We start from the raw sequence: 57,671 nt of genomic DNA, 5'->3' as shown, positions 1-57,671 counted from the left end.
AGTTGGGAAGTCGCATCAGGCAGTTCACTCTCATCATGCGGCTGCTTAGAAGCCGATGAAACAGACGGTTCCCCTAACGGTGGCGCATACGCGGATGCATCCATCGGTGGTTCGGGAGAATACGTGGATGCCCGCACGTCAGCCTGAGGTTCACTATTCTGCGGCGCTGGCGTATGAACCCTCGCCGATGTAGGGGCTGCGGGTTGAATAGAGGGCGCTCGATCCGCCTGAACAGGCGCAGCGCTGACTGACGCGACAGGTTCGGCGATAATCTGACTGGGATGAAACGCCAGCGCCCTCAGTAGCGTCATTTCAACGCCCATCCGACGATCAGGCGCAAAAGGCAGCTCTTTGCGGCCAATTAACATCGTCTGGTAATACAACTGCACGTCCGCTGGCGGCAGCGCACGCGCTAAATCTCGCATACGGGCTTCAACGGCAGCGTAATCATCACCCAACGCCGCAGGCAGCAGTTGAACCATCGCAATGCGGTGTAACAACGTCTGGGTTTCTACCAGCAGCGATTCCCAGTCCACACCCCGTGCCGCGACCTGATCTAACAGCGACATGACCTGTGCACCATCGCCTTTCGCCAGCGCCTCAATAAGTGCCAGCGGTTGCTCATCATCCAGCGTGCCCAGCATTTGGCTGACTGAGGCGGTCGTGACCTGCCCCTGCCCCATGGCAATGGCCTGATCGGTCAGGCTCAGCGCATCACGCAAGCTCCCATCGGCAGCACGCGCCAGAAGCTGCAACGCACGGGGTTCACTGGCGAGATTTTCTGCCTGTAACACCTGTTCCAGATGCGCACGAATCTGTTCGACATCCAGTGCTTTGAGGTGAAATTGCAGGCAGCGTGACAGAATGGTCACTGGCAACTTTTGCGGATCGGTGGTTGCCAGCAGGAATTTCACGTGCGGAGGCGGTTCTTCCAACGTTTTCAGCAGCGCATTAAAACTGTGACGCGATAGCATGTGTACTTCGTCAATCAGGTACACCTTGAATCGGCCGCGCGCGGGAGCATACTGTACGTTATCCAGCAGATCGCGTGTATCTTCGACTTTAGTACGAGACGCGGCGTCGATTTCGATCAAATCGACAAAACGGCCCTCTTCGATTTCGCGGCAGTTATCACACTGACCACACGGCGTTGCCGTCACGCCCTGTTCGCAATTCAGCCCTTTTGCCAGCAAACGGGCAATCGATGTCTTCCCGACGCCACGGGTGCCAGAAAACAAATAAGCGTGATGGATTCTGCCTAGGGAAAGGCCGTTAGCCAACGCGGTCAGGACATGTTCCTGACCGACAACATGGGTAAAGGTTTGGGGACGCCACTTACGGGCAAGAACCTGATAGCTCATCAATACCGCAACAGTCGAGTTATTGAGGCGATCATGCTAACACAGCCACGCCGCTATCGGCGAGACGGTTATGATTAATGTCCGGGGAAGTCAACCAGACTATAGCAGGTGACGCCCATTTCGGTCAGGCGTTGCTCGCCGCCCAGATCGAACAAATTAATGATAAACGCGGCATCGTTCACCGTACCGCCCAGACGATGAATCAATTTCACCGTCGCTTCGAGCGTACCGCCCGTTGCCAGCAGATCGTCGATCACCAGCACATTATCACCAGCAGAAATGGCATCGGCATGAATTTCCAGCGTATCTGAACCGTATTCCAGTTCATAGCTTTCACTGATGGTCGGACGCGGCAGTTTGCCCGGTTTACGCACGGGAACAAAACCCACGCCCAGCGCCAGAGCAACCGGGGCGCCAAACAGAAAACCACGTGCTTCCGTACCAACAACCTTCGTCACACCGCTGTTGCGATAACGGTTCGCCAGCATCTCAATACTGGCGGCATAGGCCACAGGGTCTTCCAGCAGGCTGGTGACATCACGGAACAGTATGCCCGGCTTCGGATAATCGGGGATGCTTTTGATACTGTTTTTAATTAATTCAGCCTGCTGCTGAACTGTTACGGTCATCATAGTTGTGCCTGATAAAACGTTCTGAACATACAAATGCCGGTCACCACAAGGCTTTCATCATCGTATGGCGTGATGAAGAGGCATTATGACGAAGAGGAAAATGGCGACCCGCGCACGAAAACGCTCAAATCTAGTCAAAGTGACGGATAAATGCAACTATCCGCACTCTGGGTGCGTATTTTTTGTATTCCCGTCACAGAGGCCGCCGCTTACGCTATCTTTTCGGATTCGCGCCCTGCGTTTGTTGTTCTGGATCAATCACGGGTAAACGAAGCATGAAGGTCAACAAAATAGCCAAAATGACCAATAGCAAAATCCTGACCCAAACCAGTTTGACCAGCCAGAGCGAAAGTGCGAACGTTAACAGAATCATGGTAACCGCCTTCCATTTTGCTCCCGGCGGCAGTGCACGATGTTGCTGCCAATGGCGCAAATAGCTGCCAAACCAGGAACGGTACAGTAGCCAGTCGTGGAAACGTGGGGACGAACGTGCAAAACACCAGGCGGCCAGTAACAGGAAAGGCGTGGTCGGTAATAAAGGCAACACGACACCCAACGTTGCCAGCACAACAGAAACCCATCCCACTATAATCAGCAACACGCGATACATATTCACCTTTATGCTTTATCCGCTACCAAATATGTTTTATTTACGGCATGTCTATCACACTTTATCACCACCTTGCCTGATGGATTAGTTAAGATATCCTCATGCAATGTATTAAGGCGATATTGGCTAACGATTATCGATACACCACGCGTCGGCTCGCTGAATCATTAGCCTTACTGTAAGGGAAACCAGTGAACACGCATCAATTGTTGCAGGTGCTTGAACAACAAATTACCACGCTGGCGAAAGAGCTAGAACCGTTGGCGGATAACGCCGTGCCGCAATCGCGTTTTGATCGCCAGCTTTTTAGCAGTTACGGCACACGATTACGGGATTACCGCGCCGAAGTTGAGCGAAATTTGCACGCAATAAAACAACTGGTCGCAGAGAAGCGTACCGAACGCGTGGCATTTCTGGCAGAAAAACTGGTCAGCCAGATAGCCGCACTACAGCGCGAACTGGCGACGCAGCCATTACGCAAGCAGGAGCAACAGTCAGCCTCGCTCCCAGAAGATGTGTATCACAAACTGTCAGAACATCAGGATTATGAACGCCGTTTGCTTTCTATGATTCAAGATAGAGAAAGTCTGCTCATTGCGCAGACGCTTTTCAGCGAGCAACAACGGTTACAAAAAGAACTGGCTGCGCTGGAAGGACGGCTATCACGCTGCCGTCAGGCGCTATCGCGACTGGAACGCCAGATCGAACGCCGAGAGCAAGGGCTATAGCGCGGCGGCTTCACCGAGGAAAAAGAGGAACGGGTCATGTCACTTGAAAACGCCCCCCCCCGAAATCAAGTTAGCGGTCGATTTGATTATGTTGCTGGAAGAAAACCAGATCGAACCACATATCGCACTGGCCGCTCTGGAGATTGTACGTAACGATTTTGAGAAAAAGCTCTCGCAAGCAGAAAGTGACGCAGCCTCCTCTATCAAAGGAAAATTGCTTAATGAATAAGAGGCGTTAGCGCTGTCGAGCGACGGCTTACTCAGCGGGGCTTGCGTAGCGCCGGGCTAAAATGCAGCATATCGATAAAGGCATCCACCAGCGCCGGAGCTTCCCGATCGAGATCGAAACTTTCCGGCATAAATAACCAGTTTTCCATCACGCCGGAAAAATAGGCACGCAGCGCAATTGCTGCACGCCGGGGATGAATGTCCGTCGGCAACATGCCCATACGAATGCACTTAATCAGATTTTCTTCAATATCGACGTAGCAGGAAAGATAAAGCTCTTTGCGTGCATTATACGATTGCAGCATTTCACCGACAAACTCGCATTTATGAAAAGCAATCTCCATAATAGAACGCCAGTGCGTGTCATTCACCGTTAAACGAAGCATATAAATCAATAATTCACGCATCACACGGAGTGGATTATCAGGGAATTTTGTCTGATACTCTATTTCAAACTCACTGATTTTCGATTCTGCCAGCGCCCAGATCTCATCAAATATTTCAGCTTTATTTTTAAAATGCCAATAAATAGCACCGCGAGTCACTTCAGCAGCAGTCGCAATGTCAGACAATGAAGTCGCAGACACACCATGCTCAGAGAACACTTTTAACGCAGTATCCAGTATCTGTTGTCGGGTTTCCTGAGCCTGTTTTTTAGTTTTTCGTACCATGATAGTTTGGTTTTTCGTGCCATGCAGCGGTATTTGAAGGAAAGTGAGATTTACATACATTCAAGTATGTATGTAACATAACACGAACATAAGACTATAGCAGCAATGGGTTTTTGAGCTTGTGATCCATTGGTCAATTTCAAATCGGACATTTGAGGTTTATCTATGAACAAAAACAGAAGGCTAACGCCTCTGGCGGCAGTTCTGATGCTTTCTGGCGGCTTAATGCTCGCAGGATGTGATGGCGGCAATAATCAGCAAGGCGGCGCACAGCAGCAGATGCCTGAAGTGGGTATTGTTACGTTAAAAACGGAAGCACTGAATATCATGACCGAGCTGCCGGGCCGTACAAGTGCTTACCGCATTGCTGAGGTTCGCCCACAGGTTGGCGGTATTATCCTCAAGCGCAACTTTGTTGAAGGATCTGACGTTAAAGCGGGGGCGTCACTGTACCAGATCGATCCTGCGACCTATCAGGCAAGCTACAACAGCGCGAAAGGGTCACTCGCTCAGGCACAGGCTCAGGCAGAAATTGCCCGTCTGACCGTTAACCGCTATAAACCGCTGCTGGGCACCAATTACGTCAGCAAGCAAGATTACGATCAGGCCGTTGCTACTTCCCGTCAGGCTGACGCTGCCGTTCAGGCTGCCAAAGCGGCAGTGGACACCGCACAAATCAATCTGGCTTACACCAAAGTTAATTCCCCCATCGAAGGCCGCGTGGGTAAATCCACAGTCACAGAAGGCGCATTGGTGTCAACTGGGCAAGCCACAGCATTAACAACCGTGCAACAGCTTGATCCGATCTATGTTGATGTCACGCAGTCCAGCAATGATTTCCTGCAACTGAAAAGAGAGCTGGAAAACGGCACGCTGAAACAACGTGAAGGCAAAGCAAATGTCCGTCTGCTTCTGGAAAACGGTACGGAATATGCCGAGGCAGGTACATTAGAATTCTCTGATGTTACGGTAGATGAAACCACTGGTTCCATCACGCTGCGTGCCATTTTCCCTAACCCACAGCACAACCTTCTTCCCGGTATGTTTGTACGCGCACGTCTCGATTCCGGCGTTAACCCAACAGCCTTATTAGTCCCTCAGCAAGGCGTCACCCGCGATCCGCGTGGCCAGGCTACCGCTATGGTGGTTGGGGAAGGTGATAAAGTCGAACCCCGTACGCTTACAACCAGTAAGGCAATTGGTGATAAATGGCTGGTTACCGAAGGCTTGAAAGCGGGCGATCGCGTTATCGTTACGGGTTTGCAAAAAATCAGACCAGGTGCGCAAGTGAAAGCTAAAGAAGTCGCTCAAGAAAATCAGCAGGCGCAGCAAGCGCCAGCAGAACCCGCGAAATCTTAAGACGTTCTAACAGGAGCCGGTATAATTCATGGCTAAGTTTTTTATAGATCGACCCATTTTTGCATGGGTACTCGCCATCATGGTGATGCTGACGGGGTTGCTGGCAATTGTTAAATTACCGATTGCCCAGTATCCGACGATCGCCCCCCCCGCAATTGACGTAACAGCAAAGTATCCAGGGGCTGATGCATCGACGCTGCAAGACTCCGTAACGCAGGTTATCGAACAGAATATGAACGGTATCGATAACCTGATGTATATGTCGTCCAGCAGTGACTCCTCAGGCACAGTTCAGATTACGCTAACCTTTGAAGCGGGTACGGATCCGGACATCGCGCAGGTTCAGGTGCAGAACAAACTGCAACTGGCTATGCCATTACTACCGCAGGAAGTACAGCAGCAAGGGGTTAACGTTCAGAAATCCAGTAGCAGCTTCCTCATGGTCGCCGCCTTCATCAGTGAAGACGGTAAAATGTCACAGGAAGATATCGCTGACTATGTGGCCGCTAACGTTAAAGACCCTATCAGCCGTACATCCGGCGTAGGTGACGCGCAGCTGTTTGGTGCCCAGTATGCAATGCGTATCTGGCTGGATCCGAACAAGCTGAACAACTATCAGTTAACCGCAGGTGATGTCACTGCGGCGATAAAAGTTCAAAACAACCAGATTGCGGCGGGACAACTAGGTGGCGCGCCTCCCGTTCCCGGTCAGCAGTTGAACGCTTCGATCATTGCTCAAACCCGACTGAATTCAGCAGAAGAGTTTTCTAAAATATTGCTGAAGGTTAATACTGATGGTTCTCAGGTCCGCCTTAAAGACGTTGCCCGCGTTGAGTTGGGTGCAGAAAGCTATGACACCATTGCACGCTTCAATGGTCAGCCCGCTGCAGGTATTGGTATCAAATTGGCAACGGGCGCGAATGCGCTGGATACGGCAACCGCAGTAAAAAATGCATTGACCAAAGCGGAAGAATTCTTCCCTGCTGGCCTGAAAGTCGTTTACCCCTACGACACAACGCCTTTCGTTAAGATCTCGATCAACGAAGTAGTGAAAACGCTGGTGGAAGCCATCGTACTGGTATTCCTAGTTATGTATCTGTTCTTGCAGAACTTCCGTGCCACGCTGATCCCAACTATCGCGGTGCCGGTCGTCTTGCTGGGGACATTTGCTATCCTCTCTGCGTTTGGTTATTCCATTAATACCTTGACGATGTTCGCGATGGTTCTCGCCATCGGGCTTCTGGTGGATGACGCCATCGTCGTTGTGGAAAACGTGGAACGTGTTATGGCGGAAGAGGGTCTGCCGCCTAAAGAAGCAACCAAACGTTCTATGGAGCAAATCCAGGGCGCGCTGGTTGGTATTGCTCTGGTACTGTCCGCGGTATTCGTCCCAATGGCGTTTACCGGTGGTTCCACAGGAGCAATCTACCGCCAGTTCTCCATCACCATCGTTTCTGCGATGGTGCTGTCGGTACTGGTCGCGTTGATTTTGACGCCAGCCCTTTGTGCAACCTTGCTCAAACCGATTGCCAAAGGCGATCACGGCGAGAAAACAGGCTTCTTCGGCTGGTTCAACAGGCTGTTTGAGAAAAGCACGCATCATTACACCGATAGCGTGGCAAACATCCTGCGCAGCACCGGTCGTTATCTGGTCATCTATCTGCTGATTGTTGTCGGTCTGGCCCTGCTGTTCTTGCGTTTACCGACCTCCTTCCTGCCAGACGAAGATCAGGGGGTTCTCCTGAACATCGTTCAGTTACCTTCAGGGGCAACGCAGCAAAATACCCAGAAAATCATGGACAGAATGACGCAATACTATCTCGAAAACGAGAAAGGTAACGTCAAGTCTGTATTTACCGTAACGGGCTTCGGGTTCTCGGGTCGTGGGCAGAACACCGGTCTGGCTTTCGCCAGCCTGAATGATTGGAGTGAACGAAGCGGCGCGGAGAATAAAGTTCAGGCCATTGCAGGCAGAGCTAACGCGGTCTTCAGTCAGTATAAAGAAGCTATCGTTATTGCCGCCAACGTTCCTGCGATTATCGAACTGGGTACCGCGACAGGTTTCGACTTCCAACTGATTGACCAGGCTAACCTTGGCCATGCAAAACTCACGGAAGCACGTAACCAACTGCTGGGCATGGCTGCACAACACCCTGATACACTGGTGCAAGTGCGTCCTAACGGGATGGAAGATACCCCGCAGTTCCGTCTCGATATCGATCAGGAAAAAGCACAGGCGCTTGGTGTATCGCTGTCAGATATCAGTTCAACGTTGGCAACAACGCTGGGCGGTTCCTATGTGAATGACTTTATCGATCGCGGCCGCGTGAAAAAAGTTTACGTTCAAGCTGATGCACCTTTCCGTATGCTGCCAGATGACATCAAAAACTGGTACATCCGCGGTAGTAACGGACAAATGGTGCCATTCTCAGCATTTACGCAGAGCCATTGGGAATATGGTTCACCGCGTCTGGAACGTTATAACGGCCAGCCATCCATGCAGATTCAGGGCGAAGCCGCTCCAGGTAAGAGTACCGGTGAAGCCATGGCGTTGATGGAGAACTTTGTTACCCAATTACCGCAAGGTATCGGCTACGAATGGACGGGTATGTCCTATCAGGAGCGATTATCAGGCAATCAGGCACCTGCAATCTATGCCATTTCATTGATTGTCGTGTTCCTGTGCCTGGCAGCGCTTTATGAGAGCTGGTCAATACCGTTCTCCGTCATGCTGGTTGTTCCATTGGGAATCATCGGTGCATTGATTGCGGCAAATATGACAGGTCTCGAAAACGACGTTTACTTTAAAGTAGGCCTGCTGACAACCATAGGGCTATCTGCGAAGAACGCCATATTGATCGTCGAATTTGCTAAGGATCTGATGGAAAAAGAAGGGAAAGGACTGGTTGAAGCAACGTTGGATGCCGTTCGTATGCGTTTGCGCCCAATCCTGATGACATCACTTGCCTTTATCCTCGGCGTAATGCCACTGGTAATCAGTAGTGGTGCAGGTTCCGGTGCACAAAATGCCGTTGGTACTGGCGTAATGGGCGGGATGATTACCGCAACCGTGTTCGCTATCTTCTTCGTTCCAGTGTTCTTTGTGGTTGTCCGCCGTCGCTTCGGCAAAAAAGTGGACGACACAACAGCGCACTAAAACCGAAATACCCCCCATCTCTATTCTAAAAGGCCGCTTAGCGGCCTTTTTTACGTCCCTGCCCTCTTCTCCCTTCAGGATTGTGCCAAACAGCGTGTCGCCCTGTTTGCCTCTTTATTATTCGTCTCTACAGTGAGTTAGCGAATGCTGCCACGCCACAGCAACATAATGGTTGATCCCAATGCCAAAAAAGTGCAACATAATTCATATGTTATAACATAACAAAAGAGGGATATATGAAAGCAGGTATTCATCCTGACTATCGCACGGTGGTATTTCATGATACCAGCGCGGATGTCTATTACAGGATTGGATCAACGATTAAAACCGATCGAACCATTGAACTAGAAGGTACTAGCTACCCTTATGTCACCATTGACGTTTCTTCGGCATCGCATCCCTATTACACCGGGAAGCAAAAAGAATATTCCAAAGAAGGTAGCACGGCGCGCTTCCAGCAGCGCTTTGGGAACTTCTTCAAGTAATCAGAGAGGGTTATTAAATGCAGGTGCTTAGTTCGCTGCGTTCAGCAAAAAATCGTCACAAAGATTGTATTGTGGTCCGCCGTCGCGGGAGAGTTTACGTTATATGCAAATCCAATCCGCGCTTTAAGGCCGTACAAGGCGGAAAAAAGAAAAAAGGTTAATCTTTCTCAACCCCATCCCGATACAGTCTGTGCTATGACGGTAACAAGGCTGTACGGGATGCGCGCATGAAAAAACTTCTGAAACAATAAGATAACCCGTACCAACATACCTTATCCTCTGAACAATGCCTTCGCATTCCTTCTCTCATTTCTCATATTTTCAGGTAGAAATAATTAAATAATCCGCAGCCGAGTTTCAAAATAAATAGCGGTGAAAACCTTACCTATTATCCGCGAATTTTACGAACGCTTTTGCTATAGTCGTATATAAAATGACGTAGCCGTAACCAACATAGCATAGCTATACTTAAGGTTAAGTCATGATAGGTTGGTATTTACGCCAACCCTATTTCACGACATAGTAGAGAGTAGGAGGTACAAACACCTCTGTTGTCTCATTCATCGCTGAACAAATCACAATGGCTCAATGCTCTGTTTGTCACAACATGAATACGAAACAGCGTTAACGTTTTATCTTGCAAGTTTCATCAGTCTACCTGTTTACGAGGTGTTAACCGCAGTAACACTAAATAACGGCTTAACGGAGGGATTGATATGGATGAGTACACACCAAAACATTATGATATTGCCCAACTCAGATTCTTATGTGAGAATCTGTGTGATGAAAGCATAGCAACGTTAGGCGATAGCAGTCACGGCTGGGTCAATGATCCAACATCTGCGATCAATCTCCAATTAAATGAACTTATTGAGCATATCGCTACGTTTATTCTCACATTTAAAATAAAATACCCTAACGAAAGTGAGCTTTCAGAGCAGGTTGAAAAGTATTTGGATGATACTTACGTCTTGTTTAGCAACTACGGTATTAATGATTCTGAACTGCGGCGCTGGCAGAAGTCCAAAGCAAAATTATTCGGAATGTTCTCAGGGGAGAACGTCTGTACGCCTGCTAAAACTTAAGCAATAATTTATTTATATTTTTTAACCACCAGGTACTGTTCGCATAGGCCATTATGAAAAAAATCGACTATTTGATGCGTTTGCGTAAATGCACCACCATTGACACTCTCGAACGCGTTATTGAAAAAAACAAGTATGAACTCTCCAATGATGAACTGGAGATGTTCTTTTCCGCTGCCGATCATCGTCTGGCAGAACTGACGATGAACAAACTCTACGACAAAGTTCCTACCGCAGTATGGCGATACGTCCGTTAATTCCTAACGAAACGCATACAAAAACTGCCATTAAATACACTGCGCCGATAATATTATCGGCCTTTGTTTTTATTATCTTTTTAACGTATTAATTGAGTAAGACTTGTAACAAATTGTATTTTTAATAATAAGTAAAAATAAATTCCACTTCATACCACTACACTTATTTACCCACCATTTATCATTTATAACAACCGCATCGATAACATCACTAATAGTATACCCAGTGATGAAAACAGAGAATGTAATAATTGGCGCAATTATTACTCACCAGATAAGGGTGCTCGGCATCCTTCCGAAAAACAAAGATCGGTAAAACTGAAAGTGATGGATCAGAGCTTATGTGTATCAGAGGGCAGACTTATGGCCGAAAATTGGCATATGACAAAATCATTGGGTTACAAACAGAAGATGAAGACCTAACTGGTGATAACACCGTAGCACAAGGATAGAAATGGTGGAGGCCCTGCCAGCTACATCCCGGCACACACGTCTCCTGCTGCGGCTGCTTCCTTCCGGACCTGACCGAATCCACAGGTTAGTGTTGCGGGAGAACCGACAGGGCCTCCATTGACGACTTTATAACAGTTCGCATTAGGGTAACGACAACGTGTCACAAAGTGGTGGGCATTATCGGCGATAGGATAGGCAATTGCAAGCTAGCGCAAACTAACCGTTGTTTTCTTACCCACCCCACTGTGCCACTATGGTAATCAATCGGTTTAGAAGCAGCAGGAACATCCGCTGATGTCAGAAGAAAATGATAATTTCCGCCAGCGCGTTTTTCAAATCGTTGCGGCGATTCCTTATGGAAAAATAGCGACTTATGGCGACATTGCCCAGCTTGCCGATTCGCCCAGAGCATCAAGGCAAGTCGGAGGGGTATTAAAACGTCTGCCGAAAGACAGCAAACTCCCCTGGCATCGGGTAATCAATCGTAAAGGCGAAATATCGCTGGTCGGTGGAGACTATATGCGCCAGAAATCAGCGCTGCAAGCGGAAGGAATTATTTTCAATCGTCAGGGAAAGATCGATCTTGTGAAATACCGCTGGCAATACGCGCCATAACGGCGCGTATGCAAGTTCATATTACCAGGTTGTCTACGGTACCACAGATGGCGAAGCAGGCTGACCTTGAACCATATGAGGGGTCTGATTCTCCGGGTTGGATATCATTGATCCCTGATTTTTAGTCGGTAAAGGTACAGAGGCGACAGGAACCAGCACCAAATCAGCGTTATTTACGCCGTTGCTAATAACCGGTAAGACGTTCTCCGTCACCATCACAATACGGTTATCGATTGCAATTGCAGCACTGAGTAAGATACGGGCGTTGGGCTGAATATCAGCCGGATTGTACGGTAGTTCGAATTGGAAAGGTGCCTGCTTTCCTTCTGTTCGCGTCACGCGCTGAGTAATAACTTTTGAAGGCGCATCTGCCAGCGATGCATCAGACACCGTAACGGTTAACACCGCGTTGTGAGGGAGCGCAATGCGCTGACGAATATTCACCGTACCGGTTACCGCTGGCATCGCAACTGCCGGGCGCTGAGAAGAAGCACTGGTGACAGGTGCGCCAGTTTGAGGAGAAACGCCATAATCACTCCTCTGTGCACATGCAACCAGAGTCATCGATAACGTGATACCGCCTAAGATATGCCATAATTTCATTCGGTCAGTCTCCTTATTATTGTCAGACTACCGGTATCGAAAACCGGCACTCATAAAGAGTATGATTCACCCAACATAATAATGATGGTGCAAAATTCTGATATTTTCCTGAAAGTCACATATTTATTGTTGTAAAAAGCCATAAATAAACACTTACACATTATAAAACAAACAGATATTTATCCATTGGGGCCGATACCATGAGTCAAACACTACAACACCTTCTCGACCTCCTGCATTTAGAGAAGCTCGAAGAAGGGCTATTTCGCGGACAAAGTGATGATTTGGGGTTGCGCCAGGTCTTTGGCGGGCAAGTCGTAGGTCAGGCCATGTCGGCCGCCAAACAGACCGTTCCCGTAGAGCGCAACATTCACTCTTTCCACAGCTACTTTTTACTACCCGGCGACAGCCAGAAACCGATTATTTATGACGTTGAAAACCTGCGCGATGGCAACAGTTTCAGCGCCAGACGCGTCAGCGCTATCCAGAATGGTCGCCCTATTTTTTATATGACAGCCTCTTTTCAAAGTCATGAAGAAGGGTTTGAACACCAGAATGTGATGCCAGAGATTCCACCGCCAGAGACGCTGAAATCCGAACAGGAAATCGTGCAAAACATGCAGCATCTCCTACCCCCCCGCTTTCGCGATAAATTTATTCAGGCCAGCCCGATTGAGATGCGCCCGGTTAAATTCCATAATCCCTTAAAAGGCGAAGTGGATGAGCCAGTACGACACGTCTGGTGCCGTGCCACCGGTCCATTGCCAGACGATAAGCGTATTCACCAATACCTGCTTGGCTATACATCTGACTGCAACTTCCTACTCACGGCTTTACAACCTCATGGCGTTGGTTTTTTGGAACCGGGTATGCAAGTCGCCACGATTGATCACTCAATGTGGTTCCATCGCGATTTCCGTTTGGATGACTGGCTGCTCTATACCGTAGAAAGTACGTCCGCATCCGGCGCTCGTGGTTTCGTTCGTGGGCAGTTCTACACCCGTGAAGGCGTGCTGGTTGCATCCAGCGTACAGGAAGGGGTGATGCGCCGCCGCCAGCCATAAGGATTACAGCAGCCTCATAACGTAAAACGGGCGTGGAGTTTTCTCCACACCCGTTTGCTGTATTTGAGCAAGCTCAATTATTGGTTGTAAGCACTCTCGCCATGGCTGTTGACATCCAGACCTTCGCGCTCTTGCTCTTCAGGTACACGCAGGCCGACAATCATATCCGCCACTTTGAAGGCGACGAATGCCACCACGCCAGACCATACCAGACAAACAACGACGCTGAACAACTGAACCCAAACCTGATGCGCCATCGTCACGCCTTCTGCATAGCCAGTACCACCCAGCGAAGCTGAAGAGAATACGCCAGTCAGGATACAGCCAACGATACCGCACACGCCGTGAACACCGAACACATCACATGGATCATCCACACGCAACCATCTTTTCAGTACGGTTACACCCCACAGACCTGCGACACCACCAGCCAGACCGATGATCAATGCGCCACCGACGCCAACCGTACCTGCCGCTGGTGTGATTGCCACCAGACCCGCGATACAACCAGAACATGCGCCCAGCAGAGAAGGTTTACCGCGCACCATCCACTCACCGCCAACCCATGCCAGAATCGCAGCGGCAGTAGCGACAACGGTGTTCAGGAAAGCCAGTGCGGCGATACCGTTCGCAGCACCCGCAGAACCCGCGTTAAAACCAAACCAGCCGATGTACAGGATCGCCGTACCGATAAACACCATCGGAAGGTTATGCGGTTTGAAGGCTTCTTTGCCAAAACCAGCACGCTTGCCCAGTAGGTAAGCACCAACCAACCCAGCGACCGCGGCGTTAATGTGAACCACCGTACCACCCGCAAAGTCCAGCGCGCCATCCGCAGCCAGATAACCGCCGCCCCATACCATGTGCGTCATCGGCAGATAGGAGAACGTCAGCCACAGCGCAACGAAAATCAGCACAGCAGAGAAACGGATACGCTCAGCAATCGCCCCGACAATCAGCGCGACGGTGATACAGGCAAAGGAAGCTTGATACGCCACGTGCACGAACTGATAGAAGGTGCCACTAATGGATTCAATTCCGATGCCTTTCAGCATAAACGTGCTGAAACCACCGAAGAAGGCGTTACCTTCGCTGAAGGCCAGGCTATATCCATAAACCACCCACAGGATACAAACCATCGCGAACGTTACGCTCACCTGTGTCATCATGGACAGAACGTTCTTGGAACGAATCAGGCCGCCATAAAACAGTGCGATGCCCGGTATAGTCATAAAGAGTACCAGCGCGGTACAAATCATAATAAAAGCGTTATCCGCTTTATCAATCGTCGGTGTCGCAGCCATTGCCCAGGACGGGAGTAATGCCGCCACACCGAGACCTAATGAAGAGAGTCGTTTTTTCATTTTCATCCATCCCTATTTACGTATCTACGCTAGGTGTTGTTAAAGTGCGGCTTCGTCAGTTTCACCCGTACGAATACGGATAACCCTTTGCAACTCGGCGACAAAAATTTTGCCATCACCAATTTTTCCGGTGTACGCAGCTTTGCTGATAACATCGATCACTTCGTCCAGTTGGTCGTCTGCAATTGCGATATCAATTTTTACCTTGGGTAAAAAGTTAACGCTGTATTCTGCGCCGCGGTATAGCTCCGCGTGCCCTTTCTGACGACCAAACCCTTTCACCTCAGTGACGGTGAGCCCTTGGATGCCGACAGAAGATAACGCTTCACGTACATCCTCCAGCTTGAATGGTTTTATCACCACAGTAACCAGTTTCATTTATCTTCCCCCTAGCCATTATGTTCAGGCTTTCGCCCGTCACTTGTTCGATTACGCGCTCTATGAAGTAGGTCTACGTCATGACTAAAGCAAAGGATGTGCCATAAATGATTTATCTGGCATAAATCAGGAAAGAGAACGCGTTTAAAGATGAGAAAGGACAAAAAGCAAACACAACGGGAAAGAAATGCAGGAGGGGTTGGGCAAGTTACGCACTATTTTGGTGCACTAAGTGTATTTTCAGTGCGGGGAAAGTAAAAACACGAATCACGATGCTTAATGATGGTGCGAAGCCACAAGCAGACTGTCAGTCTGCACCATTCAAGGCGGTGCAGACCATAGCATGACCGATAATCGAGTCAGACAGTACAAGGCTCGGTACTGGTAGCAGCAAGATCCTCTCCGGCCAACTGCAATTGATACATCTGATAATAGCGCCCTTGCTGTTGTAGCAGTTGCTCATGCGTTCCCCGCTCAACGGTTTGCCCATGATGGAGCACCATAATCGTGTCGGCCTCAACGATGGTAGAAAGCCGATGTGCAATAATAATTAAGGTTGTCTGTTCCCTGATGATACGCAACGCCTTTTGCACCGCTTGCTCCGTACCCGAGTCAATATTCGCGGTTGCCTCATCGAGAATCAGAATTTTCGGCGTTTGCACCAATACCCGCGCAATCGCCAATAGCTGTTTTTGTCCGGTAGACAGATTATTCCCCTGCTCGCCAATGCGCGTATACAATCCCTCAGGAAAAGCGCTAACCAGGTCAGCAAGCTGTACCACCTCCAATACACGCCAGACGGCCTCTTCGCTGATGTCCCGGCCCAGCGTCACATTCACAAACATAGACTCCGCCAGCACAACCGGGTCCTGCTGCACCATTGCCACATTTTGGCGCAGTACCGCATGAGAGAGCGTAGAGAGCGGCCGACCATCAAGCCGAATTTCGCCTTCATCCGGCGTGTAATACCCCATCAGCAAACTGGCCAGGGTGCTTTTGCCGCTGCCAGTATGCCCAACCAGCGCGACGAACCCGCGCTCTGGTATCGTCAGTGAAATATGCTGTAGTACGCGCTTTTCAGTGCCATACGAAAAAGAAACATCGTCAACATCGACACGTCCGGTAGCCAGCGGACGCTCATCATCGCCGTAGCCCTGTTTTGTACCATCCATTAGTTCAAAAATACGCTCACCGGCAACGACCGCCTGCTGCAACATAGACTGCTGGGTTGTCAGTTCAATCAGCGGTTCATTCAGACGGTCCAAGTAGTTTATAAACGCATACAAGACCCCGACGCCAACCGACCCCATCGAGCTGAAACCAAATTGGATCAACAAACCACACAGTACCATCGCGGCAAATAAGCTCAGCAGCGGCCGCAGTAGGAAACCTTCCAGACGCAACGCTTTCATGCGCGCGTCATAATGCTCAAGGCTAGCGACCCTCAGTTTCTTGCCAAAGCGAGCCTGCTGGCGAAACTGCTGAATGACGCCCATGCCATTAATCACTTCGTTGAAACCATCATTAATATCGGCCAGATAGCTTCGTACCTTGCGAACAATCGGCGTACTGAAACGATGGTACAGCACCATGACTACCGCAACCGCAGGAAAAATCATCAGCGCAATCAGCGCCATTTGCCAGCTCAGACTAAACATCGCCACCAGCATCGCGCCGACCAACGCCGCACTGCGTAATACCGTTGACACCACCATGACGTAAAGATCTTTAACCACCTCTGTGTCATTGGTGACGCGTGAAATCAGTTGCCCAATGGGTTGCGTATCGAATGTGCTCAGCGGCTGGCGCAAAGCCGCATCCATCACATCAATGCGCAACTGCTGGACGACACCGACCGCAACGCGGTTAAACAACAGCGTCTGAAAATAGTGCAGCAGCGCCGCCAGAACTTGCAGAAGGATGTAGGCCATCGCCAGACCCGCTGCAATCGCCAGCGGGAATTTCCCTTTAGCCACCAGATCATCAATAAAATAACTCACCAATATAGGGCCAGAGACTTCTGCGGCGGCGGCCACCCACAACATCAGGACACCTAACAGCAACGGTTTTCGCCAGGGAGAACCATAGGTCAGCAGGCGTTTCAGTGTTGACCAAAACTGTTGAGGGCTATTCATTTTTTCATTCCTTCCGCCAGCGGTACCTCATCCAGCGCCGCCTCCAGCTGTTGATAGTGGTACATATCCCGATACCAGCCAGGTTCTGCAGCCAGCGTTTGGTGTGTGCCGCGCTGCACCGTTTGTCCCTGTTGCAACACCACGATTTCATTCGCTTCAGTGAGGGCTGACAGGCGATGTGCGCTGATGATCAGCGTGCGCTTTTCACCCCATGTTTTGAGGTTCTGCAAAATCTGGTGCTCCGTTCGCCCATCCACCGCAGACAGCGCATCGTCCAGCACCAGAATTTCAGCATCCAGCAGTAGCGCACGGGCAATCGCGATCCGCTGTTTTTGGCCGCCAGATAACATCACACCACGTTCACCTACCTCAGTCTGGTAACCCTGAGGCAAACGCAGAATATCGTCATGAACGCTGGCAAGCCGCGCAGCCTGTTCAATCGCCTGTTGCGTCGCATCAGGTCGCCCCAGTGCGATGTTTCGCGCCACCGTGTCCGAAAACAAAAACGGCATCTGCCCGACAACGGCAAAACGGCTCCGCAGTTCATCCAGCCGAATCGCATTCAGTGGACGATCGTGGTAGCGAATCTCTCCCGCTTGGGTATCGAAATGACGCAAAATCAACGCTAGCAGCGTACTTTTCCCCGATCCCGTCGGTCCACATAACCCCAACATATTGCCCGGTGCCAGCGTAAACTGAATGTGCTGTAAGGCATCACGGGTATTGTCCGGATAGCGAAATGCGGAAATATTCACCGCCAATATGCCCCGCTCGGCAGGCAATGATTCCTCGCCGTCTTTCACCACGAGTTCTTCCGCAAGTAACTGGCGAATGCGGCTATATGCCGCGCTGCCGCGCTCAACAATATTAAGCATCCAGGCCAGCGCCAGCATCGGCCATATCATCAATCCAAGATACATAACAAAGCTGGTCAACAAGCCTAACGTCAGCGAACCGTTAATCACCATCCAACTACCGCCGCCAATCGCCAGCAAATTTGACAGACCGACAGCAATATAAATGGTGGGGCCGAAGCGGGCATCAACGCGGGCGACGTGCATGTTTTTGGCACCCGCATCCGCCGCAACCTGTGCAAAACGTGCAGATTGATAGTTTTCCAACCCAAAGGATTTAATCATGCGAATACTGGTCAAGCTTTCCTGCGCCTGCTCATTAAGCGAAGAAAACGCCGCCTGCGCAGATTTAAAACGGTTATGCAACTGCGTACCGTAGTGTTTGATGAAAATCGCCATGAATGGCATCGGAAGCAACGCCAGCAGAGTAAGTTCCCAACTGATCTGCGTACACATGACAACCAGCACTGCGCAGCCCATTACCATCGAATCGACCAGCGTCAGTACACCTTCTCCGGCGGCAAAAACCACGCGATCAACATCGTTAGTGGCACGCGCCATCAGATCACCGGTACGATGACGTCGGTAAAACGCCGGATGCTGGCGACTCAGTTGACGGTAAAAATCCTCTCGTAATTTAACCGCCAACTGGTATGAAGCACCAAACAGGAACACGCGCCACACGTAGCGCAGCAGATAGACCATGACGGCAATCAGCAACATCACGCCAATCCACGTCATCATTTCGGTCATCGACATACCATGTTGCGTCACGCCATCGACGATCACGCCAACCAATTTGGGGGGCAGTAATTGCAGAATGGCAATCACAATCAATAGCGCGACAGCGCTCAGATAGCGACGCCATTCACGACGAAAATACCAACTCAGTTGAGCAAACAGTCTCACGCGGTTCTCATTCCAATAGCCAGACGGGTCATGACAGACTCAGAAAAGTGATTATACAACAGACGGATATACACTAAATAATTCAAGTTTCAGGACAAAACGAGTTCGTTTTGAATAACGCGAAGCGTTAGCCCTTTAGGGCGATGCTCATTAATGAGCATCGTAACACGGCAAGGGAAGGAATCCCGAATCACTTACTCAAGTCAGTGATTCGGGTGACTAAACGCAGCCAACGCACAATGCAACTTGAATGGATGATGAATCACAGGGATAAGGGCAGAGCCGTGGTATGTTTGATTCTTTCCATAGCAAAGCTTGAGGTTACATCGACCAGTCCAGGAATACCATTCACCAGTCGCTTATAGAAATCATCATAGCTTTTCATATCAGCGACCTGTACCTGCATCAGGTAATCGTATTCGCCAGCCATACGATAAAAAGCCAACACCTCTGGCATGTCGGACACCACACGGATAAATGCCTGATACCAGTCGCGGTTGTGTTGCTGCGTCTTCAACAAGACAAATGCGGTTAACCCTAATCCCAGACGCTCATTATCCAACAACGCCACCCGCGCTCGGATAATGCCTTCATCTTCCAGACGCTTCAGGCGTTTCCAGCATGGCGTGGATGTCAGATTAACCGCATCGGCCAGCGTCTGTAGCGAAAGTGTGCAATCCTGTTGCAACATACTCAGCAGTGTACGGTCAATTTTATCCAACATAGTTTTTACCTAATTAGTTTTTACCTAATATAGTTTTACCCACTATAGCTCTGTTTGATAGAAAACGTCCCTTACCTTCCGCCATTAAGAGAGAAAAGCAATTTTGTTACCGTCAAAACCTCACTGAGAGCATCACTGGCAACATCAGCATAGGATGGCCTTCAGTGCACAGTACCTACTGTCACAGCATACTGTTTGAGATAACAGCTCACCATCCATTTCAATAGAAAAATAATCTCCCAAAAAACCAATAAAGGGTAAAAACACCTATTAAAATACCCATACAGAGATAAAAAGGTAATTTTTTTATCCCGAAAACTCGTTACTCTATTCACATCACTGTCTAATCGAGTTTCTATCATGACTAATGCCTGGGTTAAAAATGCCATCAGCGCCATCGAAGCAGATTTTCAGCGTTCGGCTGATACGCATCTTATCCGTTTGACCCTACCGGACTACCCCGGTATCTATTTTTACCTCAAAGATGAAAGCACACACCCCAGCGGCAGCCTGAAGCATCGTCTGGCGCGTTCTTTGTTTCTCTATGGGCTGTGCAACGGTTGGATTAAAGAAGGCACGCCGATTATCGAAGCGTCATCCGGCAGCACTGCTGTCTCTGAAGCCTATTTTGCCCGCCTGCTGGGCCTGCCGTTTATCGCCGTCATGCCCTCCTGCACGGCAAAAAGAAAAATCGAGCAAATCGCTTTCTATGGCGGACGCTGCCATTTTGTTGAACAGGCAGGGCAAATCTATGCGGCATCTGAACAGCTGGCAAAAGAGATGAACGGCCATTATATGGATCAGTTCACCTACGCAGAACGCGCCACCGACTGGCGCGGCAACAACAATATTGCCGACAGCATTTATCGCCAAATGTCTCGTGAACCCTACCCTGTCCCTGACTATATTGTGATGAGCGCAGGAACTGGCGGCACGTCAGCCACGCTCGGGCGCTACATTCGCTATCAGGGGCTGGATACGCAACTGGTCGTCGTCGATCCAGAAAATTCTGTCTTCTACGACTGTTATCAGCAGCGGGATCATTCCATCACGGGCCCGTGCGGTAGCCGAATAGAAGGTATCGGTCGCCCACGTGCCGAACCCTCTTTTATTCCTGACGTCATTGATAGCATGATCAAAGTGCCGGACGCCGCCAGCATCGCGACGCTGTACTGGCTGGAAAGCGTGTTAGGCCGTAAGGCAGGCGCCTCTACTGGCACCAACGTCTGGGGTATGCTGCAACTGGCCAAAGAACTGGTGAGCCGTGGTCAAAAAGGTGCAATTGTGACCCTGTTGTGCGACAGCGGTGAACGCTATCTGGATACCTACTACAACAGCAGTTGGGTAGAAAAGAATATCGGCGACATTCGTCCTTACTTCAATGCACTGAACAGCACAGAGATATCCTCTCTCATGCACGAACCTAGCCTGGCGTAAGATGGCCTTCTTCAGCACGTATCCACAGCGCTGAAGAAGGGCTATTTTTCAGGTAACATGTTTTTCAGATAAGATTGCTTTCCAGATAACATTGTTTTCCAGATAACGTCGCATTAAGGTGAATGAAGAATGAAGCGTGCTGTGGTCGTTTTTAGCGGTGGACAAGATTCCACAACCTGCCTAATTCAGGCTTTGCAACATTATGATGACGTCCACTGCATCACCTTCGATTATGGGCAACGTCACCGTGCAGAAATTGATATCGCTCAGGAACTCAGCCTGAAGCTAGGCGCAACGGCGCATAAGGTTCTGGACGTGGGCTTACTGAATGCACTCGCCACCAGCAGCCTGACGCGCGACAGCATCCCGGTTCCTGATTACGATGCGAATGCACAAGGCATCCCCAATACCTTCGTTCCGGGAAGAAATATTCTTTTCCTGACACTCGCCTCAATCTACGCCTATCAGGTTGGTGCCGAGTCAGTCATTACCGGCGTGTGTGAGACCGACTTTTCCGGCTACCCTGATTGCCGCGACGAATTCGTTAAGGCGCTAAATCAGGCCATCGTTTTAGGCATTGCCCGCGACATTCGTTTTGAAACCCCGCTAATGTGGCTCAATAAAGCGGAAACCTGGGCGCTGGCGGATTACTACCAACAACTCGATACTGTGCGTTATCACACGCTAACCTGCTATAACGGCATCAAGGGTGATGGGTGTGGCCAATGTGCCGCCTGCCGTTTACGCGCAAACGGGCTCGCACAATATCAAAACGATTCTACGGCTGTCATGGCATCACTAAAGCAGAAAGCAGGATTACGCTGATACTTCACGTCCCTCCAAAGACGGCACACAAAAAGCAACAGGCCACACACTACAGCATGGCCTGCTGCTTCATGTTAACGGCGAATCTCGTTTAGGTGTTCCAGCAGTTCCCCCTCCAGCGGCAGTGCTTTTTGCGTCAATAAATCGATGCAGACAAACGTCAGCGTGGCATCAGCTACGTCGCTTTCATCAGACACTCGGGTTATTTTTTGGCTGATAACCCCACTTTTTGTATTTATCTGTAGTAATTCGCTATCAATACGCAGTACATCACCGAGCACGGCAGGCTTGCGATAGTTGATATTGATATTCACCACAACGAAAGCAATCTTGTTGCTATGCATCCAGCCAAAAGCAGGCAACGTCTCCAGCCATTGCCAACGCGCCTCTTCCAGAAACTCGAGATAACGCGCGTTATTAACGTGCTGATAAACATCAATGTGATAACCACGAACGGTAATGAACGTCTGCATAGCGGTAATACTCCTGTGACAAAACCGACAACGGGTATGACCTGAAAATTAGCCTAGCAGAGGTTAGCAGCTCAGAGAAAGTGTTCGACTGAGCTGCGACTGATATCACAGTTTTAAAGACATCACGGATTTAAAAAATCACAGCTTTAAACGAGAGAGATTGCGCTCAACCAGTGCCGCCCCCATTCCAGGCACCTCTGTTAATTGATCTATCTGGGTAAAAGGACCATTTTGCTCGCGGTAGTTAACTATCGCTTCCGCTTTTTTCAGACCGACGCCGTTCATGATGTCGGCCAGCTCAGCAGCGCTTGCCGCATTGATGCTCACCTTATCCTCGTCGCTATCAGGAAGCGTTGCTTTTTCCGCTTTCTGATCTGCTGGTGCAGACTTTACTGCCGCCGCCGTACTGTCAGCCGCTTTAGATGACGCCTGACTCAGTAATGGCAACCCAGATAAACTCATCCCAATGATAAAGCACAGTGCTTTTATTCCTGATTTTTTCATGCTGTTTCCTCCATGTGTGTGACAGCACGGCTACCTTGCCGCAGAGTAGTCAACACCGCAAACAGCAGAATTTAAATGTGGAAAAGGCCGCGAAAGCGGCCTTTGGTTGTTACAACGATTTGCAAATTTTTGCGGAGCTTATTGCTGTTCCTGCGCCGCATTGCCCATCTTGATTTTCGCTTCATTACGCAAGCTGGACAGCAGGGAATCAAACAGCGCGCCCAGAGAACCTTGCTGAACCTGACTGGCAAACTGTTTTTTCTGCTCATCGTTTAGCTGATGTGGCGTCACACTATCCAGCGCGACCAGCACGACGTTGCCAGCCTGATCCTGAGTAATCGCATAAGACGGCTTATCTTTCTGTGGATGTGGCATAGCAAAAATAGCCTCAGCCGTTGCATCACCCTGAGAGAGTGAAGACATCGTTTTTGTTTCACTAAAGCTCAACCCAGCGGCTTTCAACGCGTCGTCTTTACCTTGTTTCAATTCAGCCAGAATTTTTTCAGCGTCGATACGAGCCTGCTGTTCAGCCTTCTGACGTTTCAACGTCTCTACGATCTCGGTACGAACCTGATCCAGAGGACGAGTGCTTTCAGGCTTGTGCTCAGTGATGCGCAGGACGAAAGCGCGGTCACCGTCAACGTTAATCACATCGGAGTTGTTGCCCGCAGCACCGTTTGCCCCCAGCAGCGCACCGCTAAAGATAGCCTGCGTTACCGGCTGAAAATTCAGTGCGGCAGGAACCTTCTCACGCGTAAACCAGTCGGTCTGCGTGGCTTTCACACCAGCCACTTCTTCTGCTGAAGCCAGAGACTCGTTGTCATTGCTGGCCGCTTCGCTGACTTTTTGCTGTAGCGCATAGTAACCATCCTGCGCTTTCTCGTGCTTCACTTTCTCAGCAATTTCGGCCCGCACTTCGCTCAGCGGTTTGATCTGCTGCGGCTGAACATCATCCAGACGCACAATCAGATAGCCAACAGAGGATTTAATCGCTCCGGAAACCTGACCTTTCTCCGTCAGTTTTGCCTGCTTCAGCTCATCAATCATGCTGTTTTCGTCCATCCATCCAAGATCGCCACCGTTACGGCGCGAGATGATGTCCGTTGATTTTTCTTTCGCCAGCGTAGCGAAATCACCACCTTGCTTCAGCGCATCCAGAACAGACGTTGCATCAGCCTCATTCTTCACCTGAATGACGCTGAATTTTTTGCGCTCAGGTTGGGAGTAGTCGTTTTTGTTCTGTTCGTAGAAATCGTTGATGGCCGCATCGTCTACTTTCACGCCGTCCATGATGCTTGCGGCATCCAGCGCGATATAGCTGACTTTGAATTCTTCCGGCGCGATGAAATTGCCTTTGTTTTGATCGTAATAGCTCTGGACTTCATCGTCAGCTACGGTCTGGGCTTTCGCCTTCGCAGCAATATCAATGCTCGCCACACGGACAACGCGATCTTGCGCAGCCAGTTTCACCAGATTATCAATCTCCTGCGGCAGCAGGAACGATGTATTGCCAAAACCGCGGATCAGCTGTTGTGACGTCAGTTGCTTACGCAGCATCTGAGCATACATATCCGGTGTTACGCCAAGGCGACGAACCTGATCCAGGTACTTTTCATTATCAAAACGGTTGTTTGTCTGAAACGCGGGAACGTCAAAGATCGCCTGTTTGATTTGCTCATCACTGATGTTCAGCCCCAGCTTGTTGGCATACTGATCTAGCAAGGTTTCATCAATGAGTTGGGAGAGTGCCTGCCTACGCAATTGCTGCATGTAACCGTCATTGCTCGCCAGAAGAGAGAAATTCTCACCCAAGGTTTCCTGCTGACGACTGCGTTCGTTCTGCACCGCCTGCTCAAGCTGAGCGCGGGTAATTTCCTGCCCGTTCACCTTTGCAGCGTAATCTCCTGAACCACCAATAAGATAATCACCAACGCCAGTTAGAACAAATGATGCGATGATCAAAGCAAGAATAATTTTGAGCACGACGTTATTTGCGGCCGTACGTAAATTGTCCATCATAATGTGACAACACTCCGCTGTAGAATGGATAAAACTCCCTGCGCTGGCCGAAGCCATGCATCCTTGCGATTGCTATAGCCCATACAAGGCTAGGGCGCACTTAAGCTTATTGCCCGCCACGTTCTGCCATGTGTCGGGTATGTAAAATCCTAGATAAATAAAAGGCACATCATAAAATGATGCGCCTCGTATCTTACCCTACCAATATCATTGCGTCAGGTATTGTTTGGCACCCCAAGTGGTTATCAGCCAAACCTGTGACGTAATAATCAGTTAACGGCGTCTTTCAGCGTCTTACCAGCACGGAATCCTGGTACTTTTGCTGCAGGGATACTGATTTCCTTACCCGTTTGCGGGTTACGGCCGGTACGAGCAGCACGTTCACGCACTGAGAAAGTACCAAAACCAACCAAAGCAACATCATCCCCTTCTTTCAGGGAATCGGTAACGGAACCAATAATTGCATCTAACACACGCCCTGCTGCCGCTTTGGAAATATCAGCATCTGCGGCAATTTTGTCGATCAATTGTGACTTGTTCACTCTGTCATCCCCTCTGGAATTCTCTTATCGCGCTTCAATGTCCCAAGACGCGACACGTAACTTATTATCAATACTGTCATGCTTAGCCAGTTACAGCTAAAACTAACAGTGCTCTAACTTAGCGGTACAAAAAAAAGCTGGCAAGCACGATTTCACTCACCAGCCCTGATTTTCTCAAGGGTTTTTGCGACAGGTCACTATTTTGCCTTGGCTTTGGGCTTTGCTTTAGGAGCAGAGACCACTTGCATGCCAGAAGGCGAATTCTGCAACGCTAACGCCAACACTTCCTCGATACGTTTCACCGGGTGGATTTCCAGATCCGCAATCACGTTCTGTGGGATATCCTCCAGATCGCGTTTGTTGTCATCGGGAATCAATACCGTCTTGATTCCACCACGGTGTGCGGCCAGCAGTTTCTCTTTCAGACCGCCGATCGGCAGTACCAAGCCACGCAGGGTAATTTCACCCGTCATCGCCACATCGGCGCGCACTGGATTCCCGGTCAAACAAGAAACCAGCGCGGTACACATTGCGATACCCGCACTTGGCCCATCTTTCGGCGTCGCACCTTCAGGAACGTGAACGTGGATATCACGCTTCTCGTAAAAATCAGCATTGATGCCTAATTTTTCCGCACGGGCACGAACTACGGTGAGCGCAGCCTGAATCGACTCCTGCATCACTTCACCTAACGAACCAGTATAGGTCAGTTTCCCCTTGCCAGGCACACAGGCGGTTTCGATCGTCAGCAGATCACCGCCAACTTCCGTCCAGGCCAGACCGGTTACCTGCCCTACGCGATTTTCATCGTCCGCGCGGCCATAGTCAAAGCGCTGAACTCCAAGGAAATCTTTCAGGTTATCGCCCGAAACCTGAATATGATTAGTGGATTTATCCATCAACAGCGTTTTGACTGCCTTACGGCACAGTTTAGAGATTTCACGCTCAAGACTACGCACGCCAGCTTCACGCGTATAATAACGGATAATGCCAACAATCGCGCTGTCTTCTACCGACAGCTCACCATTTTTCAGCGCATTACGTTCGATCTGTTTCGGCAGCAGGTGCTGTTTGGCGATGTTCAGTTTTTCATCTTCGGTATAGCCGGAAAGACGAATGACTTCCATGCGATCAAGCAACGGCGCCGGAATGTTCATGGAGTTAGACGTCGCCACAAACATCACATCAGACAGATCGTAGTCAACTTCCAGATAGTGATCGTTAAACGCCACGTTCTGCTCAGGATCGAGCACTTCCAGCAGGGCAGAGGCCGGATCGCCACGCATATCGGAAGACATCTTGTCGATCTCATCCAGCAGGAACAGCGGGTTTTTCACGCCGACCTTCGCCATTTTCTGGATCAGTTTGCCCGGCATTGAACCGATATAGGTGCGGCGGTGTCCGCGGATTTCCGCTTCATCACGCACGCCACCCAGCGCCATACGCACATATTGACGTCCGGTCGCTTTGGCGATGGACTGACCTAGCGAGGTTTTCCCAACGCCAGGAGGCCCTACCAGACACAGAATCGGCCCTCTGATCTTGCTAACACGACTCTGTACTGCGAGGTATTCGAGGATGCGTTCTTTCACACGATCCAGACCATAATGGTCGGTATCCAGCATTTCCTGCGCTTTCAGCAAGTCTTTCTTCACTTTACTGCGTGCATTCCACGGTACCTGTACCATCCAGTCGATATAACTGCGCACCACCGTCGCTTCCGCCGACATCGGCGACATCATTTTCAGCTTTTGTAGTTCAGCTTCGGCTTTCTCACGCGCGTCTTTCGGCATTTTTGCCGCGTCAATCTTACGTTTTAACGCTTCGTGTTCATCCGGCGCGTCGTCCATCTCACCCAGCTCTTTCTGAATAGCTTTCATTTGCTCATTCAGATAGTACTCACGCTGGCTTTTCTCCATTTGCTTCTTAACGCGACCACGGATCCGTTTTTCTACCTGCAGCAGATCGATTTCGGATTCCATCATCGCCATCAGGTACTCTAAACGTTCAGTAATATCGAACATTTCAAGTACAGACTGTTTATCAGCCAATTTCAGCGGCATGTGCGCGGCAATGGTATCGGCTAAACGCGCAGCATCATCAATGCTGTTCAGGGACGTCAGCACTTCCGGCGGGATCTTTTTGTTCAGCTTGATGTATCCCTCAAACTGATTGACTGCCGTGCGCATGAGCACTTCCTGCTCGCGCTCATCAATCGCCGGAGAGTCAAGATATTCAGCTTTTGCAGCGAAATGCTCGCCGCTGTCAGAAAGCGTCGTAATACGAGCACGCTGCAACCCCTCAACCAGCACTTTTACCGTACCGTCAGGCAGTTTCAGCATTTGAAGAATTGAGGCTACCGTCCCTACCGAGAAAAGATCGTTAATACTTGGCTCATCCGTTGAAGCTTCTTTCTGTGCCACCAGCATGATCTTCTTATCATGATCCATTGCGGCTTCAAGGCACCGAATCGATTTCTCCCGACCAACAAACAACGGAATGACCATGTGCGGATAAACCACCACATCGCGCAATGGCAATACGGGGATTTCTATGCGTTCGGAACGCTCAGGGTTCATAGAGCTCTCTCTTAGTTTCGTTTCCGCCAGGTTATGGGAATCTCGTGAAACGCGGTTTTCACGGGTTTCATCAAATAGGTATTTGAGTATATGGGGATAAATATCTCACATTCAACGACCAGCATGCGTGTAAAAAACAAATGGGGGATAAAATCCCCCATTTTTATTTTGTGACACGGCTTAATTGATTACTTATTCGCCGGAAGCCTGCTGAGTTTCATGCTTACCATAGATCAGCAATGGCTCGGATTGACCTGCAATAACGGATTCGTCAATAACGACTTTGTCCACGCTTTCCAGCGATGGCAGGTCATACATAGTATCCAGCAGAGCGGCTTCAACGATAGAACGCAGGCCACGCGCACCGGTTTTACGTGCCATCGCTTTCTTGGCAATCGCCGTCAACGCTTCATCACGGAATTCCAGCTCAACGCCTTCCAGATTGAACAGCGCCTGATACTGTTTGGTCAGCGCATTCTTCGGCTCGCGCAGAATCTGAATCAGCGCCTCTTCGCTCAGCTCTCTCAGCGTAGCAACGACTGGCAGACGGCCAATAAACTCAGGAATCAAACCGAATTTAATCAAATCACCCGGTTCAACCTTGCCTAACAGTTCACCTTCTGTCGCTTTATCTGAAGTACCTTTAACCGTTGCGTTAAAGCCAATGCCACGTCCCGTATCGGTACGCTGCTCGATCACTTTGTCCAGACCCGCGAACGCACCGCCGCAGATAAAGAGGATCTTGGAGGTATCAACCTGCAAGAACTCCTGCTGTGGATGTTTACGACCACCCTGAGGCGGAACCGCAGCAATCGTCCCTTCGATAAGCTTCAGCAATGCCTGCTGCACGCCTTCACCAGAAACATCGCGAGTGATCGACGGATTGTCTGACTTACGAGAAATCTTGTCGATTTCATCGATGTAGACAATGCCACGCTGCGCTTTCTGCACATCGTAATCACACTTCTGCAGCAGCTTCTGAATGATGTTTTCAACGTCTTCACCGACGTAGCCCGCTTCAGTCAGCGTGGTCGCATCCGCCATAGTGAATGGCACATCCAGGAAGCGCGCCAGCGTTTCAGCCAGCAGCGTTTTACCGCTCCCCGTAGGACCGATCAGCAGGATGTTACTTTTACCCAATTCGATCCCGTTGCTGCTGTCACCATTACGCAAACGTTTATAGTGGTTATATACCGCAACGGCCAATACCTTCTTGGCCTGCTCTTGCCCGATGACGTAATCGTCAAGGTGGCGGCGAATTTCGTGTGGCGTCGGCAACGCACTGCGCTCACGGTGGGGCGCCACTTCCTTAATTTCTTCGCGAATAATGTCGTTACACAAATCAACACATTCATCGCAGATATACACCGACGGCCCGGCAATCAGCTTACGCACTTCATGCTGGCTCTTGCCGCAAAAAGAGCAGTACAGTAACTTTCCTGAACCGTCTTTGCGCTTATCTGTCATGAGTTAAACCTCTTTTTCGTCTTTTGCCCGCAGGCCAACCACAGCGATACCGCTACAACGAACGCCGATACTTATAGCCAATACGCGTAAAATAACCTCGCACAACAGACTATCGGTCGAACACTGATTTTAGCTACACCAGACCACGACTATGGCGAATGATTACCCGCGGTTAGTGAATACGGAGTCTACCAAACCGTAGTCTACTGCCTCACTGGCAGAGAGGAAACGATCGCGCTCGGTGTCTCTCTCTATCGCTTCAAGAGGCTGCCCCGTATGTTTCGCCATCAGCTCATTCATCTTGGCTTTCACTTTCAGTATTTCCTTGGCATGGATTTCAATATCCGTAGCCTGCCCCTGGAAACCACCCAACGGCTGGTGAATCATAACGCGCGAGTTAGGCAGGCAAATACGTTTGTCTTTAGCACCCGCAGCCAACAGGAACGCGCCCATTGAGCAAGCCTGTCCCATACAGATCGTACTGACATCCGGCTTGATAAACTGCATGGTGTCGTAAATGGACATACCGGCAGTAATGACGCCACCTGGAGAGTTAATGTACAGATAAATGTCTTTTTCTGGGTTTTCAGCTTCCAGAAACAGCATCTGTGCCACAACCAGATTCGCCATGTGATCTTCAACCTGACCAGTCAGGAAGATTATCCGTTCTTTTAGCAGACGGGAATAGATATCGTAAGAACGTTCCCCACGTGAGGTCTGTTCAACCACCATCGGCACTAACGCCATATGAGGTGCTTGTCTTTCTTGTTCGCCACTGTATGACATTCACGTCTCCTAGATAAAATGCGTCCGGTACTCTTGTTACGTTGTTCAAGCATTGCGTTCAATTCTACTAGAGATAGGGGGGGATGACTACGGCACCCTATCCCTACACGGCTGAACAACCTATCCGGCCGAGAATTCTTACCTGCTGTGCCTACTTTTCCTCTCCAGTGAGTGGGGGCACGCGCATTGAATTTCAAGCTTACACTATCAATCGCTCTCTATTAAAGAGCCAATTATTTTATTATTAACACGTTATCGGTAAGGCAAACCTGTGGTTTAACTCCTTGCCTGACCTCATAAAATCTTTGCCTCGTTTAATAATAGTGCAATTTCAGGCGGCCATTCCTCGTCTATACGACAGGCACTGTGGGGGTAAAATACCAGAGATAATGCACGATCAAAACGGTAACCATCTGGCAGCAGGATTGAGCTAGTCCATAAGCAAAAAGCCCGCGCCATAAGGCACGGGCTTTTGATAGGGAAAGCTCCCTGCTACGCAATAAACAATGTTTATGCTGTAGCGGTTTGATTCATCAGTTCGTTGAAGCTTACTGATTTCTCAACGACTTTCGCTTTAGCAAGCACAGTTTCTACCGCTTGCTCTTCCAGCGCGACATTACGCATGTTGTTCAGCAGCTCTTTGTTTTTGCTGTAGAACTCGATAACTTCCTGCGGATCTTCGTAAGCAGAAGCCATCTCTTCGATCAGTGCGTTAACGCGTGCTTCGTCAGCTTTCAGCTCATTGCTGCTGATGACTTCACCCAGCAACAGACCGATAACAACGCGGCGTTTAGCTTGCTCTTCGAACAGCTCTCGCGGTAATTCCAGCGCTTGCTTCTCGTTGCCGCCAAAACGCTGTGCAGCCTGACGACGCAGAACATCGATTTCACCATCGATCAGTGCCGCTGGCACGTCGATTTCATTTGCGTTGATCAGTCCGTCCAGAACCTGAGTTTTCACACGGTTACGCACCGCACCTTTCAGTTCACGTTCCATATTTTTACGGACTTCAGCACGCAGACCTTCCTGAGAACCATCCGCCACGCCGAAACGTTTGATGAATTCTTCAGTCAACTCAGGCAGTTCACGCTCTTCAACTTTCTTCAGGACGATAGCGAACTGAGCCGCTTTTCCTTTCAGGTTTTCAGCGTGGTAGTCTTCAGGGAAGTTCACATCGATAGTGAATTCTTCGCCAGCTTTGTTCCCAACAACGCCATCTTCAAAACCTGGGATCATGCGATTCTGGCCCATTGCCAGAACGAAATCGGAAGCTTTGCCGCCTTCGAAAACTTCACCGTCGATAGAGCCAGTGAAATCGATAGTGACACGATCTTCCGCTGCCGCAGCGCGGTCAGTTTCTTTCCAGGTCGCCTGTTGCTTACGCAGCGTTTCCAGCATGGTATCAACGTCAGCGTCAGTCACTTCAACAACCGGTTTTTCAACTTCGATTGCATCCAGACCTTTTAATTCAACTTCCGGGTACACTTCAAACTCAACAGAGTAAGTGAAGTCGCCGCCTACAGCGTATTCGCCAGGGATGTAGTTAGGCGCGCCAACCGGATTAATTTTTTCTTTGATGATAGCGTCAACAAAGTTGCGCTGCATCAGGTCACCCAGTACGTCCTGACGCACAGAGGCACCATAACGCTGAGCAACAACATTCATCGGCACTTTGCCTTTACGAAAACCGTCAATACGTACTTTTTTGGCCGCGTTGACCAGCTCGCTCTTCACCGCACTCTCAATGATGTCAGCCGCAACGGTAATCGTTACGCGACGTCCCAGACCTTGAGTGGTTTCAACTGAAACTTGCATCTTGTTACCTCAAAAAATCACAGTGATCGGTCAACCCCAAAACTATTCTCGCGACGAAAAATCTCACGACAGCAAGGCTGATTCAGCACTGGCACCAAGGCGCACAGACTTAAATAAACCTCGCAGAACCGGGAAATTGCCAACCCCGTTCCCTGTAGTCAGAAGCGTCCCGAATACATTCAGGAAAAATAGACGCGGCATTATAGCGGTATAGAGAGGATGAGTCGAGAACGGCGGGTGGACTATTACAGCAACAGATTCACACTTTTGGTCAGTAACCCGCCCCGATATATCAGGAACGGGCCATATTAATGACTAAGAGAGGATGCCTGCACCACCACAAGGTGGTGAAGAAGATACGGCATTTTGCAAACTGGCCCACTCTTTTGTCGAATACGTATGTAACGCTAACGCATGAACCGAACCTGCAAGCTCTTCTGCCAGTACGGCATAGACTGCGCGGTGCCGCCCAATCACGCGTTCCCCCGTGAATTTATCGCTGACCAGCACAACTTTAAAATGGCTTTCCGCTCCCGCAGGCACGTTGTGACGATAGCTTTCATCGATCACCTCTAAATGAACAGGCTCAAAACCCACTCGCAGCTTTTCTTCTATCGTTTCACGCATCATACGGCTACCCTTTCGGCTTGGGGAAAATGTGATATCAACGCGACATTGCTGCCACTCAACTGCAACTTACCGATGCCCGAATCATTATAACCTTAGCGTTTTTTCAACCTGTTATGCGTAAAGACGGCCTGACAAAGAAGAAAAATATTCGCAACGCATTGATATATCATCGGCGGTCTTGATGTGATAAAAACGGTTTTTTCAGGCCAATGGCACGAAAAAGATGAATTTCAGAACAATTTACCTGCTATCGGCTCTTTTTCCTGCCTGTGGCGATGATATGATATCAACAATATTTGTCGGCTCACCACACTAATCATTACTGAGAAAATACGAATGTTAAAAAAATTATTTTTCCCTCTTCTGGCCGTAATCTTGCTTGCAGGATGTGCAGCAAAAAGTAACACGCTGAACATCACGCCTAAAATTAGCCTACCTTCCCAGGATCCGACCCTGATGGGCGTAACAATTAGTATTAATGGTGCGGATCAGCGCGCCGATCAGGCTCTGGCAAAAGTGAATCGCGACGGCCAACTGATTACGCTGACACCTTCCCGCGATCTGCGTTTCCTGTTGCAAGAAGCGCTGGAAAAACAAATGACCGCGCGTGGTTATATGATCGGCACAGGCGGTCCGGTAGCGTTGCAGATCGTGGTTAACCACCTTTATGCCGACGTTTCAGAAGGCAACCTGCGCTACAACATCACGACCAAAGCCGATATCTCCATCATTTCTCAGGCGGCAAACGGCAACAAGCAGGTGAAAAACTACCGTTCAACCTATAACGTTCAGGGTGCTTTCACCGCCAGCAACGACAAAATTACCGATGCGGTTAACACCGTGTTAGGTGATGTCATCAATGACATGGCACAAGACACCAGCGTAAGCAGCTTTATCAAAGAAAACGCCCGTTAATTTCTATACGCCGCTTCCCTTGCTTCTGAACGCTTTCGGAGCAAGGGAAAGGATTCTTCATGTTTAGTCGCATCATTGCTTTATTCAGCCAACGTAATTCGCTTTTTATGCTGTTGCTTGGCTTTGCTTCCGGTTTACCACTGGCATTGACATCCGGCACATTGCAAGCGTGGATGACCGTCGAGAATGTCGATCTGAAAACCATCGGTTTTTTCTCTTTAGTGGGTCAAGCCTACGTATTCAAGTTCCTGTGGTCCCCTCTCATGGATCGCTATACCCCGCCGTTTCTTGGCAGACGCCGGGGCTGGCTGATTCTCAGTCAACTCCTGCTCATTGCCGCCATTATTGGCATGGGGTTTATGCATCCGGCACGCGATCTCTGGTGGCTGGCAGCGCTGGCCGTAATGGTCGCGTTCTGTTCGGCTTCTCAGGATATTGTTTTTGATGCTTATAAGACGGATTTACTCCCGCCGGAAGAACGCGGCACGGGCGCGGCAACCTCAGTCTTAGGCTACCGACTGGCCATGCTGATTTCTGGCGGGCTGGCGCTGTGGATGGCGGATCGCTATCTTGGCTGGCAGGCAACGTATTGGCTCATGGCAGGGCTAATGCTGATCGGGGTGTTCGCCACCTTGTTAGCACCGGAACCACTAAATAGCCAACCGGCGCCGCGCACCATGGAGCAAGCCATTGTTGCCCCTCTACGCGATTTCTTCGAACGCAACAACGCCTGGCTTATTCTGCTGCTTATTGTTTTATACAAGCTCGGTGACGCCTTTGCGATCAGCCTGACGACCACCTTCCTGATACGCGGCGTTGGTTTCAATGCTGGTGATGTCGGGCTGGTTAATAAGACGCTTGGACTGGTCGCCACCATTGTGGGGGCGATTTACGGTGGATTATTGATGCAGCGGCTCTCGTTGTTCAGAGCGCTGATGCTGTTTGGTATCCTTCAGGCCGTGTCCAACGCGGGATACTGGCTGTTGGCTATCACCGCCAAAAGTTTGTTCACTATGGCTACCGCGGTTTTCCTGGAAAATCTCTGTGGTGGGATGGGAACAGCGGCATTCGTCGCGCTCTTGATGACGCTGTGTAATAAATCATTCTCAGCTACACAGTTTGCCCTGCTTTCCGCCCTTGCGGCTGTCGGACGAGTGTACGTTGGCCCAATCGCTGGCTGGTTTGTCGAATCCTACGGCTGGGCATGGTTCTATCTGTTCTCGATTTTGGCCGCCTTACCGGGCCTGGTAATCCTGATGATTTGCCGCGAGACGCTGGAATTCACCCAGAAAACCGACACCTTTCAGTTGCGTACACACTTCCAGAATTATTACAGGAAGGCCTTACGTGTACTGGGTTCAGGGGTGATATTGCTGACGCTGTGGCTCATGCTGCTCATTAGCAATGCAATGGAATGGTCTTCATTGCCCCAACTGGCAGAATACCTGCTCGCCGCAGGCTGTACACTTGCTCTGCTGGGCATTTTCTTCGGTAGTTTGTTGGATTATCTGTCGCTTGGGCGCGCATCAAAACCATCAAAATACTGACGGTTTTCGTTCAGGTAGCAGATGAATGCTGCCTGAACTTATTACATTTTTCCTTTATTTAATTATTTTTCCCATAATTATCTTGCTAGCGAGAATTTTATTTCCTCGTAAAATCTTGCAAAATTCATTTCATTCGTTATCAAAAACGCGAATTGAACAAAAATTTTCACCGAACCGGAAATAGAAAATAAGCGCTAGCGCGGGTTGTAATTTCTTATTATCCATCCATACTCTTATCGGAGTAGCCACTTAATTTGCTGTTTTTAAAAATTATTTTTATTTTTGGCTATTCTTGTGACATTAAGGGCAAAAACCAGCAACAACCGGCTGACATAACCTTAATCATGTTTACAGTGCAGTAACCTTCCCGTAAAATGCCCGCTCGCGTGAAATGACAATAGAGCCCTTGTTATTGAGGTCGCTAGATGAGACTCAGGAAATACAATAAGATTTTTGGGATGCTGTCTTTATCTGCAGCCACTGCTCTGCTGAGCGGTTGCGATATGGCACTGATGAACCCCAAAGGAGAGATCGGGTTAGAGCAAAGATCGCTAATACTGACTGCCATCGGGCTGATGTTGATCGTTGTGATTCCCGTTATCGTTATGACGATAGCTTTTGCCTGGAAGTTTCGTGCTTCCAATGAAAAGGCAAAATATACCCCGAACTGGTCACACTCCAATAAGATAGAAGCAGTAGTTTGGACTGTGCCAATTATCATTATCATCATTCTTGGCACAATTACCTGGAAGACGACCCACTCGCTTGATCCCTACAAACCATTGGAATCAGACGTCAAACCTATCAATGTCGAAGTTGTTTCGCTCGACTGGAAATGGCTGTTTGTTTACCCGGATCTGGGCATTGCGACGGTTAACGAACTGGCTTTCCCTGCCAACGTACCGGTTGCATTCAAGATCACATCCGACTCCGTGATGAACTCCTTCTTCATTCCTCGTCTTGGTGGACAGATTTACGCCATGGCCGGTATGCAGACGAAGCTCCACTTGATCGCTAACGAACCGGGCAAATATGACGGTATCTCTGGCGGCTACAGTGGTAAAGGCTTCTCTGGCATGAAGTTCACCGCGATTGCCACGCCGACTCAACAAGAGTTCGACCAGTGGGTTGCGAACGTTCGTGCGTCCTCCAAGACACTGAATACCATGGATGAATTCAACACATTGGCTAAGCCAAGTGAATTCCATCCTGTCGAATACTTCTCCAGTGTCCAGCCGGATTTGTTCAATAATATTATTCGCAAATTCATAGGCAACGACATGAACATGCAACATCATGGTGAAGGCATGAAGTCTGACGAAAACATGCAACACGGTGAGGGTATGAACATGGGTGAGCATAGCTCGCACAAAGGAGCCGAGGGATAATACGATGTTCGGAAAACTTACACTTGATGCGGTTCCGTATCACGAACCCATCATTATGGTCACCGTGGCGGCGATCATCGTCGGCGGCCTTGCGCTGCTGGCGGCAATAACCTATTTAGGTAAGTGGAAATGGCTGTGGGCCGAATGGTTCACCTCCGTCGACCACAAGAAAATCGGTATCATGTATATCATCGTCGGTCTGGTGATGATGCTTCGTGGTTTTGCCGATGCCATCATGATGCGCGGCCAACAGGTGCTGGCTTCTGCCGGGCAAGAAGGCTTTCTAAACCCTCATCACTACGATCAGATTTTCACCGCGCACGGTGTCATCATGATCTTCTTCGTGGCGACGCCGTTTGTTGTTGGGCTGATGAACCTTGCAGTTCCCTTGCAGATCGGTGCGCGTGACGTTGCTTTCCCATTCCTGAACTCCCTCAGCTTCTGGCTGTTTGTGGTTGGTGTTATTTTGATCAACCTCTCTCTCGGGATCGGTGAGTTCGCTCAAACGGGTTGGGTGGCATATCCACCGCTTTCAGGTAAGGAGTACAGTCCCGGCGTCGGGGTCGATTACTGGATATGGAGTCTACAGATATCCGGTGTAGGTACCACGCTGACGGGTGTTAACTTCTTCGCCACCATTCTGAAGATGCGTGCGCCTGGCATGACGCTGATGAAAATGCCAGTATTTACCTGGACGGCACTGTGTACCAACGTGTTGATCATCGCCGCATTCCCAATATTGACCGTTACCATTGCGCTGCTGACGCTTGACCGTTACCTCGGCACCCATTTCTTTACCAATGATATGGGTGGCAACATGATGATGTACATCAACCTGATTTGGGCGTGGGGTCATCCTGAGGTGTACATTCTGGTGCTGCCAGTCTTCGGTATTTACTCTGAAGTCGTTGCCACCTTCTGTAAGAAACGTCTGTTCGGCTACACCTCACTGGTGTGGGCAACCATTGCAATTACGGTTCTGTCGTTCATTGTTTGGCTGCACCACTTCTTTACCATGGGGTCCGGCGCGAACGTTAACGCCTTCTTTGGCATAGCCACTATGATTATTTCAATCCCGACAGGGGTTAAAATCTTCAACTGGCTGTTCACCATGTATCAAGGCCGTATTCAGTCCCATTCTGCGATGCTGTGGACCACTGGCTTCATCATCACCTTCACCATCGGTGGTATGACCGGGGTTCTGCTAGCAGTACCGGGCGCGAACTTTGTCCTGCACAACAGCCTATTCCTGATTGCTCACTTCCATAACGTGATCATCGGCGGCGTGGTGTTCGGTTGCTTCGCGGGTATTACTTACTGGTTCCCGAAAGCCTTTGGCTTCACCCTGAACGAAACCTGGGGTAAGCGCGCGTTCTGGTTCTGGATTATCGGTTTCTTCGTTGCCTTCATGCCGCTGTACGTCCTCGGCTTCATGGGGATGACACGTCGTCTGAGCCAGCAAATTAACCCTGAATTCCACGCCTTGTTGGTTGTGGCGTCCATCGGTGCGGTATTAATCGGTATCGGTGTGCTGTGTCAGGTTATGCAGTTCTACGTCAGTATCCGTGATCGTCACCAGAACCGCGATTTGACGGGCGACCCATGGGGTGGACGCACGCTTGAGTGGGCAACATCTTCTCCTGCACCATTCTATAACTTCGCTATTGTTCCGCACATCAACGAGCGTGACGCGTTCTGGGAAGCGAAAGAGAAAGGTGAAGCTTACAAGCGCCCTGCCAGCTATGAAGAGATTCACATGCCGAAGAACACCGGTGCCGGTGTGATTATCTCCGCATTCGCCCTGGTATTCGGTTTTGCCATGATCTGGCATATCTGGTGGCTGGCCATCGTCGGCTTTGCTGGCATGATTGTGACCTGGATTGTGCATAGCTTTAATCAAGACGTGGATTACTACGTGCCGGTTAAAGAAATTGAGCAAATTGAGAATCAGAATTTTGATCAACTCAGTAAGGCAGGCGTGAAACATGTCAACTGAAACTCTGACTAACCACAATACTGCCCATGCCGAGCATGGGCACCACGACACAGGCGCTACCAAGGTATTCGGCTTCTGGGTCTACCTGATGAGCGACCTGATCATTTTCGGGTCACTGTTCGCAACGTACGCGGTGCTGGTTAACGGCACTGCAGGTGGCCCAAGCGGGAAGGACCTTTTCGATCTGTCCTTTGTGCTGGTGGAAACCTTCGCTCTGCTTTTCAGTAGTATTACCTACGGCATGGCGATGATCGCCATGAACAAGGGTAACAAGTCTCAGGTTAACGCCTGGCTGGCTGTGACCTTCCTGTTTGGTCTGGTGTTTATCATGATGGAAATCTATGAATTCCATCACCTGATTGCTGAAGGCTACGGCCCGGATCGTAGCGCGTTCCTGTCTGCCTTCTTCGCACTGGTCGGCACTCACGGGATTCACGTAACAGGCGGTCTGATCTGGTTGATCATCATGATGATTCAGGTGTCCAAACGTGGCCTGACTGCAACCAACAAGACACGTCTGATGTGTCTGAGCCTGTTCTGGCACTTCCTCGACGTGGTATGGATCTGTGTCTTCACCGTTGTTTATCTGCTGGGGGCGATGTAATGAGTCATTCAACAACCGATCATTCAGGTGCCAGCCACGGTAGCGTGAAGTCATACGTGATAGGTTTTGTACTGTCAGTCATTTTGACCGTCATTCCTTTCAGTATGGTGATGAGCGGTACTGCGTCGCATAGCGCCATTCTCTTCACGGTGGTGGGATGTGCAGTAGTTCAAATTCTGGTGCATCTGGTGTACTTCCTGCACCTTAATACGTCCTCAGAAGAGCGCTGGAACGTGGTGGCTCTTGTGTTTGCCGTCCTGATTATCGCCATTGTCGTCGTGGGCTCCATCTGGATTATGATGAGCGCACACCACAATATGATGATCCAGTAACCGAGCCGTAAAAGATGATTAAGCAATACCTGCAAGTTACTAAACCAGGAATTATTTTCGGAAATCTGATTTCCGTTATCGGTGGATTTCTCCTTGCGGCCCAGGGCCGCATTGATTATCCCCTGTTTCTCGCCACCCTTGTGGGAGTGTCGTTAGTCGTTGCATCTGGCTGCGTGTTTAACAACGTCATTGACCGCGACATCGACAAGAAGATGGAGAGAACCAAAAATCGGGTTCTGGTAAAGGGACTGATTTCGCTGAAGGTAACGCTGGTTTACGCATCGCTGTTAGGTATTGCGGGTTTTGCTCTGCTGTACATCGCGGCTAACCCGCTGGCCATGTGGCTGGCGGTGATGGGCTTCGTCGTGTATGTCGGCGTGTATAGCCTGTATATGAAGCGGCATTCTGTTTATGGCACACTCATTGGCAGCCTGTCTGGCGCTGCGCCACCGGTTATCGGTTACTGTGCCGTCAGCAATCAGTTCGATGCTGGTGCGTTGATTCTGCTGCTGATCTTTAGCCTATGGCAAATGCCGCATTCATACGCGATTGCGATTTTCCGCTTTAAGGATTATCAGGCAGCCAACATCCCGGTTCTGCCCGTAGTGAAAGGTATCTCCGTTGCGAAAAACCACATTACGCTGTATATCGTGGCGTTTGCGGTCGCAACATTGATGCTGTCTCTCGGCGGTTATGCAGGTTACAAATATCTGGTCGTTGCCGCAGCCGTTAGCGTGTGGTGGCTGGGTATGGCGTTATCGGGCTATAAAAATGCGATTGATGACCGCGTGTGGGCAAGAAAGCTGTTTGTTTTCTCCATCGTCGCGATTACCTCGCTGAGTGTCATGATGTCTGTGGATTCAATGGCTCCTGCGCATGAAGTCCTGCTGACCTACCTGCGTTAATCACAAGCGGTACGCTGTGCACTACAAAAAACAGGTGGCTTGTCCGCCTGTTTTTTTATGGCGTGCTTCCTGCACGTCCCCCTTCAGGCCGTCGCAAAGCGACGTTGAAAAACGCGCTATGCATTTTTTCTTTTTCTCTTTCCCACTTATCTCTCCGCCAAATCACGTAACAAACCTGTCGTTTACTGTCTGCCCAATAACGCACTAAAATAGCGCCAATTGTTTTCCGAGGTACGAATGAACGATAATAAAATGACGCCAGGCGAATTACGCGCCACATGGGGTCTGGGAGCCGTCTTTTCACTGCGCATGCTTGGCATGTTCATGGTGTTGCCTGTTCTGACGACTTACGGCATGGCCTTACAAGGTGCCAGTGAAGCGCTGATTGGTATTGCGATTGGTATTTATGGCCTAATGCAGGCGATTTTCCAGATTCCCTTCGGCTTGGTCTCCGACCGTATCGGTAGAAAACCCCTGATTGTCGGGGGATTGCTGATTTTTGCACTCGGTAGCGTTATCGCCGCCCTGAGCGACTCCATCTGGGGTATTATCCTTGGGCGAGCATTACAAGGCGCGGGCGCGATATCCGCGGCCGTTATGGCACTGCTTTCTGATCTGACGCGTGAACAAAACCGAACCAAAGCGATGGCGTTTATCGGCGTGAGCTTCGGTGTTACCTTTGCTATCGCGATGGTCGTTGGCCCTATCGTTACCCACGCTTTTGGCCTACAGGCGCTCTTCTGGGGCATCGCCTTTCTGTCACTCGCTGGCATTGTCATCACCCTCACCCTGATTCCTTCTGCTCCTGCACATATCCTGAATCGAGAATCAGCGATGGTACGCGGCAGTTTCCGCAAAGTTCTCGGCAACAGTCGCCTGTTGAAACTGAATATCGGCATTATGTGCCTGCATATTTTATTGATGTCGAGCTTTGTCGCCCTGCCCCGCGTAATGGAATCCGTGGGGTTGGCACCGCAAGAGCATTGGAAAGTCTATCTGGTCACGATGTTGATCTCTTTTGCTGGCGTCGTGCCTTTCATTATTTATGCCGAAGTGAAAAGACGGATGAAGCAGGTTTTCATCGGCTGCATCGCGGTGTTGATCGTTGCAGAAGTTGTCCTATGGGCGGCAGGTAACCATCTCTGGCAAATTATCATCGGCGTACAGCTCTTCTTCCTGGCTTTCAACGTGATGGAAGCGCTGTTGCCATCGTGGATTAGCAAGGAATCTCCGGCGGGATACAAAGGTACGGCGATGGGGGTATACTCCACCACACAGTTTATCGGTGTGGCGATTGGCGGGAGCCTCGGCGGTGGTCTGTTTGAGTGGTATGGCGCTTCGGCCGTGTTTATGGCTGGTGCGGCTATTGCGGCTATCTGGCTACTTGTCAGCGTCACCATGCTGGAGCCGCCGTATCTCAGCAGCCTGAGAATCACACTGTCTGATTTAGCGTTGCAGGATAGTGAGCTGGAACAGAAGATGCGTACTCAGCCCGGCGTTGCCGAAGTCGTTATCGTGCCGGATGAGTACAGCGCCTATGTGAAGATCGACAACAAAAAGACAAATCGGCAGCAGCTAGAACAACTAGCAGGTCAGGTCTGACTAATCATCACCACTTCCTGAGGAGGTAGTGTAAGGCTGACAAAGTCCGTATGTCGGTAGTAACGGATAGATCGTAAAGACGCTGTAAATACGTCCCTGTACGCTCGGATTGCGCCATCCCTGGCGCAAACGCTTTACTCTTCTATTCCGTTACTACCGTTCTCGTTCAATAAATAGGTTTGTCAACAGCGAATGATGAGAAAACATCAATCACGGAAGTTGGTAAACTGGAACGGTTGTCCCAGGTTACCGCCGCGAATCAACGCCATCACACCTTGTAAATCATCACGTGACTTTCCGGTAACGCGAATCTGTTCACCCTGAATCTGCGCCTGCACTTTCAGTTTGCTGTCTTTAATCAGCTTGACGATTTTCTTCGCCTGAGTGGTTTCAATGCCTTGCTTTAGCTTGGCCTCCACGCTGTAAGTTTTACCGCTGTGCTCAAACTCTTCCGGGACCTCGAGTGCACCGCCTTCAATCCCGCGCTTCAGCAATTTCTCGCGCATAATATCTATCAGTTGCTGCACCTGAAAATCAGACTCGCTGGTCGCTTTAATACTTTGCGATTTCTCATTCAGTTCAAAGCTGGCTGGAACATTGCGAAAATCCCAGCGGGTACTCAGCTCACGCGTGGCATTTTCCACCGCGTTACGGACTTCCTGCATATCAATTTCCGAAACAATATCGAAAGATGGCATAATTCGCTCTCCTGACAAATTTGGCTGGCGAGCATAATAACCGCTCTTCTGCGATAAGCAAGATGCCAGACTCGATCCCGACTTTACTCTGCATCAGCTAAAGAGGGCGAATCGCACAAGATCGCAGTGTGGATCATAGCCTATGATTGAGAACAACAACGCGGGCGTTAAAAAAGGAAGATTGCACATGAAAATCACCGTTCTTGGCTGTGGTGCGCTGGGCCAGCTTTGGCTCTCCGCGTTGCATCAGCAAGGGCATGATGTCCAGGGATGGCTGCGCATTCCACAACCCTATTGTCCGGTCAATGTCACCATGCTGGACGGTCAGCACTGTAATCTAAACCTGACGGCTAACGATCCCGCGCATCTTGCGCAAAGCGAGTTGCTGCTGGTGACACTCAAAGCCTGGCAGGTTTCCGATGCCGTTACCATGCTGTTGCCACAGCTCAACCCACATTGCACGATTCTGCTTTTACACAACGGGATGGGTACGCGGGAAGAACTACTGTCGCTACCGCAGCCACTGGTGCTGGGTATCACCACCCATGCCGCACGCCGCGACGCGACCAACGTTGTGCATGTTGCCGCAGGCACAACGCATATTGGCACGTTGAATGGCGACAGCAGCCAAAGTCATCTGGCTGAAGTGCTGCATCAGGCTTTACCTGATGTGGCCTGGCACACCAACATTAGCGCCACCTGCTGGCTGAAGCTGGCGGCTAACTGCGTCATCAATCCGCTCTCGGTGAAATATCACTGCACCAATGGTGAACTTTCTGCGTACCCGGAACTGATTACGTCTCTTTGTCAGGAAGTGGCCGATGTCATGGAACGAGAGGGCTTCCATACATCGCGAGATAGCCTGCTGCTCTACGTTAATCAAATTATTCAGAACACCGCGGCAAACACCTCATCGATGTTGCAGGATATCCTCGCTCAGCGACATACCGAAATTGACTACATTACCGGGTATTTACTGCACCGTGCGCGTCTCCACGGCCTGACGCTCCCCGACAATGCCCGCCTGTTTGACTACATTAAGCAAAAGGAAAATGATTATGACCGCATCGGCACTGGTGTGTCTGGCACCTGGTAGTGAAGAAACTGAAGCCGTCACGACCATTGATTTGTTGGTTCGGGCGGGCATTAAGGTGACGCTTGCCAGTGTCGCCAGCGATGGCAATCTTGAAATCGTCTGCTCACGCGGGGTGAGGTTGCTGGCGGATGCGCCGCTGGCTACCGTCGCCGATCGGCCTTTTGATGTGCTGGTATTACCGGGGGGACTGCAAGGTGCGGAATGCTTCCGCGACAGCCCAATACTGGTGGAATGCATTCGGCAAGCGCATCTGGAAAGAAAAATTGTCGCTGCGATGTGCGCAACGCCTGCACTGGTGCTTGAATATCATCAGTTGTTCCCCGTCGGAAACATGACGGGCTATCCGACATTCAAAGATCGCATCGCACCAGAGAAATGGATGGAAAAACGCGTCGTCTACGATCCTCGTGTGAATCTGTTAACCACGCAAGGGCCGGGCACCAGTATGGACTTCGCTCTGAAGATCATCGATTTGCTGCTAGGGAAAGAAAAAGCCGCTGAGGTTGCTGAGCAGTTTATCCTACCGCCGGGGATTTATAACTATCGCGATTAGCATCAATGAAAAAGGCGCTTATGCGCCTTTTTCACATTACGGACGGTATACCTTCACATTGCTGAAGCCTTGCTCACGCAGGTACAGCGCCTGCAAGCGGCTCATCACGCCACGTTCGCAGTAAAGCAGGTAGGTTTTGCTCTGATCCAAATCGCCAAACTGCGTACCCAGCTTGTAGAACGGTAAGGATTTTATTTCGACCTGCTCCAGTTCAAGCGGCTTATCATCCTGTTCATCCGGCGCACGGATATCCAGCAGCACGTCGGTTGGAGCAAACGACGCGACCGTTTCGACTTCAATCACTTCTTGCTTGCTCTGTTCTGCGATCTCACGGATATCAATATTCCGCGCTTCGCTCACCACACGCTCCAGAATGGCAAAATCAAAGTGGCTTTCTTCGGCCTCAATCTTCGCTTTTACCGCTTTCACAGTCGGGCTTTTTGAGATCACACCGCAGTATTCCGGCATCGTTTTGGCGAAATCTTCCGTTCCCAGTTCTCGAGCCTGTTTGATAATGTGTTCTTTATCATGAGAAATCAGCGGACGCAGAATCAGCGTATCGGAGACATTATCTATCAAACGCAGGTTGGTCAACGTCTGGCTGGAAACCTGCCCTAACGCTTCACCGGTCACCAGCGCCTGAACACCGTAACGCTCAGCAATTTTGGAGGCCGCGCGCACCATCATGCGCTTCAATACGACGCCCATCTGACCGTCGTCAACCTTCTCCAGAATTTCACCGACGACAGGATCGAAGTCAATCGCAATAAAACGTACTCGGTGTGAGCTACCAAAACGGTTCCACAGATAGTGTGCTACCTGTTTGACACCAATCTCGTGTGCCGCACCGCCAAGGTTAAAGAAGCAGTAATGCACGCGACACCCGCGACGCATCAACATATAGCTGGATACACCAGAGTCGAAACCACCGGAAATCAGCGACAGTACATCTTCCTGCGTGCCGATCGGGAAACCGCCGATCCCTTCATAACGTCCTTTAATCAGCAGCAAACGGTCCTGCTCAATTTCCAGATGCACCGTGACCTGCGGTGCAGTGAGATTGACTCGCGCCGTTTCAATATGCTGGTTCAGGCCGCCACCAACGTAGCGCTCTACGTCCTGTGAGCTGAATTCATGCTTGCCACGGCGTTTCACCCGCACACAAAACGTCTTGCCTTCCAGTTGCTCACGATACAGCGCCAGCGCCTGTTCAAAGATGTTGTGCACATCGGTGTAGGCGTGATCTTCCACTTCCAGAATATGGTGAATACCCGGAATTCTCGTCAACGCATCACGAATTACTGGACGCTGGCTTTCGTCTTTGGCCCGAACTTCGATATGATCCCAGTGACGGACAACCGCCAGCGTTTCATCATAGTGTTTTAATACGTTGCGAATGTTTCCGGTTAGCATCTTGATAAAGCGCAACCGCACAGATTGGCTCTTGATGGTGATTTCCGGGAACAATTTAATGATAAACTTCATGGTGGCTGTCGTTACTTGGTCAAAAAGGCGTAAATAAATTTACCCTGAGCACTAAAATCACGTTATCGGTAAAATCAGCGGAACAGAGATGATTTTACCAATAGCATCCAGGGCGCGGAGTATATCATTATATGAAGATATACTGTGCGCTTTAACCGTATAATTGTTGTGCATCCACAGATGATCAAACGCAACACCACGCTCTGCCGCCACAAGCCAACGGCGTATAACACCAGGATTCTGAAATCACTATGCCTAAGAAGACCGAGCAGCCAGTCAGCTTTGAAAGCTCACTGAACGAACTGGAAAAAATCGTAACCCGCCTCGAATCAGGCGAACTGCCGCTGGACGATGCGCTAAATGAGTTTGAGCATGGCATCCAGCTCGCTCGCCAGGGCCAGCAAAAACTACAGCAGGCGGAGCAGCGCGTACAAATCCTGCTAAACGACGATCCCGAGGCACCGCTGTCACCGTTTACGCCGGATAATAATCCGCTATGACCGATTTCAGCACGCAACTGAACGCTCACTACCAACGCACTAACCGTATGTTGGGGCATTTCATCGCCGCCCTGCCCTTTCAGAGTAGTCCACTGGTCAATGCGATGGAGTATGGCTCACTCTTAGGAGGCAAACGCCTACGCCCGTTTCTGGTTTATACTACTGGTGAACTGTTTGGCATGCCGTTAGAAAGTCTGGATGCCCCTGCTGCGTCAGTAGAATGTATCCATGCCTATTCACTGATTCATGACGATCTGCCAGCAATGGACGACGACGATTTGCGCCGCGGACAGCCGACCTGCCACATCAAATTTGGCGAAGCTAATGCCATTCTGGCGGGTGATGCGCTGCAAACGCTGGCGTTCTCCATTCTGGCTGATGCGCCGATGCCACAGGTCTCTGATCGCGATCGGCTGGCGATGCTCTCAGAATTAGCCCAAGCCAGCGGTGTCGCAGGTATGTGTGGTGGGCAGGCTTTCGATCTGGAGGCAGAAGGTCATCAAGTCGATCTGGTAGCGTTAGAGCGGATTCACCGCCACAAAACGGGTGCCCTGATCCGGGCTGCCGTTCGACTAGGCGCACTGGCAGCCGGTGAAGCAGGACGCGCTGCCTTGCCCCATCTGGATCGTTACGCTGACGCGATTGGGCTCGCTTTTCAGGTTCAGGACGATATTCTCGATGTTGTTGGCGACAGCGCGACAACAGGCAAACGTCAGGGTGCAGACCAGCAGTTAGGTAAAAGCACCTATCCCAGCCTGCTGGGGTTAGATAACGCACGAAAAAAAGCACAGGAGCTTTATCAGGAATCCCTGGCATCGCTGGACGATCTCGTTGCATCCAGTTCGATCCCCCTGAATATTGCTCCACTACAAGCGCTGGCGAATTTCATCGTTGAACGCGATAAGTAATTACCTAATGAGTCTCTATGAGTTTTGATACCGCGAAGTACCCTACATTGGCGTTAGTGGAAACACCGGATGAACTTCGGCTGTTGCCGAAAGATAGCCTGCCGAAGCTGTGCGATGAGCTGCGCCAATACCTGCTGGACAGCGTCAGCCGTTCAAGCGGCCATTTTGCTTCAGGGTTAGGAACGGTTGAATTAACGGTTGCGCTGCATTATGTCTATAACACCCCTTTCGATCATCTGGTGTGGGATGTCGGCCATCAGGCTTATCCGCACAAGATTCTGACGGGGCGTCGCGATCGCATTTCAACAATCCGCCAAAAAGGTGGTTTGCACCCCTTTCCGTGGCGTGATGAAAGCGACTATGACGTATTAAGCGTCGGGCATTCGTCGACCTCAATCAGTGCCGGGCTGGGCATGGCCGTTGCGGCCGAGCGTGAAGGCAAAGGCCGTCGTACCGTTTGTGTAATCGGCGACGGTGCGATTACCGCGGGTATGGCCTTTGAAGCGATGAACCACGCAGGCGACATCCGCTCCGACCTGCTGGTTGTGCTGAACGACAACGAAATGTCGATTTCGGAAAACGTCGGCGCATTGAACAATCATCTGGCACAGCTGCTGTCCGGCAAGCTCTATGCCAGCCTGCGCGAAGGCGGCAAAAAGGTCTTATCTGGCCTGCCGCCAATCAAAGAGCTGGTGAAGCGTACCGAAGAGCATCTTAAAGGCATGGTCGTGCCGGGTACGCTATTTGAGGAGCTGGGTTTTAATTATATTGGCCCGGTTGACGGGCATGACGTTCAGGCGCTGGCGCATACGTTGAAAAACATGCGCAGCCTGAAAGGCCCGCAGCTCCTGCATATCATGACGAAAAAAGGCAAAGGCTATGCCCCTGCCGAACAGGATCCGATCAGTTGGCATGCGGTGCCAAAATTCGATCCAGCCAGCGGCACGTTGCCGAAAAGCAAGGAAGGTGCTCAACCCACTTATTCTAAAATCTTCGGTCAATGGCTACAGGAAACGGCAGCCAAGGACAGCAAGCTTATGGCGATCACGCCAGCGATGCGCGAAGGCTCCGGCATGGTGCAGTTCTCCCGCGATTACCCGAAGCAATATTTTGACGTTGCTATTGCCGAACAGCATGCTGTCACGTTTGCTGCCGGTCTGGCAGTTGGCGGCTATCATCCGGTTGTCGCCATTTACTCAACGTTCCTGCAACGCGCGTACGATCAGGTTATCCACGATGTGGCGATCCAGAATCTACCCGTTCTGTTTGCTATCGATCGCGGCGGTATTGTTGGTGCGGATGGGCAAACGCATCAGGGGGCGTTCGATCTCTCTTTCTTACGCTGTATCCCGAACATGATCATCATGACGCCCAGCGATGAAAACGAGTGTCGCCAGATGCTGCACACGGGCTATCACTACCAGAAAGGCCCGACCGCAGTGCGCTATCCGCGAGGAAACGGTACGGGTACTGAACTGACGCCGCTCTCAGAACTGCCAATCGGTAAAGGCGTAGTGCGCCGTCAGGGCGAAACGATCGCGATTCTGAACTTCGGTACGTTATTGCCAGAAGCACAGATTGTGGCAGAGCAGCTAAACGCTACCCTCGTCGATATGCGTTTTGTGAAGCCACTGGATGAAGCGCTACTGGAAGAGTTGGCGCAGTTCCACAGCACATTTGTGACACTGGAAGAGAATGCCGTTATGGGCGGTGCCGGGAGCGGCGTGAATGAATTCCTGATGGCGAAACGCCTTGCCGTCTCGGTGCTGAACATTGGGCTACCGGACGTCTTTATCCCACAAGGTTCTCAGGAAGAAATCCGTGTCGATCTGGGTCTGGATGCCGCTGGCATTGCGCGCAAAATCACGCAGTGGATGGAATAAACGACTCACGATAACCGGGGCACATAACCCCGGTTCAATAGTGCAGTGACGTCAGAATATCGGCCAGTGATAGCCGATAGAATAGATAATCCCCGCAGAGATCACCCCCGCAACGATATCGTCGATCATAATGCCCATGCCACCGTGCACGTTGCGATCGAACCAGCGAATCGGCCAGGGTTTCCAGATATCCAGACAGCGGAAGACGACAAACCCTGCCGCCACCCATTGCCACTTATCCACCGGGATCGCCATCAGGGTAATCCACATACCGACAAACTCGTCCCAAACGATGCTGCCGTGATCGTGAACACCCATATCTTTCGCTGTCTGATGACACAGGTAAACACCGATACAAATGCTCAGCATGACCAACAGCGAATACAGTTCAAGCGGCAGGAAGGACATGAGATACCACAGTGGAATCGCGGCCAATGACCCTACCGTACCCGGCATCCAGGGAGACAGACCGCTGCCAAACCCTGTCGCCAGCAGGTGCCACGGGTTACTTAGCCGTAAGCGACGTTTTGCCACTTCAGCGCCTTTCGTCTTATTCACGTAATCAGTTTTGCTCACTAAAATGGTCATACCCCTTCCAGTTCAGCTCGGTCGCTTTATTATCCCTGAAAAAGCGTACCCCTTCAGATGAAGGCCCGATTTGCCCGATACAGGTGTAGCCAGCACCGAGATGCCCTAAAGCAAGCTCCAGCGCACCGCGGTTAATTTCCGGCACGGTAAAGCACAGCTCATAGTCTTCGCCGCCAGATAGCGCCCAGCGCAATGCCTGTTCTTCATCAACACAGCCCCGCAGCCAGTCAGACTGTGGAATCGCATCCAGATTAATACGCGCACCGCACTCGCTGGCTTTAAGTATATGTTGTAGATCGGAGATAAGGCCGTCGGAAAGATCGATAGCCGAGCTGGCCAGATCGCGCAACGCCTGACCTTGCAGGATTCTGGGCTGAGGTCGCAGATGGCGCTTGATCAATCCCTGACGCGCCTCGTCATCCTCAACGTGTAGTGTGTTCTGGAGGATAGCCAGACCGGCGGCACTGTCGCCTAATGAACCGGTAACATAGATCCAATCGCCAATCCTGGCCCCACGACGCGTCAACGCCCGACCCGCAGGTACCAAGCCGTGGATAGTCAGCGTCAGGCTCAGTGGGCCGCGCGTCGTATCTCCGCCAACCAACTGCATACCATAGTAATCAAGTAGCTCAAACAAGCTGTCGCTATACGCGGCCAGCCACTGGCTATTGCTTTGAGGTAGGGTAATGGCCAGAAAAAGCCAGGCAGGATCGGCTCCCATTGCAGCCAGATCGCTTAAATTGACCGCCAGAGATTTGTAACCCAGATCGGCGGGATCGATATCGGGTAAGAAATGAACGCCAGATACCAGCGTGTCGGTACTGACCGCCAGCACCTGCTTATCCGCCACCGTCAGTAATGCACAGTCATCACCAATGCCTAACTCAACATCGCGACGTGAACTTCGGACCCGATTAAAATAGCGGGCAATAAGGTCAAACTCACCTTCAACCATAACCTTTCCAGCCGGCCTATCATTCAAAAGCGATCAGGGCCGGATATCCGGCCCTGATTCGATTCATTTTACTTCTTGCCTTTCCGTACACTCGGAGCAGCTTTATCCAACACGCCATTCACAAACTTATGGCTATCTTCAGCACCGAAGACTTTAGCCAGTTCGATGGCTTCGTTAATCGCCACTTTGTAAGGAACATCTTCGCGCTTGCTCAGCTCAAACATCGCCAAACGCAGAATCGCTTTCTCAACCTGTCCCAATTCCTCAAGTTGACGAGACAGGAAAGGTGCCATCAGTTGATCAAGCTTCTCAGCCTGAGTGGCAACCCCCGCCAGCAATTCTCGGAAATAGGTAATGTCGACATCTTTGACATCCTGCTCGCTCAGGAATTGGTGTTCAACATCGGCAATATCATTTTTAGATAACTGCCAGGAGTAAAGCGCTTGAACCGCACATTCACGAGCGCGGCGACGAGCAGCAGGTTTCACGGAATTCCCCTTACTTAATCAGGCTTACTTAATCGCTTTCAATACATTAATCATTTCTAACGCGGTCAGGGCAGCTTCTGCACCTTTGTTCCCCGCTTTCGTGCCTGCGCGCTCAATCGCCTGTTCGATGCTTTCCGTCGTCAGAACGCCGAAAGCGACAGGGATTTCGCTGTCCATCGCAACGGAGGACAGACCAGAGCTACATTCGCCAGCAACAAATTCAAAATGCGCTGTTCCACCACGGATAACCGTCCCCAGAGCAATAACGGCATCATACCCGCCATTTTTCGTGCTTTTGGTCAGCGCACGAACCGTTAATGGCAGTTCGTAAGCACCTGGCACCCAAACAACGGTGATATTTTCGTCTTTAACCTGACCGATGCGTTTCAATGCATCAATCGCACCTTCCAGCAGGCTGTCGTTAATAAAATGGTTAAAACGCGCAATCGCAATCGCCACACGGGCATCAGGAGTAGCAACAACACCTTCAATAACGTTCATAGCTTTCCTTGTATCTGGTCTTTATGGCCCGTAGGGGGGCGGATTCTATCATAATTTTTGTTGGCACGTATCCGGTTTTGTCGGACGTGCACCACGTATTTACATACACATCAGAATTTAGGTTTCAGACGTAATCGCAGATCCGAGCCAATCTGGCGAACTTCTGCGATATCAAATTCCGGTGCCTGAGACAATTGATTCAGTTCTGGCAAGAGGCAGAGCGCACGAGCGTTTTCACCCAGCAGTTTTGGCGCAAGATAAACGATGAGTTCATCAACAACGCCAGCGTTAAGCAGCGCACCGGCCAAACTGGCTCCGGCTTCGACCCAGACGGAGTTAATCTGGCGTCTTCCCAGTATCATCATCAGTGCCACCAGATCAACGCCGCCATTATGTTGCGGTAATATGACCTGTTCAACGCCCTGTGGCCACGCCTGTTGATCCGCCTGCACGCGCGCCAGCCAAGTCTCACCCGGTTGGCTAACAATCCGATGCTGCGACGTAACGCGCTGCTGGCTGTCCACAATCACCCGAACAGGTTGCCTGAGATCGGCTTCTAAATAACGTGTCTGCACATCGGCGCCCAGCTCTGACCACCGCACGGTAAGAGAAGGATCGTCAGCCAACACCGTGGCACTGCTGCTCAGAATTGCTGCACTCTCCGCGCGAAAACGCTGCACATCCTGCCGCGCCTGCGGTGAGGTAATCCACTGGCTTTCTCCCGACGCCATCGCAGTGCGCCCATCCAAAGATGCCGCCATTTTGAGCTGCACGTAAGGAAAACCGGTCCGCATACGTTTCAGGAAGCCGACATTGACTTTCTCTGCTTCAGCCATCATCAAACCATGACTGACAGCAATCCCCGCTTGCTGTAAGCGATGTAAACCACGGCCCGCGACCTGCGGATTGGGATCCTGCATCGCGGCAACTACACGGGAAACGCCAGCGGCAACCAATGCATCAGCACAAGGCGGCGTTCGGCCATGATGGCTGCACGGCTCCAGCGTGACATAGGCCGTCGCGCCACGTGCGCGCTCCCCTGCCATTCTCAGCGCATGAACTTCAGCATGAGGTTCGCCAGCACGGAAATGATAGCCTTCACCGACAATTTCGCCATCACGCACGATCACACAGCCAACATTGGGGTTGGGTGCCGTCGTAAAACGACCACGGTGCGCCAGCTCTAACGCTCGCGCCATGTATAATTCATCCTGCGGCACGTGTCCGTTTGCCTGAACACGATCTTTCTGAGTACGGTTTCCCTGAAAAACGCTCATTCCCAAACCTCTACTCTCCCAAATTGATGCAGCTTAATCCTGCAAACGCGCGATTTCTTCGCCAAATTCGCGGATATCTTCAAAGCTGCGATACACCGATGCAAAGCGGATATAAGCCACTTTATCCAGCTTTCTCAGCGCTTCCATCACCAAATTACCGACCATCTTAGTGGTAACTTCACGTTCTCCGGTCGCACGTAGATGAGATTTAATGTGATTAATCGCCATTTCGACGTCATCAGAACTCACCGGCCTTTTTTCCAGCGCTTTCAGCATGCCGCTACGCAATTTATCTTCATTAAAAGGCTCACGCACTTCATTGCTTTTAATGACTCTTGGCATCACCAGTTCAGCCACTTCAAACGTGGTGAAGCGTTCATGACAAACCAGGCACTGCCGACGACGGCGTACTTGCGAACCTTCGCCGACCAGACGGGAATCAATGACTTTGGTATCAACAGCGGAACAAAACGGGCAATGCATGATGTGTCCTGACCAGTAATCCTTAACGTAGAGACAGTTTACCCTGAATTAATGGACTAACCAAAACTCCTGAACCATGTTGCGAAGGGTTTCGCATCTCTTCCGGTAATAGGATGAAAAAAGCTGTCTCACCTATGACTTAGGCTTAATCGCAGCTAAACTCAGCAACAGGAATCAACGGATCAATGAATAAAACATCGAAAGGGGAACCACAGATATGAGAACCCGATATCGCGTATTGACCTTCCTGCCAGCGCTGCTTTTGCTCACAGGGTGTGCCGAACAACGCCAGATGCCAAAGCTACAGAATCAGATAAGTCAGCTAAACCAGCAATTACAAACGTTGACTGACCAGGCCACGGCATTAGAACGGCAAAATGCGTTGAATTCCCAATCCACCTCTGGTGTTTATTTACTGCCCGCAGCGCGAACCAGCACGATGCTGGAAAGCAGCATTGGCAGACTCAGTGTATCGTTACGTAACATCGAAACGGAAGCGAATGGTACAAGCGCGCTACTGCATATTCGCACGCTTGATGCGAAAGGACTGCCTGCCTTTGGTGCACAGCTTGACTGGGGACGGCTCGACCCGGTGAGCGGTCAACCTTTAGCGGGTGACACACAAACGCAGTCTTTTGTCGTCTCCCCTACGCTGTTACCAAAAGCCGAAGCGATTATTGAATTACGCCTAAGCGGTTTGCCGCCGGAAGAACTTGGTTTTGTCCGTTTGCATCAGGTTCAGGAGATACAAAGTCCTCCGCCCGTTGCCGCAACCGAATCCCCTTAATCAACGCATTTCCTGACGCTAAGATGCAAAAAAACCGCAGCAACTCGATAACTCGGTAGCGGAGCTTACTTTTAATCGGGGTCAGCCAGTGTGTCTCTGTTCCCGCCTGCTACCATTCCAGTAAAAAAGACGCACTGAAGCAACAACGCTCGAACGATGTCAAAGTGTGGTCCGGCGCAGAAGAGACGAGTCGATGCGCCAGCGTCAGCTCTCCTTCTGCAACGCCCCCCAAAAGCAGCATCAAGCAATATATAAGAACGGGTCGCTATTAAACCAATCATACGACCCTGCGGAAAAGTTCTATGAGAAGGGTGGATAAACCCGGAGGCAACGGCATTGTCCGGTGAATCGGCAGTGCGGAACAGCGTTCCGTCTACACTCAGAATATGAAGTCCATGAAAAGCCTCATCCCCCCAGAGATGCAGACAACCATGCTTCATTAGCAGGCATGAAATAGATGGACGAAAAGAAACTTAAATCCCTTGCGACAGAACGGGCAAAAGGCCTGAAAACTGAAGCAGACCTCAACCAGTTTTCTCGTATATTGACGAAATTGACCGTTGAGACGGCCTACAATTAAAAGAGACCGTAAAGAATCCAGCTTTAAAACTCAATCGGAATGATGCACTTTGCTATAAACGCAATCAGCGCCTATCTGCTCCTCGCTCATGGTTGCCTCCAGACCAATATCGCGAGAACATAAAAATGCAATGCACCGTGAGAGGGCCGATCTGCACTCTTTGAGTTCATTGCTCATTGATAATCCACTCTTTCAGTCATCTTCCCGCATAAAAACGCCCCTTCGCCTAAATTATTCGCTTCTATGATTCTGCTTAAAAACAAATTCCCGTTTTACGGGAATTTGTTTCCTCAAAAATGGCACGTCCCCTGCATTATTGTCTCCATTCGCCACATGACAGGTTAATCAACATATGGACGCAATACGGAACGACGCTAATCCGGAAGAACAGATAGCCACCTCCGAAAGAGTGCTGATGGTAATGCGGATTGTTGCTGAGTATGGTCGTCCCGTCAGTGCCAGCGAGCTTATTCATGCTTCCGGTTTAAACAAAAGCACGTTGTATCGGCTGTTAGCCTCGTTACGCCGTTGGGGGTTTGTGATGGAGTCGGATGCGATGTATCAACTGGGTCCCGTTTGTCTTCAAATGGCGCTGAACTTTGATGCCGTCACGTTGCTTTCGCTGCATGCCAGTGAAGCAATGAATGATTTGCGTGATGTCACACAAGAAACCGTTGCGGTTACTGTCGCGATGAATCAGGAAGCGGTTTGCATCAGCATGTTAGAACCTCGGCAATCCTTGCGTTGCTCTTTTGAAAAGGGTCGGAGTTTGCCGCTTCATCGCGGAGCAACAGCGAAATGCCTGCTGGCGCATTTGCCGCAACCGGTGAGGCAACATATTTCGAAAATCCACTACAGCAATATGTTCGAACGCGAAGCCTATGAGAAAGAGTTACTTTCGATTGTTCAGCAGGGTTATGCCTGCAGTGAAAGCGAAGTGGACTCGGGTGTATGGGGGGTCAGCGTTCCCATTTTTTCACCCAGTCAACAACTGCTTGGGGCATTGACGCTAATGGCTCCCGTCATCCGTACACAGAACAAACATCTGCGTTTTATCGCAGAAACGTTGAATGCAGCAAAACGTGTTCAGGCCAGCCTGGAAGCGACATTTAAGTAGGCATCACCTGCTTTTCATTATCAATCTTAATTTTAGGAAGTGAGCCCATGTCTTCATTCAAACACACTGTTAAACATGCCCTGTTATCACTTAGCTTACTGAGCATTTCAGCAACAGCGCTGGCCGCCGAGGAACCGATCAAAGCGGTAACCGACGCCACTTTCCCACCAATGGAATTTATTGAGAACCAAAAAATGACGGGGTTCGATATTGAACTGACAGAAGCTATCGCGCACAAGCTTGGTCGCTCCGTGCAGTGGACGAACGTCGATTTTAAAGGACTGATCCCCAGCCTGACAGCGGGGCGTGCGGATATTGCCGTATCGGCTATCTACATAACGCCAGAGCGTCAGAAGGTCGTTAATTTCACGCAGCCTTACATGGCCGGTGGCCTCGTTGCCCTGGTCAAAGAAGACAATGACACCATCAAAAGCGCAGATGATTTAAAAGGGAAAAAAGTCAGCGTGCAGACCGGAACCAAATCCGTCGAGTGGCTGCGCACCCATATTCCAGAAGCGCAAACCGTTGAAGTTGAGAAGAACCAGCAGATGTTCAATCTGGTCAGTATCGGACGCGTGGATGCGGCAGTAACCGGTAAACCAGCGGCATTCCAGTACGCTCGTACACGTGGCGGTGTGAAAATTCTACCAGGCTCCCTCACCAGTGAAGAATATGGCATTGCCGTGCGCAAAGATGAAACCACACTGGTTGTCGATATGAATAAAGCCTTAGAGCAGTTGAAAACCGACGGCAGCTATCAGCAACTGGTCGATAAATGGTTCCCCGGTTCGGCGAAGTAATTCACTGGTGAAGACACAGGATGAACGATGAGTTTAGATCTTAATTTCTCGCCAGTGTTTGCCAGCAGCGATGCGCTGCTGGCAGGTACGCTGGTGACCATTGAAATAACGCTTTGTGCGCTGGTTCTGGGGGGCGTGTTGGGCCTGATAATCGGTGTTGCCAGAATCAATCCACAGCGAAAAACCGTGTATGGAATTGCCAGCGCGTATGTCGCGGTCATTCGCGGCACCCCTCTGTTAGTGCAACTGTTTATCTGGTATTACGGCCTGCCGCGACTCGGGATCATGCTGCCCTCCTTTTTCTGTGGCGTAATTGGCCTTGGTCTCTACTCCGCCGCCTACATTTCAGAAATCGTACGCGGTGCCATTACCTCAATTGATCGTGGACAAACTGAAGCGGCGCGTTCGCTGGGCATGTCATCAAAACAGGCAATGAGGAAAATCATTCTGCCTCAGGCCGTGGTACGCATGTTGCCACCACTGGGTAACGAATTCATTGCGTTGATTAAGAACTCCGCGCTGGTGTCGTTGATAACAATCCACGATGTGATGCAGCAGGGGAATACCATCATCAGTAATACCTATCGCGACCTGGAGACTTACCTGGTTATTGCTGTTATTTACTTTGTGTTGACCAGCCTGACCGTAATGGCATTGCGCCACTTTGAAAAACGGCATCATCAGAGAGGGATACAGTAATGTCGAGTCACAACGCCAGCCCACAACCACAAATCAGTATTCGCGATCTGCATAAGCGCTATGGCGACAATGTGGTGCTGAATGGCATTGATTTTGATGTATTCAGCGGTCAGGTAATTGTCATCATCGGACCCAGTGGTTCGGGTAAGAGCACGTTCCTGCGCTGCTGTAACGGGCTCGAACTGCCCGAGCGCGGCGATATTACGCTGTGCGGCACACCGTTAATTAGCAACGG

56 protein-coding genes, 1 other RNA gene and 2 pseudogenes (2 of these 59 running past the window's edge) are annotated in these 57,671 nt (G+C 50.3%); 31 read left to right on the top strand and 28 right to left on the bottom strand.

The annotated features are described in order from the left end of the window. The 3 genes from dnaX to ACKQAD_RS04980 form a co-directional block, all read right to left on the bottom strand. A protein-coding gene (gene dnaX / locus ACKQAD_RS04990) for a DNA polymerase III subunit gamma/tau (protein ID WP_409159126.1) crosses the window boundary here: on the bottom strand, positions 1–1,361 show its 5' portion. It extends 697 nt beyond the left edge of the window; only the first 1,361 of its 2,058 coding nucleotides appear in the window; the start codon lies at positions 1,359–1,361; its stop codon lies beyond the left edge, outside the window. Positions 1,362–1,435: 74 nt separating this feature from the next. Then, entirely contained in the window at positions 1,436–1,990 is a 555-nt protein-coding gene (gene apt / locus ACKQAD_RS04985) for an adenine phosphoribosyltransferase (protein ID WP_409159155.1), read from the bottom strand. A gap of 217 nt (positions 1,991–2,207) precedes the next feature. After that, on the bottom strand, positions 2,208–2,603 hold the full coding sequence (locus ACKQAD_RS04980; RefSeq protein WP_409159125.1) for a DUF454 family protein: 396 nt from the start codon (positions 2,601–2,603) through the stop codon (positions 2,208–2,210). Positions 2,604–2,794: 191 nt separating this feature from the next. Here ACKQAD_RS04980 and priC point away from each other — a divergent pair, with 191 nt between their 5' ends. Beyond that, positions 2,795–3,331 carry a primosomal replication protein PriC gene (priC, locus tag ACKQAD_RS04975; protein WP_409159124.1) on the top strand — a complete coding sequence of 179 codons (537 nt, stop codon included), beginning with the start codon at positions 2,795–2,797 and terminating at the stop codon, positions 3,329–3,331. 36 nt (positions 3,332–3,367) lie between these two features. Beyond that, positions 3,368–3,560: pseudogene (gene rsmS / locus ACKQAD_RS04970) on the top strand (pleiotropic regulatory protein RsmS). A 31-nt stretch (positions 3,561–3,591) separates the two neighbouring features. Here rsmS and acrR read toward each other — a convergent pair. Continuing rightward, positions 3,592–4,230 (bottom strand): multidrug efflux transporter transcriptional repressor AcrR, encoded by a 639-nt coding sequence (gene acrR, locus ACKQAD_RS04965; RefSeq protein ID WP_409159123.1) that lies wholly within the window; start codon positions 4,228–4,230, stop codon positions 3,592–3,594. Between the two features lie 165 nt (positions 4,231–4,395). Here acrR and ACKQAD_RS04960 point away from each other — a divergent pair, with 165 nt between their 5' ends. The 6 genes from ACKQAD_RS04960 to ACKQAD_RS04935 all read left to right on the top strand — a co-directional run bounded on the left by ACKQAD_RS04960 (position 4,396) and on the right by ACKQAD_RS04935 (position 10,573). After that, positions 4,396–5,589 (top strand): efflux RND transporter periplasmic adaptor subunit, encoded by a 1,194-nt coding sequence (locus tag ACKQAD_RS04960; protein WP_409159122.1) that lies wholly within the window; start codon positions 4,396–4,398, stop codon positions 5,587–5,589. 28 nt (positions 5,590–5,617) lie between these two features. Further along, entirely contained in the window at positions 5,618–8,746 is a 3,129-nt protein-coding gene (locus tag ACKQAD_RS04955; protein WP_409159121.1) for an efflux RND transporter permease subunit, read from the top strand. 236 nt (positions 8,747–8,982) lie between these two features. Further along, positions 8,983–9,231 (top strand): type B 50S ribosomal protein L31, encoded by a 249-nt coding sequence (locus ACKQAD_RS04950; protein ID WP_409159120.1) that lies wholly within the window; start codon positions 8,983–8,985, stop codon positions 9,229–9,231. A gap of 17 nt (positions 9,232–9,248) precedes the next feature. Then, positions 9,249–9,392 (top strand): type B 50S ribosomal protein L36, encoded by a 144-nt coding sequence (ykgO, locus tag ACKQAD_RS04945; protein WP_005976091.1) that lies wholly within the window; start codon positions 9,249–9,251, stop codon positions 9,390–9,392. Positions 9,393–9,947: 555 nt separating this feature from the next. After that, positions 9,948–10,316, top strand: coding sequence for an Hha toxicity modulator TomB (gene tomB, locus ACKQAD_RS04940; RefSeq protein ID WP_409159119.1), 369 nt, complete (start codon positions 9,948–9,950; stop codon positions 10,314–10,316). A 53-nt stretch (positions 10,317–10,369) separates the two neighbouring features. Next, a complete protein-coding gene (locus ACKQAD_RS04935) occupies positions 10,370–10,573 on the top strand; it encodes an HHA domain-containing protein (RefSeq protein ID WP_005976087.1) in 204 nt (67 codons plus the stop codon). 464 nt (positions 10,574–11,037) lie between these two features. Here ACKQAD_RS04935 and ffs read toward each other — a convergent pair. Further along, an RNA gene (gene ffs, locus ACKQAD_RS04930) (signal recognition particle sRNA small type) lies at positions 11,038–11,134 on the bottom strand. A gap of 186 nt (positions 11,135–11,320) precedes the next feature. Between ffs and ACKQAD_RS04925 the strand changes: the two genes are divergently transcribed. Further along, a complete protein-coding gene (locus ACKQAD_RS04925; protein ID WP_409159118.1) occupies positions 11,321–11,641 on the top strand; it encodes an MGMT family protein in 321 nt (106 codons plus the stop codon). A 33-nt stretch (positions 11,642–11,674) separates the two neighbouring features. On the opposite strand, the gene ACKQAD_RS04920 is transcribed toward ACKQAD_RS04925, so the two are convergent. After that, positions 11,675–12,244: a YbaY family lipoprotein gene (locus ACKQAD_RS04920; protein WP_409159117.1), complete on the bottom strand. Its 570-nt coding sequence runs from the start codon at positions 12,242–12,244 to the stop codon at positions 11,675–11,677. Positions 12,245–12,444: 200 nt separating this feature from the next. On the opposite strand from ACKQAD_RS04920, the gene tesB reads away from it, so the two are divergent. Further along, complete coding sequence (gene tesB, locus ACKQAD_RS04915; protein WP_409159116.1) at positions 12,445–13,308, top strand: acyl-CoA thioesterase II; 864 nt, start codon at positions 12,445–12,447, stop codon at positions 13,306–13,308. A gap of 77 nt (positions 13,309–13,385) precedes the next feature. Here the strand turns inward: tesB and amtB are convergent, their stop codons facing one another. The 5 genes from amtB to ACKQAD_RS04890 form a co-directional block, all read right to left on the bottom strand. After that, a complete protein-coding gene (gene amtB / locus ACKQAD_RS04910) occupies positions 13,386–14,672 on the bottom strand; it encodes an ammonium transporter AmtB (RefSeq protein ID WP_409159115.1) in 1,287 nt (428 codons plus the stop codon). A gap of 39 nt (positions 14,673–14,711) precedes the next feature. Continuing rightward, positions 14,712–15,050: a P-II family nitrogen regulator gene (glnK, locus tag ACKQAD_RS04905; RefSeq protein WP_002208627.1), complete on the bottom strand. Its 339-nt coding sequence runs from the start codon at positions 15,048–15,050 to the stop codon at positions 14,712–14,714. A gap of 359 nt (positions 15,051–15,409) precedes the next feature. Then, on the bottom strand, positions 15,410–17,185 hold the full coding sequence (locus tag ACKQAD_RS04900; RefSeq protein WP_409159114.1) for a SmdB family multidrug efflux ABC transporter permease/ATP-binding protein: 1,776 nt from the start codon (positions 17,183–17,185) through the stop codon (positions 15,410–15,412). After that, a complete protein-coding gene (locus ACKQAD_RS04895) occupies positions 17,182–18,948 on the bottom strand; it encodes a SmdA family multidrug ABC transporter permease/ATP-binding protein (RefSeq protein ID WP_409159113.1) in 1,767 nt (588 codons plus the stop codon). The genes ACKQAD_RS04900 and ACKQAD_RS04895 overlap by 4 nt, the downstream gene beginning before the upstream one ends. A 262-nt stretch (positions 18,949–19,210) precedes the next feature. Continuing rightward, complete coding sequence (locus ACKQAD_RS04890; protein ID WP_409159112.1) at positions 19,211–19,672, bottom strand: Lrp/AsnC family transcriptional regulator; 462 nt, start codon at positions 19,670–19,672, stop codon at positions 19,211–19,213. Positions 19,673–20,032: 360 nt separating this feature from the next. On the opposite strand from ACKQAD_RS04890, the gene ACKQAD_RS04885 reads away from it, so the two are divergent. Together ACKQAD_RS04885 and queC are read left to right on the top strand one after the other, a co-directional pair. Then, positions 20,033–21,109 carry a PLP-dependent cysteine synthase family protein gene (locus ACKQAD_RS04885; protein ID WP_409159111.1) on the top strand — a complete coding sequence of 359 codons (1,077 nt, stop codon included), beginning with the start codon at positions 20,033–20,035 and terminating at the stop codon, positions 21,107–21,109. Positions 21,110–21,238: 129 nt separating this feature from the next. Further along, complete coding sequence (queC, locus tag ACKQAD_RS04880) at positions 21,239–21,934, top strand: 7-cyano-7-deazaguanine synthase QueC (protein ID WP_409159110.1); 696 nt, start codon at positions 21,239–21,241, stop codon at positions 21,932–21,934. A gap of 74 nt (positions 21,935–22,008) precedes the next feature. Here queC and ACKQAD_RS04875 read toward each other — a convergent pair whose 3' ends face one another. The 9 genes from ACKQAD_RS04875 to bolA all read right to left on the bottom strand — a co-directional run bounded on the left by ACKQAD_RS04875 (position 22,009) and on the right by bolA (position 32,749). Further along, positions 22,009–22,407 carry an acyl-CoA thioesterase gene (locus ACKQAD_RS04875; protein WP_409159109.1) on the bottom strand — a complete coding sequence of 133 codons (399 nt, stop codon included), beginning with the start codon at positions 22,405–22,407 and terminating at the stop codon, positions 22,009–22,011. A gap of 138 nt (positions 22,408–22,545) precedes the next feature. Next, positions 22,546–22,911, bottom strand: a complete 366-nt coding sequence (locus tag ACKQAD_RS04870) for a helix-hairpin-helix domain-containing protein (RefSeq protein WP_409159108.1) — start codon at positions 22,909–22,911, stop codon at positions 22,546–22,548. A 138-nt stretch (positions 22,912–23,049) separates the two neighbouring features. Continuing rightward, positions 23,050–24,930, bottom strand: coding sequence for a peptidylprolyl isomerase (ppiD, locus tag ACKQAD_RS04865; protein ID WP_409159107.1), 1,881 nt, complete (start codon positions 24,928–24,930; stop codon positions 23,050–23,052). A 269-nt stretch (positions 24,931–25,199) separates the two neighbouring features. Next, positions 25,200–25,472, bottom strand: coding sequence for a nucleoid-associated protein HU-beta (hupB, locus tag ACKQAD_RS04860; protein WP_271874266.1), 273 nt, complete (start codon positions 25,470–25,472; stop codon positions 25,200–25,202). Positions 25,473–25,669: 197 nt separating this feature from the next. Then, the gene (gene lon, locus ACKQAD_RS04855) at positions 25,670–28,051 is read right to left on the bottom strand and encodes an endopeptidase La (RefSeq protein ID WP_409159106.1); all 2,382 of its coding nucleotides are present in this window, start codon (positions 28,049–28,051) and stop codon (positions 25,670–25,672) included. 192 nt (positions 28,052–28,243) lie between these two features. After that, positions 28,244–29,518, bottom strand: coding sequence for an ATP-dependent protease ATP-binding subunit ClpX (gene clpX / locus ACKQAD_RS04850; protein WP_039346833.1), 1,275 nt, complete (start codon positions 29,516–29,518; stop codon positions 28,244–28,246). Between the two features lie 162 nt (positions 29,519–29,680). Beyond that, complete coding sequence (gene clpP, locus ACKQAD_RS04845; RefSeq protein WP_409159105.1) at positions 29,681–30,304, bottom strand: ATP-dependent Clp endopeptidase proteolytic subunit ClpP; 624 nt, start codon at positions 30,302–30,304, stop codon at positions 29,681–29,683. Between the two features lie 510 nt (positions 30,305–30,814). After that, the gene (gene tig, locus ACKQAD_RS04840) at positions 30,815–32,119 is read right to left on the bottom strand and encodes a trigger factor (protein ID WP_409159104.1); all 1,305 of its coding nucleotides are present in this window, start codon (positions 32,117–32,119) and stop codon (positions 30,815–30,817) included. 315 nt (positions 32,120–32,434) lie between these two features. Beyond that, complete coding sequence (gene bolA, locus ACKQAD_RS04835) at positions 32,435–32,749, bottom strand: transcriptional regulator BolA (RefSeq protein ID WP_409159103.1); 315 nt, start codon at positions 32,747–32,749, stop codon at positions 32,435–32,437. Between the two features lie 336 nt (positions 32,750–33,085). On the opposite strand from bolA, the gene ACKQAD_RS04830 reads away from it, so the two are divergent. The 8 genes from ACKQAD_RS04830 to ACKQAD_RS04795 all read left to right on the top strand — a co-directional run bounded on the left by ACKQAD_RS04830 (position 33,086) and on the right by ACKQAD_RS04795 (position 42,038). Beyond that, positions 33,086–33,664, top strand: coding sequence for a lipoprotein (locus ACKQAD_RS04830; protein ID WP_225087222.1), 579 nt, complete (start codon positions 33,086–33,088; stop codon positions 33,662–33,664). Positions 33,665–33,723: 59 nt separating this feature from the next. Then, on the top strand, positions 33,724–35,211 hold the full coding sequence (gene ampG / locus ACKQAD_RS04825) for a muropeptide MFS transporter AmpG (RefSeq protein WP_409159102.1): 1,488 nt from the start codon (positions 33,724–33,726) through the stop codon (positions 35,209–35,211). A 425-nt stretch (positions 35,212–35,636) separates the two neighbouring features. Next, positions 35,637–36,599, top strand: a complete 963-nt coding sequence (gene cyoA / locus ACKQAD_RS04820; protein ID WP_409159101.1) for a cytochrome o ubiquinol oxidase subunit II — start codon at positions 35,637–35,639, stop codon at positions 36,597–36,599. 4 nt (positions 36,600–36,603) lie between these two features. Then, positions 36,604–38,595 (top strand): cytochrome o ubiquinol oxidase subunit I, encoded by a 1,992-nt coding sequence (gene cyoB / locus ACKQAD_RS04815; RefSeq protein ID WP_409159100.1) that lies wholly within the window; start codon positions 36,604–36,606, stop codon positions 38,593–38,595. Then, entirely contained in the window at positions 38,585–39,199 is a 615-nt protein-coding gene (locus ACKQAD_RS04810) for a cytochrome o ubiquinol oxidase subunit III (RefSeq protein ID WP_409159099.1), read from the top strand. The genes cyoB and ACKQAD_RS04810 overlap by 11 nt, the downstream gene beginning before the upstream one ends. Then, the gene (locus tag ACKQAD_RS04805; RefSeq protein ID WP_010282099.1) at positions 39,199–39,531 is read left to right on the top strand and encodes a cytochrome o ubiquinol oxidase subunit IV; all 333 of its coding nucleotides are present in this window, start codon (positions 39,199–39,201) and stop codon (positions 39,529–39,531) included. The genes ACKQAD_RS04810 and ACKQAD_RS04805 overlap by 1 nt, the downstream gene beginning before the upstream one ends. Before the next feature lie 14 nt (positions 39,532–39,545). Beyond that, the gene (cyoE, locus tag ACKQAD_RS04800; protein WP_409159098.1) at positions 39,546–40,436 is read left to right on the top strand and encodes a heme o synthase; all 891 of its coding nucleotides are present in this window, start codon (positions 39,546–39,548) and stop codon (positions 40,434–40,436) included. Positions 40,437–40,673: 237 nt separating this feature from the next. Beyond that, positions 40,674–42,038, top strand: coding sequence for an MFS transporter (locus tag ACKQAD_RS04795; protein WP_409159097.1), 1,365 nt, complete (start codon positions 40,674–40,676; stop codon positions 42,036–42,038). 206 nt (positions 42,039–42,244) lie between these two features. Here ACKQAD_RS04795 and ACKQAD_RS04790 read toward each other — a convergent pair whose 3' ends face one another. Then, positions 42,245–42,736 carry a YajQ family cyclic di-GMP-binding protein gene (locus tag ACKQAD_RS04790; RefSeq protein WP_409159096.1) on the bottom strand — a complete coding sequence of 164 codons (492 nt, stop codon included), beginning with the start codon at positions 42,734–42,736 and terminating at the stop codon, positions 42,245–42,247. Between the two features lie 187 nt (positions 42,737–42,923). On the opposite strand from ACKQAD_RS04790, the gene panE reads away from it, so the two are divergent. Together panE and yajL are read left to right on the top strand one after the other, a co-directional pair. Beyond that, complete coding sequence (gene panE, locus ACKQAD_RS04785) at positions 42,924–43,832, top strand: 2-dehydropantoate 2-reductase (protein ID WP_409159095.1); 909 nt, start codon at positions 42,924–42,926, stop codon at positions 43,830–43,832. Then, positions 43,795–44,385 carry a protein deglycase YajL gene (yajL, locus tag ACKQAD_RS04780; protein WP_409159094.1) on the top strand — a complete coding sequence of 197 codons (591 nt, stop codon included), beginning with the start codon at positions 43,795–43,797 and terminating at the stop codon, positions 44,383–44,385. Before panE ends, yajL begins: the two co-directional genes overlap by 38 nt. 36 nt (positions 44,386–44,421) lie before the next feature. On the opposite strand, the gene thiI is transcribed toward yajL, so the two are convergent. Further along, positions 44,422–45,870 (bottom strand): tRNA uracil 4-sulfurtransferase ThiI, encoded by a 1,449-nt coding sequence (thiI, locus tag ACKQAD_RS04775; RefSeq protein WP_409159093.1) that lies wholly within the window; start codon positions 45,868–45,870, stop codon positions 44,422–44,424. A gap of 251 nt (positions 45,871–46,121) precedes the next feature. Here thiI and xseB point away from each other — a divergent pair, with 251 nt between their 5' ends. Genes xseB through dxs form a run of 3 tightly spaced genes read left to right on the top strand, consistent with a single transcriptional unit; the run spans position 46,122 to position 49,161 of the window. After that, positions 46,122–46,370 carry an exodeoxyribonuclease VII small subunit gene (gene xseB, locus ACKQAD_RS04770; protein WP_409159092.1) on the top strand — a complete coding sequence of 83 codons (249 nt, stop codon included), beginning with the start codon at positions 46,122–46,124 and terminating at the stop codon, positions 46,368–46,370. Further along, complete coding sequence (ispA, locus tag ACKQAD_RS04765; protein ID WP_409159091.1) at positions 46,367–47,278, top strand: (2E,6E)-farnesyl diphosphate synthase; 912 nt, start codon at positions 46,367–46,369, stop codon at positions 47,276–47,278. Before xseB ends, ispA begins: the two co-directional genes overlap by 4 nt. Before the next feature lie 17 nt (positions 47,279–47,295). Further along, the gene (gene dxs / locus ACKQAD_RS04760; RefSeq protein ID WP_409159090.1) at positions 47,296–49,161 is read left to right on the top strand and encodes a 1-deoxy-D-xylulose-5-phosphate synthase; all 1,866 of its coding nucleotides are present in this window, start codon (positions 47,296–47,298) and stop codon (positions 49,159–49,161) included. Positions 49,162–49,212: 51 nt separating this feature from the next. Here the strand turns inward: dxs and pgpA are convergent, their stop codons facing one another. The 6 genes from pgpA to nrdR all read right to left on the bottom strand — a co-directional run bounded on the left by pgpA (position 49,213) and on the right by nrdR (position 53,453). Continuing rightward, positions 49,213–49,749: a phosphatidylglycerophosphatase A gene (gene pgpA, locus ACKQAD_RS04755; protein WP_409159089.1), complete on the bottom strand. Its 537-nt coding sequence runs from the start codon at positions 49,747–49,749 to the stop codon at positions 49,213–49,215. Next, entirely contained in the window at positions 49,724–50,704 is a 981-nt protein-coding gene (thiL, locus tag ACKQAD_RS04750; protein WP_409159088.1) for a thiamine-phosphate kinase, read from the bottom strand. Before thiL ends, pgpA begins: the two co-directional genes overlap by 26 nt. Before the next feature lie 68 nt (positions 50,705–50,772). Then, positions 50,773–51,192 (bottom strand): transcription antitermination factor NusB, encoded by a 420-nt coding sequence (nusB, locus tag ACKQAD_RS04745; RefSeq protein ID WP_039346790.1) that lies wholly within the window; start codon positions 51,190–51,192, stop codon positions 50,773–50,775. Between the two features lie 24 nt (positions 51,193–51,216). Continuing rightward, positions 51,217–51,693 carry a 6,7-dimethyl-8-ribityllumazine synthase gene (gene ribH, locus ACKQAD_RS04740; protein WP_320763501.1) on the bottom strand — a complete coding sequence of 159 codons (477 nt, stop codon included), beginning with the start codon at positions 51,691–51,693 and terminating at the stop codon, positions 51,217–51,219. 110 nt (positions 51,694–51,803) lie between these two features. Next, positions 51,804–52,913: a bifunctional diaminohydroxyphosphoribosylaminopyrimidine deaminase/5-amino-6-(5-phosphoribosylamino)uracil reductase RibD gene (gene ribD, locus ACKQAD_RS04735; RefSeq protein WP_409159154.1), complete on the bottom strand. Its 1,110-nt coding sequence runs from the start codon at positions 52,911–52,913 to the stop codon at positions 51,804–51,806. 90 nt (positions 52,914–53,003) lie between these two features. Beyond that, on the bottom strand, positions 53,004–53,453 hold the full coding sequence (gene nrdR, locus ACKQAD_RS04730; RefSeq protein ID WP_005975999.1) for a transcriptional regulator NrdR: 450 nt from the start codon (positions 53,451–53,453) through the stop codon (positions 53,004–53,006). Positions 53,454–53,670: 217 nt separating this feature from the next. On the opposite strand from nrdR, the gene ACKQAD_RS04725 reads away from it, so the two are divergent. The 6 genes and pseudogenes from ACKQAD_RS04725 to ACKQAD_RS04700 all read left to right on the top strand — a co-directional run. After that, positions 53,671–54,240: a SadB/YajI family lipoprotein gene (locus ACKQAD_RS04725; RefSeq protein ID WP_409159087.1), complete on the top strand. Its 570-nt coding sequence runs from the start codon at positions 53,671–53,673 to the stop codon at positions 54,238–54,240. Positions 54,241–54,697: 457 nt separating this feature from the next. Next, positions 54,698–54,817 (top strand): annotated as a pseudogene (locus ACKQAD_RS04720) (IS256 family transposase); the annotation flags it as partial. A 355-nt stretch (positions 54,818–55,172) separates the two neighbouring features. Next, positions 55,173–55,937 carry an IclR family transcriptional regulator gene (locus tag ACKQAD_RS04715; RefSeq protein WP_409159086.1) on the top strand — a complete coding sequence of 255 codons (765 nt, stop codon included), beginning with the start codon at positions 55,173–55,175 and terminating at the stop codon, positions 55,935–55,937. 47 nt (positions 55,938–55,984) lie between these two features. Then, on the top strand, positions 55,985–56,737 hold the full coding sequence (locus ACKQAD_RS04710; RefSeq protein WP_409159085.1) for a transporter substrate-binding domain-containing protein: 753 nt from the start codon (positions 55,985–55,987) through the stop codon (positions 56,735–56,737). 27 nt (positions 56,738–56,764) lie between these two features. Further along, complete coding sequence (locus tag ACKQAD_RS04705) at positions 56,765–57,436, top strand: amino acid ABC transporter permease (protein WP_409159084.1); 672 nt, start codon at positions 56,765–56,767, stop codon at positions 57,434–57,436. Beyond that, positions 57,436–57,671, top strand: partial view of an amino acid ABC transporter ATP-binding protein gene (locus ACKQAD_RS04700; RefSeq protein ID WP_409159083.1) — the 5' end (the start) only. It continues 541 nt past the right edge of the window; the window shows 236 of its 777 coding nt (coding positions 1–236); its start codon is at positions 57,436–57,438; the stop codon falls past the right edge of the window. Before ACKQAD_RS04705 ends, ACKQAD_RS04700 begins: the two co-directional genes overlap by 1 nt.

The organism is Pectobacterium artocarpous, assembly GCF_046159765.1.
Taxonomy (GTDB): Bacteria; Pseudomonadota; Gammaproteobacteria; order Enterobacterales; family Enterobacteriaceae; genus Pectobacterium.
Note: the sequence above shows the minus strand (reverse complement) of the source record. Positions and strands in the feature narration are given on the sequence as shown.

Bases quoted from the DNA above. Each gene is read 5' to 3' on its own strand.
- apt (WP_409159155.1), bottom strand. From the start codon at position 1,990: ATGACCGTAACAGTTCAGCAGCAGGCTGAATTAATTAAAAACAGTATC.
- ACKQAD_RS04980 (WP_409159125.1), bottom strand. From the start codon at position 2,603: ATGTATCGCGTGTTGCTGATTATAGTGGGATGGGTTTCTGTTGTGCTG.
- acrR (WP_409159123.1), bottom strand. From the start codon at position 4,230: ATGGTACGAAAAACTAAAAAACAGGCTCAGGAAACCCGACAACAGATA.
- ACKQAD_RS04960 (WP_409159122.1), top strand. From the start codon at position 4,396: ATGAACAAAAACAGAAGGCTAACGCCTCTGGCGGCAGTTCTGATGCTT.
- ACKQAD_RS04955 (WP_409159121.1), top strand. From the start codon at position 5,618: ATGGCTAAGTTTTTTATAGATCGACCCATTTTTGCATGGGTACTCGCC.
- ACKQAD_RS04950 (WP_409159120.1), top strand. From the start codon at position 8,983: ATGAAAGCAGGTATTCATCCTGACTATCGCACGGTGGTATTTCATGAT.
- ykgO (WP_005976091.1), top strand. From the start codon at position 9,249: ATGCAGGTGCTTAGTTCGCTGCGTTCAGCAAAAAATCGTCACAAAGAT.
- tomB (WP_409159119.1), top strand. From the start codon at position 9,948: ATGGATGAGTACACACCAAAACATTATGATATTGCCCAACTCAGATTC.
- ACKQAD_RS04935 (WP_005976087.1), top strand. From the start codon at position 10,370: ATGAAAAAAATCGACTATTTGATGCGTTTGCGTAAATGCACCACCATT.
- ACKQAD_RS04925 (WP_409159118.1), top strand. From the start codon at position 11,321: ATGTCAGAAGAAAATGATAATTTCCGCCAGCGCGTTTTTCAAATCGTT.
- ACKQAD_RS04920 (WP_409159117.1), bottom strand. From the start codon at position 12,244: ATGAAATTATGGCATATCTTAGGCGGTATCACGTTATCGATGACTCTG.
- tesB (WP_409159116.1), top strand. From the start codon at position 12,445: ATGAGTCAAACACTACAACACCTTCTCGACCTCCTGCATTTAGAGAAG.
- amtB (WP_409159115.1), bottom strand. From the start codon at position 14,672: ATGAAAAAACGACTCTCTTCATTAGGTCTCGGTGTGGCGGCATTACTC.
- glnK (WP_002208627.1), bottom strand. From the start codon at position 15,050: ATGAAACTGGTTACTGTGGTGATAAAACCATTCAAGCTGGAGGATGTA.
- ACKQAD_RS04900 (WP_409159114.1), bottom strand. From the start codon at position 17,185: ATGAATAGCCCTCAACAGTTTTGGTCAACACTGAAACGCCTGCTGACC.
- ACKQAD_RS04890 (WP_409159112.1), bottom strand. From the start codon at position 19,672: ATGTTGGATAAAATTGACCGTACACTGCTGAGTATGTTGCAACAGGAT.
- ACKQAD_RS04885 (WP_409159111.1), top strand. From the start codon at position 20,033: ATGACTAATGCCTGGGTTAAAAATGCCATCAGCGCCATCGAAGCAGAT.
- queC (WP_409159110.1), top strand. From the start codon at position 21,239: ATGAAGCGTGCTGTGGTCGTTTTTAGCGGTGGACAAGATTCCACAACC.
- ACKQAD_RS04875 (WP_409159109.1), bottom strand. From the start codon at position 22,407: ATGCAGACGTTCATTACCGTTCGTGGTTATCACATTGATGTTTATCAG.
- ACKQAD_RS04870 (WP_409159108.1), bottom strand. From the start codon at position 22,911: ATGAAAAAATCAGGAATAAAAGCACTGTGCTTTATCATTGGGATGAGT.
- ppiD (WP_409159107.1), bottom strand. From the start codon at position 24,930: ATGATGGACAATTTACGTACGGCCGCAAATAACGTCGTGCTCAAAATT.
- lon (WP_409159106.1), bottom strand. From the start codon at position 28,051: ATGAACCCTGAGCGTTCCGAACGCATAGAAATCCCCGTATTGCCATTG.
- clpX (WP_039346833.1), bottom strand. From the start codon at position 29,518: ATGACAGATAAGCGCAAAGACGGTTCAGGAAAGTTACTGTACTGCTCT.
- clpP (WP_409159105.1), bottom strand. From the start codon at position 30,304: ATGTCATACAGTGGCGAACAAGAAAGACAAGCACCTCATATGGCGTTA.
- tig (WP_409159104.1), bottom strand. From the start codon at position 32,119: ATGCAAGTTTCAGTTGAAACCACTCAAGGTCTGGGACGTCGCGTAACG.
- bolA (WP_409159103.1), bottom strand. From the start codon at position 32,749: ATGATGCGTGAAACGATAGAAGAAAAGCTGCGAGTGGGTTTTGAGCCT.
- ACKQAD_RS04830 (WP_225087222.1), top strand. From the start codon at position 33,086: ATGTTAAAAAAATTATTTTTCCCTCTTCTGGCCGTAATCTTGCTTGCA.
- ampG (WP_409159102.1), top strand. From the start codon at position 33,724: ATGTTTAGTCGCATCATTGCTTTATTCAGCCAACGTAATTCGCTTTTT.
- cyoA (WP_409159101.1), top strand. From the start codon at position 35,637: ATGAGACTCAGGAAATACAATAAGATTTTTGGGATGCTGTCTTTATCT.
- cyoB (WP_409159100.1), top strand. From the start codon at position 36,604: ATGTTCGGAAAACTTACACTTGATGCGGTTCCGTATCACGAACCCATC.
- ACKQAD_RS04810 (WP_409159099.1), top strand. From the start codon at position 38,585: ATGTCAACTGAAACTCTGACTAACCACAATACTGCCCATGCCGAGCAT.
- ACKQAD_RS04805 (WP_010282099.1), top strand. From the start codon at position 39,199: ATGAGTCATTCAACAACCGATCATTCAGGTGCCAGCCACGGTAGCGTG.
- cyoE (WP_409159098.1), top strand. From the start codon at position 39,546: ATGATTAAGCAATACCTGCAAGTTACTAAACCAGGAATTATTTTCGGA.
- ACKQAD_RS04795 (WP_409159097.1), top strand. From the start codon at position 40,674: ATGAACGATAATAAAATGACGCCAGGCGAATTACGCGCCACATGGGGT.
- ACKQAD_RS04790 (WP_409159096.1), bottom strand. From the start codon at position 42,736: ATGCCATCTTTCGATATTGTTTCGGAAATTGATATGCAGGAAGTCCGT.
- panE (WP_409159095.1), top strand. From the start codon at position 42,924: ATGAAAATCACCGTTCTTGGCTGTGGTGCGCTGGGCCAGCTTTGGCTC.
- yajL (WP_409159094.1), top strand. From the start codon at position 43,795: ATGACCGCATCGGCACTGGTGTGTCTGGCACCTGGTAGTGAAGAAACT.
- thiI (WP_409159093.1), bottom strand. From the start codon at position 45,870: ATGAAGTTTATCATTAAATTGTTCCCGGAAATCACCATCAAGAGCCAA.
- xseB (WP_409159092.1), top strand. From the start codon at position 46,122: ATGCCTAAGAAGACCGAGCAGCCAGTCAGCTTTGAAAGCTCACTGAAC.
- ispA (WP_409159091.1), top strand. From the start codon at position 46,367: ATGACCGATTTCAGCACGCAACTGAACGCTCACTACCAACGCACTAAC.
- dxs (WP_409159090.1), top strand. From the start codon at position 47,296: ATGAGTTTTGATACCGCGAAGTACCCTACATTGGCGTTAGTGGAAACA.
- pgpA (WP_409159089.1), bottom strand. From the start codon at position 49,749: ATGACCATTTTAGTGAGCAAAACTGATTACGTGAATAAGACGAAAGGC.
- thiL (WP_409159088.1), bottom strand. From the start codon at position 50,704: ATGGTTGAAGGTGAGTTTGACCTTATTGCCCGCTATTTTAATCGGGTC.
- ribH (WP_320763501.1), bottom strand. From the start codon at position 51,693: ATGAACGTTATTGAAGGTGTTGTTGCTACTCCTGATGCCCGTGTGGCG.
- nrdR (WP_005975999.1), bottom strand. From the start codon at position 53,453: ATGCATTGCCCGTTTTGTTCCGCTGTTGATACCAAAGTCATTGATTCC.
- ACKQAD_RS04725 (WP_409159087.1), top strand. From the start codon at position 53,671: ATGAGAACCCGATATCGCGTATTGACCTTCCTGCCAGCGCTGCTTTTG.
- ACKQAD_RS04715 (WP_409159086.1), top strand. From the start codon at position 55,173: ATGGACGCAATACGGAACGACGCTAATCCGGAAGAACAGATAGCCACC.
- ACKQAD_RS04710 (WP_409159085.1), top strand. From the start codon at position 55,985: ATGTCTTCATTCAAACACACTGTTAAACATGCCCTGTTATCACTTAGC.
- ACKQAD_RS04705 (WP_409159084.1), top strand. From the start codon at position 56,765: ATGAGTTTAGATCTTAATTTCTCGCCAGTGTTTGCCAGCAGCGATGCG.